A 57,671-nucleotide genomic window follows, 5' to 3' on the forward strand; every position below is an offset into this window, starting at 1 on the left:
CAGCGCAGTCTGAAGATCCACTCTGACGACGCTCTGGATAGTCAGAGTTAGCTGAAGGCAAGCCCTTGGGAAAGCATCTACCTAAAGTGAAAATCAAAMACCTAAYCGTTCGTTTTTYATTATAAGAAATGAATGATGAGTTTGATTCTATCAAGAAAAAATTCCCTAGGTTGCTCTTTTTTACATATAATTTACACGAGCTTTATGTTTAATTAAAAAAGTTAGTCTACAATATAAAAGAACGGTTTCTTAGATGCTTAAAAGAAGCAATTCTTATAAGTATTGTAAAGAAATTCCCCTAATTTTGACGAAAGCCCCCCTTTGCTTTCGTCTTTTTTTGATCAGCGAAATTGTCGAAAAAACACAAAAAAGAATGTGTTATTATAAAAGAAGGTAAAATCTATTGTAAAAAAGTGAAACTCATTGCATAGATATTACGTAGAAGTAATGAGATTGATTAAGGAGAGGGGAATATCATGACAATTAAGCAACTATTAGCAGGTTTTGCTTCTCTAATAGTAATTGCGGTGTTAGCACTGTTTTTAGTAACAGGATGGTACATAGTAGATGAATCCGAACAAGCCGCTTTAATTACTTTTGGAAAAGTAGAAGAGACCGTAACGGAGCCTGGTCTAAAATTTAAATTACCTTGGCCTATCCAAAAGGTAGAAATATTATCTCGAGGAACCTATAACCTTCAAGTTGGATATCAAGAAGAAGGTGGAGAGGTTGTCGAATTTACGAACGAAGCAAAAATGATCACGGGTGATGAATTCATTGTGTTTGCAGATTTAGCTGTTCAATGGAGAATTAGCGATCCTGAGCAATTTTTATTTAGTACAGAGAAGCCAGAAGAAGTATTATATAATGCAGCATCTGCTTCATTAAGAGAAGTAATAGGAAGCTCTAATATAGATGATGCACTAACCGATCAACGAGCTGAAATAGAAGCGAAGGTTTTTGAGAACCTCGTGAGCCTTGTCGAAATTTACCAAATTGGAATAAGTATTCAAGATGTAAAATTACAGGATGTTGAATTACCAACGCAAGAAGTTAGAAGAGCATTTACAGAAGTGACCGATGCAAGAGAAGAACGTTTAACGAAAATTAATGAAGCACAAAAGTATGAGAATCAATTAATTAATGAAGCTGAAGGTGAAAAGGACGCAATTATTTCTCGTGCAGAAGGGCAAAAAATTGAGCGAGTGGAAAGAGCTCGTGGAGATATTGCCAAATTTGATGCACTATTTGAGGAATATCAAGTCAATCCAGATGTGACTAGACAACGATTAATGCTTGAAACTCTAGAGCAAATTTTACCAGATACAGAGATTTATATTATGGATAATAATAGTGATACGATTAATTATTTACCAATAAGACCGATCGAACGTAACAATGAAGGTTCTTCCTCGAATCCTCCACCGTTAAATAATCAATCTGATGATGAAGGAGGCGAAGAAAACAATGAGTGATGATCGCAATAATGTAATTGATATAGAAGATAAAAAGGTCCCCGAAAATTGGAGAAAGTATGTTCAATTAGGAGCGACCGCTGTTGTATTGATTGTGTTAATCTCAGTTATTATTAGCAATTTATTCATTGTCGAACAAGGTGAATATAAAGTGGTTCGTCAATTCGGAGAGGTAGTCCGTATAGAAGGAGAGCCAGGATTAAGTTATAAAATTCCATTTGTTCAAACCGTTACGACTTTACCAAAATATCAGCTCGTTTATGATATTCCAACGGCAGAAATCCATACGCGAGATAAGAAAAGAATGCTAGCTGATTATTATGCCGTATGGAGAATTGAAAGCCCTCAGCAAATGATTTCAAATGCACGAACGATTGAAAATGCGGAAGCGATTATGGGCGAAATTATTTTCTCTGCTATTCGTGCTGAGCTAGGACAGCTTGATTTTGATTCTATTATTAATGATGAATCAGAAAGCTCTCGTGGTAATGTTAGTGAATTAGTAAGAGAACGAGTAAATGCAAGCTTAGAAAGTGGAAATTACGGTATTACATTATCCGATATTCGTATGAAAAGAGCCGATCTACCAGAGGAAAATGAAGAAGCTGTTTACCGCCGAATGATATCGGAAAGACAAACGACAGCTCAAGACTACTTGTCTGAAGGGGATGCGGAAGCAACGAGAATTAGAGCAAGCACAGATATGAGAGTTCAAGAAATTGTTGCTACGGCTACAGCCGATGCGAATGAAATTATCGCGGAAGGTGAATCAGAGGCTGCTAGAATTTATAACGAAGCATTTGGTCAAGATATAGAATTTTATAGCTTATACAGAACATTAGAATCTTATAAAAAGACCATAGGAAATGATACAGTAATCGTGTTACCAGCAGATGCTCCGTATACAAGGTTGCTAATGGGCTTGTACGAGTAATAGTTTAATAAAAAATGGTTAAGATACACGATTTTTAAAGAGTTGGATGGCTAAATTATAGCCTTCCAACTTTTTTTGATATATGAAGAGCTATTCTAAATATTTTTATAAACAGCTTTTCAAGCTTCTCTATGTAAAAAATAATGCCGTTGTAAGAGGAATAGGCTTATTTTCGTTTTTAAGGTCCATTATGCTACAATATTGGTACGAGATTAGAAAAAGAATAGGAGCGATTGAATTTGAACAAGCTCATTTTAATTGACGGAAATAGTATTGCTTACCGTGCTTTTTTTGCATTACCATTGTTAAATAATGATAAAGGGGTTTATACGAATGCCGTCTATGGTTTTACGACGATGCTTTTGAAAATGATTGAAGATGACCAACCAACTCATATGCTAGTTGCTTTTGATAAAGGAAAAACGACCTTTCGCCATAAAACATTTTCTGAATATAAAGGTGGGAGACAGAAAACCCCCCCTGAATTGTCTGAGCAATTCTCGCTGCTTCGAGAAGTGTTAGATGCCTTTCAAATCAAAAGGTTTGAAGTGGACGAATATGAAGCTGATGATATAATCGGCACGCTGGCCAAAAAAGCAGGAAAAAAGGATTGGCAAGTGAAGGTTTATACAGGAGATCGTGATTTACTTCAACTCGTATCTGATAACATAACGGTTGCCTTAACGAAAAAAGGTATCTCACAAGTAGAAGAGTATACTCCTGAGACTATTACAGAAAAATATGGATTTGAACCCATTCGTATTATTGATATGAAGGGTTTAATGGGCGATAGCTCTGACAATATTCCTGGTGTTCCAGGAGTAGGAGAAAAAACCGCTTTAAAATTATTAAAAGAATATGAAACGATAGAAAATGTATTAGACTCTATTGATAGCATTTCGGGTAAGAAGCTTAAAGAGCGATTAACAGAAAACAAAGAACAAGCTTTGATGAGTAAAGAGCTAGCGACTATCTTTTTAGATGTACCGGTAAGTACACCATTAGAGGAATTATCATTTGGGAATTACAAAAATGAACAGGTCGTTTCTATTTTTAAAGAATTAGAGTTTCAATCTCTATTGGAAAGATTTTCACCTGATGAGGAATTTTCGTCGAACGAGGAATTGGAGGAGTTATCTTATCAAGAGCTAACAGAGGTAACCGCTGAGCAGTTAGTTTCTCCTTCGTCATTGATTGTAGAGGTTTTAGATGAGCACTATCATGATAGAGAAATAATCGGATTCTCCTTAGTCAATCAAACAGGTCGCTATTTTATTAGTCCGGAAAATGCGATTCGATCAGATGAGTTTAAGAAATGGCTAAATGATGAATCCCAAAAGAAATGGGTATTCGATGCCAAAAGAGCGGTTGTATTGTTAGGGAAACAAGGTGTTGACCTAAAGGGAATCGAATTTGATTTATTGATGGCCTCCTATTTGTTAGATCCTTCTCATTCCTCTCATGATATGGATGATATTACGAAACGTAAAAACGTCGGTAAAGTACAGGCAGATGATGTTGTTTACGGTAAAGGAGCCAAGCTTAAACAACCTGAGAAAGATATTTTAGCTCAGCATTTAGTAAAAAAAGCGCAGGCCACTTTTGATTTAAAAGAAATGCTTGAAAAAGAATTAAAGGAAAATGAGCAAGAGCAACTCTTTTTTGACTTAGAAATGCCACTTTCTATTGTATTAGCTAAAATGGAGATAACAGGAGTGAAGGTTGATAAAGAGCAATTAGAGAAAATGGGTGAAGATTTAGAGGAGAGGCTACTCGCGCTTGAAGAAAAAATTCATTCTTTAGCAGGAGAGTCGTTTAATATTAATTCTCCTAAGCAATTAGGACAAATTTTATTTGAAAAGTTAGAATTGCCTCCTGTTAAAAAAACAAAAACAGGTTATTCAACCTCGGCTGATGTATTAGAAAAGCTCGCAGGCAAACATGACATTATTGAACATATTCTCCTATATCGTCAATTAGGGAAGCTAAACTCTACCTACATTGAAGGTTTGTTAAAGGTCATTAGAGAGGGTTCAAGTAAAATTCATACAAGGTTTAATCAAGCACTCACTCAAACAGGAAGACTAAGCTCGATCGATCCAAACCTACAAAATATACCTATTCGATTAGAAGAGGGAAGAAAGATTAGAAAAGCTTTTGTGGCATCTCAGGACCATTGGAAAATAATCGCGGCAGATTATTCACAAATAGAGCTACGTGTCTTAGCTCATATTTCAGGAGATGAGGGATTGATAGAAGCTTTTGAGAAGGATATGGATGTTCATACAAAAACAGCAATGGATGTATTCCATGTTTCTCAAGAAGAAGTGACAAGTCAAATGAGAAGAAGTGCGAAAGCGGTAAATTTTGGGATCGTTTATGGCATAAGTGATTATGGATTATCACAAAATTTGGGAATTACTCGGAAGGAAGCAGCAGAATTTATCGAACGATACTTCAAAAGCTATCCAAAGGTAAAGGCCTACATGGATGATGTGGTTGAAGAGGCGCGTGAAAAAGGGTATGTAGAAACTTTATTAAAGAGAAGAAGATACTTACCAGAACTTACTAGTCGCAATTTTAATTTAAGAAGCTTTGCTGAACGAACAGCGATGAATACACCTATTCAAGGTACGGCTGCTGATATTATTAAAAAGGCAATGGTCGATATGGGTAAGGAAATGGAAAAAGGTTCGTTTAAAAGCAAAATGTTATTACAAGTTCACGATGAATTAATCTTTGAAGCACCAGAAGATGAAAAAGAGTCATTAATGAAGCTGATAAAACAAGTGATGGAAAGTGCTCTCGACTTAAAGGTGCCGCTTAAGGTCGAGGCTGAAATTGGAGATAGTTGGTATGATGCTAAATAAGGAGAGTAAAAATGCCTGAATTACCTGAGGTAGAAACCGTAAGAAGAACTTTAACCGAATTAATCGTTGGAAAAACAATAGAGGAAATCGACATTTTTTGGCCACGGATTATTAAAAAACCAGATGATACTCATCAGTTTAAAACCATACTGATAGGTCAAAGCATTCGAAGCATAGAGCGTCGTGGTAAATTTATCTTATTTCAACTGGACGATTTTGTATTAGTCTCTCATCTAAGGATGGAAGGTCGTTACGGGCTTTATAAAAATGGCGAGGAACGAACGAAGCATACCCATGTTGTATTTCACTTTACCGATAATAGTCAATTATGGTATCAAGATGTACGGAAATTTGGGACGATGCATGTGTTTAAAAAGGGAGAAGAATTTCTAAATGAACCTTTGACTGGATTAGGTGTTGAGCCGTTTTCGGAGGAATTTCAATTACCGATCTTATTACATTCTTTTTCTAATACCACCCGTAATGTTAAAGCTGTTTTATTAGATCAAAGAACAGTCGTTGGTTTGGGTAATATTTATGTAGATGAAGCATTATTTAGGTCTGGAATACTTCCAGAAAGAAAGGCGTCCAGTCTAACGGATTTAGAGGTTACACTTCTTCACGAGAAAATTAAAGGAACCTTACAAGAAGCCGTTGATATGGGGGGTAGCTCCGTTAAGTCTTATGTAAACGGACAAGGTGAAATGGGAATGTTTCAGCAACGTTTAGATGTGTACGGACGAAAAGGTCAGCCTTGTAACCATTGTGGGAATGAAATTGAAAAGAAGGTTGTAAGCGGAAGAGGTACTCATTATTGTCCTAGCTGTCAGAAATAACGTACTTTGGAAAGGCTCTTTCCATATACTATCGTAAGAAACGATTGGAATTGGAAGGAGCGTAACTGAAGTGGTTATTTTTTCTTTATTAGCCTTAACTTTGGCAGTAAGCTTAGACAGCTTTGGTGTAGGATTAACATATGGATTAAGGAAAATGAAGCTACCATTTAAATCATTATTATTTATTGCTAGCTGCTCCGCTATTGTTATACTCATTTCTATGGGAATGGGATCCCTCATTCAAGAGTGGGTATCACCAGAAGTAGCTAGCTCACTAGGCGGAATTATTTTAATTTTAATTGGCGCTTGGGCACTTTATCAGGTGATTAAAAACCCAAAGGCTTCTAATGAGAAAAAGGAAGTCATTTTAAATTTTGAAATTAAAACATTAGGTGTTGTTATACGTGTGCTAAGACACCCTATGTCAGCCGATTTAGATGACTCAGGGACGATAAGTGGAAGAGAAGCGATCCTGTTAGGATTAGCTTTATCTCTCGACGCATTTGGTGCAGGGATAGGAGCTGCCTTAATAGGATTCCCTCCTCTTTTATTAGCTATTTGTGTCGCTTGTATGAGTGCACTTTTCCTCACTGTAGGAATGAAATTCGGACATTATTTTTCTTCTTCAAACTGGATGCAGAAATTCTCATTTATCCCGGGGCTACTTTTAATTATATTAGGTGTCTCGAGCTTGTGATGGAATAGGAGTAACAATTATGTCACTTATCATCGGTTTAACAGGTGGAATTGCAAGCGGTAAATCAACCGTTTCAAACTACTTAAAAAATAAAAAGATTCCAATAGTTGATGCGGATCAGATTGCTAGGCAAGTCGTTGAGCCAGGTCAGCCTGCTTATATAGAAATCATCAATCATTTTGGAGCTGACATTTTATTGTCTTCGAAACAGATAAATCGTCCAAAATTAGGCAAGCTTATTTTTGATGATGAGCAAAAACGCTTGAAGCTTAATGACATCGTTCATCCTGCTGTTCGCTCTCAAATGCTCTTAGAAAAGGAACACTATCAAAAGCAAAATTATCAACAAATCGTCATGGATATTCCATTGCTTTATGAAAGTCAATTATTTTATTTGGTCGATAAAGTATTGTTAGTTTATGTGGACGAAAACGTACAATTAGAGCGATTAATGCAACGAAATCAATACGACCGTGAAACAGCATTAGCTCGCATCCACTCACAATGGAAATTAATCGATAAGAAGGAACGAGCCGACGCCATTATTGATAACAATGGTTCGTTAGAAGCTACCTATCAACAAATCGAAACGATTTTGAAAATGTGGAGCTGACCATCTCACTATTTTATAAATAAAAAATCTTGAAGAAAGAGAAAGTAAGCTGGGACATCTTTAAAAGCTGGATTTGGAAATGGCGAATGATTGGAAGGTGATGGAGTGTAAGAATACACGAGAAATGGGGGCAATACTTCAGTCTCCTCTCTGGATAAATCCCACTCTTGAATTTTTCAGATACGCGCCAATTCCTCAGGTGTTCTTCAATTTTCTATTCGCTCATTTTCTCTAAAAAAACGAAGAACGTTCCTCATTTAGGAAAAAGTTCTTCGTTTTTTATCGTTCTATTTATAAATAGAAGATTTTGGTATGAGTGTGATTTGCATTTCTTAATGACTAGTGGCTTTGTTAGGCGCTCACCTGATCACCGAGATGACCTTTTAGTATCTAGTGCTGAGACAGATTTTTGTCCAAAAAATGAGCAGAATGTGATATGATTATAGTATTACATAAGAGAAAATGGGTGAAATGTATGGGCTTTCGTGATTTTATCGTATTTATTTCAAGTAACCGAACGGAAACAAGAGAAGCGCATCAAACAGAGGAACTAAAAACTAGATATTATAAGGCTTCAAAGGAAAACGTGATGAAAGCAGTAGAAAAGGTCATTAAAGATCAAGGTTTTGGTATTAAACGTTATGAATTAGATCGTGGTGAAATTGTAGGGAATGAGAAAAAAGGAAAAAAACAATTAATCGTAGCAACCGTTATTACGGTCAAGCCTTTTAAAACAGCAGTAGATTTTTCGGTTTCTACGGACTCTATATTACCTTCAGATTTTGGTAAAAGTAGAAAGGTTCTTCTATCATTTTATCAGCAGCTTGATAAAGAGCTAAGCTTTATTGGAACAGGGTTAGGAGATCAACTACTTTAGTAGCTTGTCACATCTCTTAATTTTTTATATGATAGAAATAGTGAAGGGTCATAAATATTTTCGGACAGCTCATAGAAATACTTCTAAATGAAACGTCCTATAGTAGGAATAGTAATGACTTGCTTTCCAGATTAAAAGAGAAAAATAACCTAAATTAGGTTTTGGTTAAAAACTGGAGATGGTAATATGCGATGTCCGACTTGTCATCATATCGGTACTAGGGTATTAGATTCAAGACCAAGTCATGAAGGTCGTTCGATCAGAAGAAGAAGAGAATGCGAAGAGTGTAATCAGAGATTTACAACCTTCGAAATGGTAGAAGAAATTCCATTGATTGTTGTGAAAAAAGATGGAACAAGACAGGAATTTAATCGTGATAAGATTTTGCGTGGTTTAATTCGTGCCTGTGAAAAACGTTCTGTTTCATTAGATACTCTTGAAAGTATCGTTGCAAATGTAGAAAGAGAATTAAGAGGAAAAGGTAAAAATGAGGTGCAAAGTCATGATGTTGGCGAATTCGTGATGGAACAATTAGCTGATATCGATGATGTAGCTTATGTTCGCTTTGCCTCTGTATACAGACAATTTAAAGATATAAATGTATTTATAAAAGAACTGACTGAATTAATGGATAAACCCCGCTAATTGCTGAAAGAGCTTAAAGCGCCTAGACGCTGAGGGCTCTTTTTTACACATGATTGGCTGTTCAAGAAAACATATATTAGAAATGAAGGGAGGGGCTTTTTTTGAGTTGGCATTGGAAACAATTATTGCCTGTCGATTCTTTCTCGATCCGCACTTTGACTCAATTAACAGAAAACGATATCCAGGCGCTTACGTTATTATATCAGCCATTAGTTGGGGCAACGGCCCATAGTCTATATATTACGATGTATCAAATGCTTGAGAGCGACCAATATTGGAGTGATGAACACGCACATCGACAGTTGATGACACAAATGTCTTTACCTCTACAAACGATTTATGAGGAAAGGAAAAAGCTAGAAGCAATTGGACTGTTAAAAACGTTCAAAAAAAAGGACGATAAGCAATCAAGCTACCTTTATCAATTGCAGCCTCCTATGTCACCACAGAGATTCTTAACAGACGATGTGTTAAGTGTATACCTGCTTAATCGAATTGGTAAAAAGCAATTTAGGCTTTTACGAGAGCGTTTTTCAGTTGCTTCATTTTTGAAAGAAGAATATGAAGAGCTAACCTATTCGTTTGATGAAGTATTTACTTCCTTGCATCATTCAGAAATTGTTGCTAATCTTCAATCTGAAACGGCTGAAACCCTTCAAGTGGGAAATGAAAGGCAACTTCTAAATCAAGAGAGAGAATCGGATTTAGCATTTACAGAGAATGATTTCGATTTTGATTTAATGAAAAATGATTTATCCTCTTTAATTGTTCCAGAGGAGGCATTAACAGATGAAGTTCGTTCTTTAATTATTCGTTTAGCATTCATCTATCAAATTTCACCTTTAGAAATGAGTCAAATCATATCTAAAGCAATGGTTCAGGATGATGTGATTCAGCTTGATGAGTTAAGGAAAAAATGTCAGGACTGGTATAAAGTAGAGCATGGAAATGAGCCACCTTCACTAGGAATGAAAACACAACCGCTCAATCAACGAGTAACAAAAGAAAAAGAGTTGAAAACCGAAGAAGAGCAAACCATCCATTTCTATGAGACAACCGCTCCTTTTATTCTATTAGAAATCCGATCGGATGGAGCTAAACCAGCTTTAGCCGATTTGAAAATTATAGAATCTCTGTTTATCGATCACCACCTTAATCCAGGGGTCATAAATGTATTAGTAGATTATGTTTTGTGGCAAAATGATATGAAGCTATCGAAAGCCTTTATTGAGAAAATTGGTGCCCATTGGGCAAGAAAAAAGGTTAAGACGGTCCCAGAAGCGATGACTCTTGCTCGCATGGAGCAGGAAAAGAAGAAGAATACACAAAATCATTCAAAACGCTACTCTAGTCATCAGCCGCAGATTAGGCAAGAACAGCTACCAAAATGGTTAATAGAAGAGAAGCAGCAAAAAAATAAAGTAGAGGAAAGTCAAGAAAATACGGAATCACAGAAGCAAGCAGCCTCAAATGCAAAAGAGAGATTTGAGAAAATGCTTAAACAATATAATCGTGACTAATTTTTTTAGTAAGGAGGTGTAGATATGAAATCAATTCAATCTGCCTTGAATTCATGGAAGCCTAACCCGCAAATCAATGAATCTATTCATCATTTAAGAGTAGAATTATTACGTGATCCTTTGATTGTATCAGCACTGCAAAATAAGCCTAATATAACGGAGAAAGTACTAGATAATAGTTTAATTAAGCTTTTTGAATATAAGAAGGAGCATCAAAATTGTCAAGAGTGTCCAGGATTACAAGCATGTCCTAATATGATGAAAGGATATCAGCCTGATATCACGGTCAATCGAGAAGCATTAGAGCTGACCTATCATCCTTGTTCCTTAAAGCTAGATGAAGAGCAGCAAAAAAAACAAAATCAATTAATTCAATCACTATATGTACCAAAGGAAATTTTACAATCCTCTTTTGAATCTCTTGATATTGATGAATCAAGAGAAGAAGCATGTGTGAAGGCTTTAGACTTTGCAGAGAATGTACGGCCGGGTGAGGATGGAAATGGACTATATCTTTATGGTCGTTTTGGTGTCGGTAAAACCTATATAATGGGAGCCATTGCTAATCGTTTGAAAAAACGGCACATTGAAACATTCATTGTTTATACACCTGACTTTTTTCGCGAAATGAAACAGGCTATCGGTGATGGATCCTTACAAGAGAAGCTAGAGGCTTTAAAAACATCGTCGGTTTTAATTCTAGATGATATTGGAGCCGAAACGATGTCTGCTTGGATTCGTGATGATATTTTAGGGGCTATTCTTCAGCATCGGATGCTAGAGAAGCTACCGACCTTATTTACATCTAATTTTGATTATGATGAATTAGAGAATCACTTATCTTTTTCAAATAAAGGTGGAATTGAAGAATTAAAAGCAAAAAGAATTATGGAGAGAATTCGACATTTTTCAAGAGCTGTAGAAGTTAAAGGGAAAAACCGCCGTTGATATGGGTGGTTTTTTTCTTTAGTATAGTATCAAAATGATTGATGACGACTCATTAGTACAGAGATGACTATGGTGTTGTTTTTCTAAAAAAAGTACATTCTAAGGTCCTTTAAAGCATCATGATTATAAGACTGTTCTCTTTCCGAATATCATTATTTGTGATACGATGAACATATCCTAGATTGATAGATGGGGGTTAAAAATCATGAGCATCGATACAATACTTAATCGTGCATTGAATGGTGAACGTATTTCAATGGATGATGCCGTGAAACTCTATGAAAGTGATGAAGTGGAAAGAATCGGTGAGGTTGCTAACGAGATAATGAAAAAGTGGCATCCAGAGCCAGTTACAACCTTTGTCATTGGTCGTAATGTTAACTATACAAACTTTTGTGATACGTATTGCAGTTTTTGTGCCTTTTACCGTCCTCCCAATTCTAAAGAGGGCTATGTATTAGACAATGAGGTTATTTATCGCAAAGTACAGGAAACTCTAGATGTGGGTGGTACAGAAATACTCATGCAGGGCGGAACGAATCCAGACTTAAAGCTTGATTATTATACAGATTTATTAAAAGGCATTAAAAAGAGATTTCCGTCTATTTGGATGCATTCATTTTCACCAGCAGAAATTTGGAAAATTGCAGAGGTATCTAATCTATCCATTGAGGAAGTATTATCGGAATTACATAAAGCTGGACTAGATAGTATGCCGGGTGGTGGAGCTGAAATTTTAACAGAGGAAACGAGACTGCGTGTTAGTCGTTTAAAGGTAACCTCTGACCAGTGGCTCGATGCGATGAAGGCAACCAAAAAAGTGGGGATGTTTGGTACGGCTACAATGGTTATTGGCTTTGGTGAATCCTATGAAGAGCGTGCTCTACACATGCAAAGAGTTCGTGATGCACAGGATGAAACCGGCTGTTTTACAGCTTATATTTCCTGGCTATTACAGCCTGAAAATACAGCGCTTCGTAAATACAAGAAATTGACTCCACGTGACTATTTAAAAAATGTGGCTATATCGCGTATATTCTTAGATAACATTAAGAATTTCCAATCATCATGGGTGACGATGGGACCAGAGGTAGGAAAGCTTTCTCTTCAATATGGCTGCAATGACTTTGGAAGCACAATGATGGAGGAAAATGTTGTATCAGCAGCTAATACTACTCATAAAGTAAACACCAATCAAACTCTACAGCTCATTCGTGAAGCTGGTAAAATCCCAGCTCAACGGAATACTTCTTATGAAATCATTCGTCGATTCGAAGAAAATGAAACAGCTGAAAAAGATTTTATTATGCAAAACTAGTCTTCATTTTAAGAAAACGATTGGGGCTGGAAGAGGCTGGAACCATATTCATGAATATGGAATTCCACAGATTTAGGTGCTCAGGCCGTTCTCTTCCTCAAGGCACTCCGCGTCCGGTGATGTGCTGCCAAACTAACCTTTTTATAAAAAGTCGATTCGCTAGATTAAGAATTTCATAGAGAGTCTATAAATATCCTCCTTCTTTATAATAAGAAGGAGGATATTTGCGTTTGCATCCATCTCACGTTTCGTTACATAAATCTTTTGAAAAAAGCTTTTGTACCAGCTTTAGGCGATACCATACAAACATAATGCTAAAACGAATAATTGAGAAAGTTATGTTAGTAATTTGAAAAGCTACACAATTTTTTTAGGAACTTGTCATGTTTTCAAACTGTCAACATAGGATGGAAGTAGGCTTGATTAGTAAAGAGTTCGGATAAATTTTGTATGGAAGTGAGTGGGGTCGCTTTTAGTTTTGGAACGGCGTTACTTGCAAGAGAAGGAGGAATAGATGTTGATAGCTATTCACTTTGAAGAGGAGCAGCATTGCAAACAACTATACTATCAATTGCAATCATACTTTACTAAATTTTCAAAGGTTGGGTTGGAAGCAAAGGTTGCTTTAAATGGAGGAGAGTCGATCCAACTTCAATATCTTAATGAACATGTAAATTTTTATGATTCTTTTCATCCACTTATTACATCTGTTCTAACCGATTATGTTATTGGGTCAAAAGAAGAAGAGTGGATACTAGATATTATCGAAAATATCTTTTATTTCCGCAGCCAAGAAGAGAAAGAGCAAATTTTAACAATCGCTTTAACTATTTTAGAAGGAGATAGAGAAGATTTACCAGCAATGTTTCCTTATTTTGATCGTTTTAGTTATATTTATCAAACCTTTGCTCAATCGCTTGAAGAAGGAACGACCTTCTATTATGAGCCATTCTTAACTTTTCGTTTAAAGGAATATGGAGAATTATTAATTGATTGTGTGGAGATGGCGATAGATGAATATATGCTAGAGCAGGAATATCAAAATATGATCGAAAATTTTCGATATTACCTTAAGAATACGCCAGCGAAATACGAAAGAATTTATGTGCTGCATGATCGGAATTTCACTTTTTATGACTCTAACTTTCGAAAGATCACACAAGAGGAAATTTTATTTTATTTAGAAGTCGATCTTATATTTGAGCATGGGCTGAATATTGAAGAAATGGTGATTAGTCCCTTAGTGAGCCTAGTACCTAAGGAAGTTAAATTATTTACCGAGGACCCAGATGATGGAGTGAATGTATCTTTACAGGCAATTTTTCAAGAGGGTTTAAAGGTTCTGCCGTTACAAGATTTTTTCTTTGAAAAAACAAATGATTAATGTTCTACTTGCTTTTGTTAGAAACACTGCCTATAATACTACATATTAAGGATATTGCACATGACAGAAGTAAGGACGAGGACAAGAAGTTTGAATAAACCGGTTTATAAGAGAGGGAAGCAAAGCTGAGAGCTTCCTAACATGGAATCAAGCTTTACCACCTCTGAACTGCGGCAGTGAAACATTTATGAATTAGCTGTTGCCGGCTCGCATTCCGTTATCATGTATGAGGAGTCGGTGTTACTAAGTAAGTGAACACTGAAAAAAAGGGTGGAAACACGACGATTACTCGTCCCTTATTTTGGGACGGGTTATTTTTATGTCTTTTTTTCCGTAAATGAGCAAATCCATCTTTTAATAAAATGTATTAAGGGAGTGTATAACATGAGTGAAAAGATTGAAATTCAATTTCCTGATGGATCAAAAAAGGAGTTTGAAAAAGGAATTTCTACAGAGGCTATCGCACAATCGATAAGTCCTGGCTTAAAGAAAAAAGCGTATGCTGGTAAATTTAATGGTGAGCTTGTTGATTTAACAACTCCTTTATTAAACAGTGGTGATATTGAGATTTTGACAGCTGGAAGTCAGGATGCTTTAGAGGTCATGAGACATAGTACAGCCCATTTGATGGCTCAAGCTATTAAGCGCTTATATCCAAACACGAAATTCGGTGTCGGACCGGTTATTGAAGGTGGATTTTATTATGATATAGATGCTGAAGAAAATCTTACTCCAGAAGATTTAATCAAAATCGAGAAGGAAATGAAAAAAATTATTGGTGAAAATCTGCCTGTTACTAGAGTAGAGGTCAGCCGTGATGAAGCCATTCGTCGCTTTAAGGAAATCAATGATCCTTATAAGCTAGAGCTGATTGAAGCGATTCCAGAAAATGAGCAGGTAACGATTTATGAGCAAGGTGATTTTTTTGATTTATGTCGTGGTATTCACGTTCCGTCTACGAATAAAATAAAAGAATTCAAGCTGCTAAGTCTTGCTGGAGCATATTGGCGTGGTGATAGTAAAAATAAAATGCTACAACGAGTTTATGGAACGGTCTTTTTCACGAAAGAGGACTTAAAAGAGCATTTACGACTATTAGAAGAAGCAAAAGAAAGAGATCATCGTAAGCTAGGAAAAGAGCTAGGTATCTTTGCTCTATCACAAAAGGTTGGTCAAGGACTACCGCTATGGCTTCCTAAAGGAGCGACGGTCAGAAGAATTATTGAAAGATATATTGTAGATAAAGAAGAACGATTAGGCTATCAGCATGTTTATACGCCAATCTTAGGAAGCTCTGAGCTCTATAAGACTTCTGGTCATTGGGATCATTATCAGGAAGATATGTTTCCAGTAATGGAACGTGATAATGAAGAGTTTGTTCTTCGTCCAATGAATTGCCCACACCATATGATGGTTTATAAGCAAGATATGCGTAGCTATCGTCAACTACCATTACGAATTGCTGAGCTTGGGATGATGCATCGTTATGAAATGTCAGGTGCTGTATCAGGTCTTCAGCGTGTTCGTGGAATGACTTTAAATGATGCTCATATTTTTTGCCGACCTGATCAAATTAAGGAAGAGTTTATAAGAGTTGTGCATTTAATTACAGAGGTGTACAAAGATTTTGATATTAATGAATATCAATTCCGCCTTTCTTATCGTGATCCGGAGGATAAAGAAAAGTACTTTGACGATGATGATATGTGGAATAAGGCGCAAGCTATGTTAAAAGAAGCTATGGATGATCTAGATGTAGATTATTATGAAGCAGAGGGAGAAGCGGCTTTTTATGGTCCAAAACTTGATGTGCAAGTTCGAACAGCGCTAGGAAAGGATGAAACCCTTTCAACCGTTCAGTTGGATTTCTTACTTCCAGAACGCTTTGACTTAACGTATGTAGGTGAGGACGGTCAGCAGCATCGCCCAGTTGTAGTTCACCGTGGAGTTGTTTCTACGATGGAGCGCTTCGTAGCCTTTTTATTAGAAGAATATAAAGGTGCCTTTCCAACATGGTTAGCCCCTGTACAGGCTCAAATAATACCTGTATCACCAGATGTTCATTTAGATTATGCGAAAAAGGTACAAGAGCAATTACAAGCAATTGGAGCTAGAGTGGTAATCGATGAACGTGACGAAAAGCTGGGCTACAAAATTCGTGAGGCTCAAATGCAGAAAACACCATATATGCTTGTTTTAGGGGATAAAGAAGTGGAAGCAAATGCTGTCAATATTCGAAAATATGGAGAGCAAAAATCAGATTCCTTATCTTTAGAAGAGTTTATCAATCAACTTAGCATAGAAATAAAAAAATAATCATTACTCAAATTTGGGACACATGAATGAATATATGACACTCATGTTAGGTGGTCGGCTGCTCGTTTCCCACAGCACTCTTTGTCTAGTACTATCTTTTTTAAAAGAGATTTCAGCATGGCCACCCCCTATCACTGAAGTCTCGGTGCCATGTGTCCGCTATCATACGTCTATCATAGAGAATCTACCCGTTTAAAAACATCCTCCTTCTTTTTCCTAAGAAGGAGGGTTTTCTCTTCCCAGTCTCTTTCCTACGATTTATTACCTGCTTCCTTACAGTAGAGTATGTCTGATGATTGTCTTTATTTTTTAAAAAATAGTTTTAAAATCGAGCCTTTGTGGAAGATTAAAAAATAAAAAGGTGAGATAAAGATGAAAAAATGGATGTATGTAATTGGAACGAGTTTCGTACTTTTTGGATGTAATAATGGTGCACCTGATGTCAATGAAAGCCCAGTTGATGAAGGTGGCGGAGCTAGTGAAGAAGAGCAAACAATGGATGCTAAACCTGATCTTCGAACTGAAGAAATAAAGGTGGACTGGAAACAAGCCGTGGAGATTTTTAAAGAACACTTCCAAGCTGATGATATTACGGAGATAGAGTTAGATAATGATTTTTCTGTGCTTTATTATAACATTCAAGGAACAGATCAAGTGAAGGAATATGAGCTAGAAATAGACGCTAATACAGAGGAGATTTTAAAAGAAGAGCAAGAAACCCTCGACCAAGAGGATTTGAATGAATTAGCATCTGAAATTCTAGATTTAGAAAACATATTAAATCCTGAGGAGCTGCTGCAAATTGTAGCTGACGATACGGATGGTCAAATAGAAGGTTGGCAATTGTATAAAGAAAACAATGTGGAGATTTTTGAAGTTGAAGTAAAAGAGACAAGCGGTGAGGATATCGATTACATTTTAGATGCGACGAATGGTGAAATGTTAAGAAAAGAAGATTAGAATGTAAGAGTAAAAAGTGTCGTTCAAAGCGAGCAGAAATACTAAGAAAAATGTAATAAAAAGATGAATTTTGGAAAAAATATTAAATTATCATTGCATTTATTTAGGATATTGGTTAAAATAACTAAGTCGGTCATTTTTGAGTTGACATTTTTAAATTGACTATGTTATAGTTAACTTCGAATTGAATGAAGGAAACAAAGCAAGCAGAAGCGCCCGCTTCTCACCTGATTGACGCTATGTGTAGTTGCCAGGTATGATTGGGATTCATGAATGTGAATGATCAAAGTGTGGGCGTGTTGCGTCTACACTTTTTTTCTGCTGATTAAGTTAATAACATCATCCATTTGGATGACTGCTTTGATCCGCTAAAATCTTTTGGAGGTGGCTGATTATTAGTAAAGACATGTTGGTCAATGAAGGAATTCGTGCTCGTGAAGTACGACTAATTGGAGCAAATGGTGATCAAATTGGTGTGAAATCAAAATTTGAAGCGTTAGAAATGGCACAAAATGTAAATCTTGATTTAGTTTGTGTAGCTCCAAATGCAAAACCACCGGTATGTCGAATTATGGACTACGGAAAGTTTCGTTATGAGCAACAAAAGAAAGAAAAAGAAGCACGTAAAAAGCAAAAAATCATTAATGTTAAGGAAGTTCGTTTGAGCCCAACCATTGAAGATAATGACTTTAATACTAAGCTTCGTAATGCCCGCAAATTCCTCGAAAAAGGGGATAAAGTAAAAGCGGCCATTCGTTTCCGTGGACGTGCTATTACACATTCACAGATTGGTAAAGACGTTTTAGAGCGTTTAGCTAAGGAATGTGAAGATGTGGCAGTTGTGGAATCGAAACCTAAGATGGAAGGACGTAGTATGTTCTTAATCTTAGCACCTAAAGTTGAAAAGTAAGATTGAACTTGACAAAGGAGGACTTCTGTTATGCCTAAAATGAAAACACACAGAGGCGCTGCTAAGCGTTTTAAAAAGACTGGAACTGGAAAGCTTAAGCGTGCTCACGCATTCACAAGCCATATGTTCGGTCATAAATCTCAGAAGCAGAAACGTAAATTAAGAAAATCTGCTATTGTACACTCAGGCGATTTCAAACGTATTCGTCAAATGTTAACTTACAAAAAATAATTAATTCGCTTCGGATAAAAAAAGGAGGTAACTTCAATGCCAAGAGTTAAAGGCGGTTATGTTGCGCGTCGTCGTCGCAAAAAGGTGTTAAAGTTAGCAAAAGGTTATTTCGGTTCAAAACATACATTATTTAAATCTGCACAAGGACAAGTAATGAAGTCCTTACAATATGCATACCGTGATCGTCGTCAAAAGAAACGTGACTTCCGTAAAATCTGGATTACACGTATCAATGCGGCTGCTCGTATTAACGGTCTTTCTTACAGCCGTTTAATGCACGGATTAAAATTAGCAGAAATTAACGTGAATCGTAAAATCCTTGCTGATTTAGCTATTAATGATGAAAAAGCTTTTACAGAGCTTGCTGAGAAAGCAAAAGCAAGTTTAAATGCATAACATAAAGGAGCGTAGACATTGTCTACGCTTTTTTTAACAAAAAAAAACAGCAATTGAGGTGTAAAAAAATGATGACAGCATTGGCCGCTTACTTAGTGATCATTAATTTTATCGGTTACTCTGTTATGGGACAAGATAAGCGCAGAGCCCAAAAAAAGCAAAGGAGAATTCCCGAAAAAGCCCTTTTTATCATTGCATTGTTAGGGGGCAGCTTTGGGGTTTTTAATGCGATGAAAGTGTATCGCCATAAAACGTTACATAAACGATTTTCCGTTGGAATTCCAGTCTTACTTTTGTTACAGTTTGTTCTAATCCTTTTCATGATCCTTTAAAGCCAAGCATATGATATTAGTAAAGGCATAGGAGGGATTATGAATGCATGAGAAAATAGAGGTAGCAACACAGATGATTGAAAAAAGTGGATGGATTGCACCTTTATTTTTTATTTTATTGCATTTAATAAGACCCTTTCTTTTCATACCGGTTTTAATTACTTGTATGATCGGCGGCTATCTATTTGGATTAGGATACGGCTCTATTTTTTCTATCATAGGGTTAGGAATAACGAGTGCATTATTTTATTGGCTTCTTAAGATTTTCCCAAGTATGGAGCAAAAACTTTTGACCATTAAAGTAAAGTTACTTGGAAAAAATAGAGAGCTTAGTAATAGTCAGCTAATGATTATGAGAATGATACCATTTATTCACTTTCATATCGTTTCTCTATATGTCTATGAATCTACTCAGAACTACCAGCAATATATATTTCGTTCTTTTTTGTTTATTTTGCCACCAGCTATCATTTTTACAGCCTTTGGAGATATAATCCATCAAATGCCTTTATATAGTGCAATAGCTCTTACCTTACTTTTACTTATTAGCTTTCTCTTTTCGAGGAAAAAACAAGTGGTTATTAAATGGAATGATTTTTTTACGTCCTAGCGTTTGAGTAAAGGTTGGAAGGAAGTATCCGTTAAGTAGATGGCTTTGCGCACACTGGCTTAACTGCAGCCTATTTTACAGCATTCAATAGGTATTTATTAAAAGAGAAAAAGCTAAAAAAGCCCGAGAATTGACCCGGACTTTTTTTATTTGATTATGTTAGCGGTAGCATTGCTAGTTCAAGTTTTAAGTAGCGGTAAGGATGATATTCTTACTATTTCTTTTTTTGTTCGGTAAGAAGTTCCTTGATAGGACTTTTCCAATTAATTTTCGCATTAGGATAGCGAAGGGCAATATCCTCTTCAATAAAGGAAAAATCCTCACGAGATAAACCTTTTAAATTCTCTGTTTTTCTTGCCCACATATAAATAGACACAATTTGAAAAGAATCATTAGTCGTTCCTAAATATTTTTCTCCCTCAAACATAACTCCTTTATAGGTAACCAAAAAATTCTTTCGAACATTTTTGTCATCATCTAAAAAGAAAAATTGTCTTTTATCATGTGCAACCTCTAGCTTTCTTCTAGGATGAAAAAGGTATCTTAATGCACTATACGCAATTACAAGAATGGCGATAAGAAGCAATAATCGAAATAATATAACGCCCATGTGTATGGCCCCTTTCTGTTCTGGGTCAAATATAAAATAGCCTTTATTATAGTCTATACGAACGAGAGTAAGATTGGTTGCGCTTTTTTTTAAAAAATTTTTTAGGTCTATTATTATATTAATAGAATGAGGTAAAAATATGAATAGTTATATTCTAATGTAAACTGTACAATTTGGTCAAAATAATCATGATCAACATTCGTTTGATTAAACCCATTAGCTTTAGTTTGAGTTGTTTAAAGCTTTTGACTATACTTAGGAAGAAGGAAAGGGAGGTTTTCTAATGACAAAATTAGATGAAACATTACAGATGCTAAAGGATTTAACGGATGCTAATGCTATTTCTGGTAATGAAAAAGAGGCTAGAGAGGTTATGACTCAATACATAACTCCTTATGCTGATGAAGTCGAAACGGATAGATTAGGCTCATTAGTAGCAAAAAAAATAGGAGATGAAAATGGTCCAAAGATTATGGTAGCGGGGCATTTAGATGAAATCGGCTTTATGGTCACTAGTATTGATGATAAAGGCTTTCTCAGCTTTCAAACGGTTGGAGGCTGGTGGGAGCAGGTTATGCTCGCTCAACGAGTAACGATTATGACGAAGGAAGGAAATATTCCTGGAGTAATCGGCTCAAAACCTCCACATATTTTACCAGCTGAGGCTAGAAAAAAATCAGTTGATAAAAAAGAAATGTTTATTGATATTGGTGCTACAAGCAAAGAAGAAGCGATCGAATTTGGTGTTAGACCTGGCGATTCAGTAGTGCCTGTATGTGAGTTTACAGTCATGAAAAATGAAAAGTTATTAATGGCTAAAGCCTGGGATAATCGTATCGGTTGTGCAATTGCAATAGATGTTCTAAAGTCTCTAAAGGACGAACAGCATCCTAATATTGTATATGGAGTAGGAACGATACAAGAGGAGGTAGGATTAAGAGGAGCAAGAACTTCCGCTCATTTAATTCAGCCTGATATTGGCTTCGGAGTAGATGTTGGAATTGCTGGAGATACACCTGGTGTAACGGCAAAGGAAGCCTTAGCTAAAATGGGCGATGGACCTCAAATCGTTTTATATGATGCCTCAATGATTGGACATAAAGACTTAAGAGATTTTGTGACGAATACGGCAGACGAGTGTAATATCCCGTATCAATTTGATTTGATGCCAGGAGGAGGAACGGATTCAGGTGCGATTCATTTAACAGCAAATGGAGTACCCGCATTATCGATAACTGTTCCAACACGTTATATTCATACTCATGCCGCTATGCTACATCGTGATGATTACGAAAATACGGTCAAGCTTATAACAGAGGTTATTAAAAAACTGGATAAAGAAACAGTAGAAAAAATCACTTATAATTAAATAGTCGAACTCAGCACAGAGCTTTTTGCTGGTAGAGGCTATTATATTGAATAAGAGAATCGAGACACCTTTCAAGTAATGTTCGAATGAACAAATGCTTAAAGGTGTTTTTTTGTTGTTTTACATCAGAGCTAACTCATTCTAAGTAATCTTAATAAGAAGGGTTTTCTTTTTGATTTTTATGATTTTGTAAGGAGAAGAGTTTCTTTATTAAGTGAGTCTAATTCATCATTGCTTTTTTAGTGAACGAAATCGAACTATTATTATAAAAATGTCCTAACTATTTATGATCAGCTTGTAGATTGTAACGGTAAGTAGTGACTCCCAAAGGATCAGCGCCGTGTGAAGATCCACTCTGACGAAGCTCTGCGTAGTCAGAGTTAGCTGAAGACAAGCCCTTGGGAAAGCATCTACCTGAAGTGGAAATCAAAACCTAATCATTCCGCTTTCATTAAATGGGTTTAAGTATGAAAAAATACGTAAGAAAAATGAAACATTTCTAAAAAGTCCTCGTAAAGTTTACAGTGTATAATTTCTTTAAGGTTATGCAATACATTTGTACAGATGGAAAAGAAAAGAGGAGAATATTCTTGCTCTATTTAGAAACACTTGTTATATTTACATTCACCTTACTTTCAATATGTAGCTATTATTTCTCATATAAGGCTTTAAATAAACTGGAAGATTATAGTCAAAGAAATGTTATTATTTCTAATTCATATAAAAATTCGTATATTACAATCGTTTTAAGTTTGATTTTTGTTATTGTGTATCAATTAATAGTTGAAAAAAATAATGAACTCAATTATTGGTTTTTTATGTGGATGACCTTTTTACTCGTGCTGCTCGTAAGAAATTGGACCGTTATTGTGATGGTGAAAAAATGGAATGTGCTTTGTGAAAAAAGAGAAGCATAAAAAAAGACCAAGTTTCCACAGTTCGTGAGTACTCAGTCTGATTATGATTTTATTTTATTGAGTTACTGTGATGTTATTGGAGACCATCACTAATTTGCTGACACATTTCGGATTTTTGTTCTTCATTGGCTTGATTCCAATACACTTCAAAAAGAACCCCAAGACCAGGCAACATTTTTTCTTCGCCCTTTTGAAGAGCATCAACGATCGTTGCCTCCACATCCTGTTCAGTGCTTCCCTTGATATTGGCCATAATGGCATTACGTAAATTGAAGTTCATATTTGTATACTCCTTTCTAATTTTGAGGATAACAATAATAGTTTGCCCATATGACACTAGATTATGAACAAAAAAATGGTATGATGGAAACATTAGATAGAAGGAGTGCAAGTATGAAACGAATTGAATCGGTCAAAAATGAACAAATTAAAAATTGGAAAAAGCTTCAATCAAAAAAAGGTAGAGATAAAGCGGGGAAATTTATCGTGGAAGGCTTTCATCTAGTAGAGGAAGCGATGAAGGCGAATCTAGTGATGGAGGCCATTTTAATTACAGACGATATGGAAATACCGCAAAAGTGGACAGACTCTCGTCAGCCCTTAATTATGGTTACAAAGCAAGTGTTGAAAGAGTTAACCGAAACCCCAACCCCACAAGGAGTAATAGCCATTCTAAAAAAACCAAGCTTACCGGATAAAATGGCAACTACAGGACAATGGTTACTCATTGATCGTGTTCAGGATCCTGGGAATGTCGGTACGATGATTCGGACAGCAGAAGCGTGTGGAATGACAGGGGTTGTTTTAGGTGATGGTTGTGCAGATTTATATAATAGTAAGGTGATTCGAGGAACACAAGGAGCACTTTTTCATCTCCCAATTATTCAAGGAACTTTACTAAAAATGATTCAAGAAGTCAAAGCGGCCAATATGCCTGTTTTTGGAACCGCTATTCACGGAGCGCTCGAATATACGTCGATCCAGGTCCCTAAATCCTTTGCCTTAATCGTTGGAAATGAAGGAGAAGGGGTAGCGAAGGAGCTTTTAAATGAATGCCAAGAAAATGTGTATATTCCTATTTTAGGTCAATCGCAATCATTGAATGTTGCTGTGGCGTCAGGGATTTTAATGTATTACTTTAAAAGTTCTTAATAAAATGACAAACATGGTTGCAACAAACGCTAAGTTTCCCTATAATATAAATCAATTGAAAAAGAGAAAGGCCTTGAAGGAGAGTAGTAAATATAACCCTGCCATTTAGGGAAGGAATGTCTTAGACTGAAAACATTCCTATGGTAAGAGATATTGAATTCACTCTGGAGCTGACGCTGTAAATATAAGAATGTACATACAAATGTAACGATTTCTTATGGTAAAGTGTTACGGTAAATACCGTTATGATAAAGAAGTGTATAAGGTGAGTGATCGTCTTATAAATAAGGGTGGTACCGCGAGCCATCGTCCCTTTTTTAAAGGAACGATGGTTTTTTTGATCAGTTAAATGGAACTTTCTAAAAGTAATAAGGAGGATATCAGGATGCGTGAACAATTAGAAAAACTCAAGCTAGAAGCATTATCTCAAATCAAAAATGCTTCCACTAAAAAAGAGTTACAAGAGGTCAGAATTTCGTATTTGGGTAAAAAGGGACCCATTACAGAAGTATTAAGAGGTATGGGAAAGCTTTCAGCAGAAGAAAGACCATTAATTGGACAAGTAGTGAACGTCGTTCGCGATACAATTAAAGAAGAAATTGAACAAAAGGAACAAAAATTAGAAGAGCTAGAGGTTGAAGCAAAACTAGCCTCAGAAAGCATCGATGTTACTTTACCAGGTCGACCTATTCAGATAGGGGCAAAGCACCCTTTAACAGCTGTAATAGAAGAAGTAGAGGATGCATTTATTGGCTTAGGCTTTTCTGTTGCTCAAGGCCCAGAAGTAGAGATTGATTATTATAATTTTGAAGCTTTAAATTTACCTAAAAATCACCCAGCAAGAGATATGCAAGATTCATTTTATTTTACAGAGGAACTTTTATTAAGAACTCAAACATCACCCGTTCAGGCTCGGACAATGGAGCAGCACCAAGGGAAAGGCCCTGTTAAAATTATCTGTCCAGGTAAAGTGTTTCGTCGTGACGATGATGATGCGACTCATTCACATCAATTTATGCAAATTGAAGGGTTATTTGTAGATGAAAATGTTAGAATGAGCGATTTAAAAGGAGTTTTAGATGCTTTTGTTAAACAATTTTTCGGCGCTGATCGAGAAATTCGCTTACGTCCTAGCTTTTTCCCGTTTACAGAGCCTTCTGTTGAAGTAGATGTTTCTTGCGGAATATGCAAAGGACAAGGCTGTCGAATCTGTAAACATACAGGCTGGATAGAAGTGTTGGGTGCTGGAATGGTTCATCCACGAGTTTTAGAAATGAGTGGGTTTGATTCTAGTAAGTACAGTGGCTTTGCATTTGGAATGGGTGTAGAGCGATTGGCTATGCTCAAGCACGATATTGATGATATTCGTCATTTCTATACAAATGATATGCGCTTTTTAGCACAATTTAAACGGGTGTAAGGAGGACAAACATGTTAGTTTCTTATAATTGGTTACAAGATTATGTAGACGTTTCAAATGTAAATGCAAAAGAAATTGCAGAAAAAATGACTCGTGGTGGAATCGAAATTGATTTTATTCATGATTTAAATAAAGGAACAAAGGGGATTGTCATTGGTTATATTGAGGAATGCAACCAGCATCCTAATGCAGATAAATTAAACGTTTGCCAGGTTAATATTGGCGAAGAAGAGCCTGTGCAAATTGTTTGTGGAGCTCCAAATGTAGCGGCAGGACAGTATGTAGTGGTTGCAAAGGTCGGAGCAGTACTACCTGGGAATTTCAAAATTAAAAAGGCAAAGCTGCGAGGAGAAGTTTCTCAAGGAATGATTTGTTCTTTACAAGAACTTGGAATAGAAGCAAAATACGTTCAAAAGGAATTTGCAGAAGGTATTTATGTTCTACAAGAGAAGCATCCAGTTGGTTCTAATGCGGAATCCATTTTAAATTTAGATGACCAAGTATTAGAGCTTGATTTAACAGCAAACCGTGCGGATTGTTTAAGTATGATTGGAGCAGCTTTTGAGATATCTGCACTATACAATAAAGAATTAAAGCTTCCAAATGTAGAGCTTGAGTTTAAGGAAAAAGGGTCAAAAACAAATGCAGTAAGTGTGAAAATTGAAGATACAGATGCAAACCCCTACTATGGAGCAATCGTTATTTCTGGGATTAAAGTAGCGGCTTCACCTTTATGGCTTCAAACTCGTTTAATGGCTGCTGGAATTCGACCAATTAGCAATGTCGTTGATGTAACGAATTACGTTCTTTTAGAATATGGTCAACCTTTACACGCTTTTGATTATGAGCGATTTGGATCTTCTGAGGTTGTGGTGCGAAGAGCTACAGAAGGTGAAAAATTGGTTACCTTAGATGGCGTGGAACGAGCTTTAACGACCGATGATCTAGTGATAACGAATGGCAGCGAACCAATGGCGTTAGCAGGCGTAATGGGTGGGGCCGTATCAGAGGTACAAGAAGATACGTCAACGATTTTATTAGAGTCTGCTTATTTTGAGCATACAACGGTTCGAAAAACATCTAGAGATCATGGATTAAGAAGTGATTCTAGTGCTCGTTATGAGAAAAAAGGAGTCGATCCGAAAAGAATACGTGAAGCAGCTAAAAGAGCTGCATTACTCATTGTCGAATTAGCAGGCGGTCAAATATCAGAATCTATTGCTGAAGAGGATTACTTAAATAGTAAAGAGCCTGTTATCACACTGAACCCTGCTCGCTTGAATAATCGACTAGGGACAAGTATTAGCTCAGAAGAAATTCAGCAAATTTTAAAGCAGCTTCGTTTTGATTATGAAGTGGCAGGAGAAAACCTATTAGTTACCGCACCGACCCGCCGCGCGGATATACAGATAGAAGAAGATCTCTATGAGGAAGTAGCTCGAATTTATGGCTATGACCATATTCCGATTACTTTACCTGATTCATCGACTACACAAGGTGGTTTGACTGATTACCAAGCTAAAAGTCGACTTCTTCGTCGCTATTTAGAGGGGGTTGGTTTGAATCAAGTTATTACCTACTCTTTAACTAGCCCGGAAAAAGCAAAGGGTTTTGCTGATAGGAATGAAAATAATCGTCTCATCACGTTATCGAAACCGATGAGTGAGGAGCGAAGTACGATGCGTACTAGCTTAATTCCACATTTGTTTGATGTGATTTCATATAATAATAATCGCAAAAATCAAGATGTTTTTATTTATGAAATTGGCTCGATCTTTTTAAGTGATGAAGCACCTTTAACGAAGCAACCACTAGAAAAAGAGATGCTTGCCATTGCATTATCGGGATTATGGCAAAACCATAGTTGGCAGGGAGAAAAGAAAAAAGTCGATTTCTTTGTATTAAAAGGGGTAGTGGAAGGTATATTAGCTACTTTTGGTTTAAGTGATGTCATTGATTTTGTTCCATCCCAAAAACCTGAAATGCATCCTGGAAGAACAGCGAGTCTTTTGTACAAGGGAGAAGAGATTGGATATTTAGGTCAAGTTCATCCTAAACAAGAAAAAGAATTGAATCTAAAGGATGTATATGTAAGTCAGATTGATATGAAGAAGCTATTAACACTTGATATAGAAGGAGTTATTTATCAGAGTTTACCAAGATTTCCTGCAATGGTTCGAGATATCGCTTTAGTAGTTGATAAGAATATGACTTCAAGTCAATTAAAGGATATTATTGAGGAAGCAGGCGGTGACTTACTCAAAGATAGTCATGTATTTGACTTATATGAGGGAGAGCATCTAGAGGTAGGTAAAAAATCATTAGCGTACACACTAACTTACTTTGACCCTGAAAAAACCTTAACAGATGAAGAAGTAACAGAAAGACATCAACTTGTACTAAAAGCTTTAGAAGAAAAAGCAAATGCAACATTAAGAGCATAATGTTGCATTGGTTATCGATATAATTAAATCTTATTAGAAACCTATTAAGGTTGGGGTAGCACCAAACTAACTTCTTAAAAGTGGATTTCGTCATTCATAAAGTATTTACCCGTTCAATAGAACCCTCCTTCTTGTTAAAAAGAAGGAGGGTTCATTGTTTGTTGTTTGGGTAAGCATTCACCACCATTTTAAGGAGCTAAATGAGATGAACTAAATTGGCCAATTACAGATTAGAAATGATGCTAGTGATATGGGAGCCTATTAGAGAAAATGGAAAGGTTTTGTCCTTTAACGGTATACAAATAACCTTCCATATTTAAATCATTTTTACCATAGTGGTGGATCCGCAAAAAATCATAAAAAAGAGGAAACAATAAGTGATTTTTCGTAAAAATAAAGTCTATATTTCCAATTAGTTGCCTTCATGATATGATAGAAGTTAGGAATTTTATCACTACATTTCGATTAGAATTTTGCTCAAGCAGAGGTTGCTACAGACAGGAGGCATTTAGGTGGCAGAAGACAAGAAAAAACAACGGACAACTGTTTCGATATATGGTCAGACGTATACCGTTGTCGGCAACGAGCCACCGTCGCATGTTAAAGATGTGGCTCATTATGTAGACCAAAAAATGCGAGAAATAAAAAAAAGAAACCCTTATTTAGATACAACACGTTTAGCGGTTTTGACAGCCGTTAACCTCGTTGATGAATATAAAAAAGTAATGGAAGAACGTGACCGATTATTGCAGGAAAGAGAAAATGGTAATCGTTTAACAGGAGAGGACAAAGATGCTTAGTTTTATAATTCTTTTTATTTTTTTATGTAGTTTTTTTATTGGTCAGCGGAGGGGATTTATCCTTCAGCTCATTCATTTAGTTGGATTTATTGTATCTATTTATGTTGCTTATAGATACTACGGAGTGGTAGCTGAATATATTCGCCTATGGATTCCTTATCCACAATTTTCAAGTGACAGTGCATTCGGAATGATTATTCAAGCATTTGATGCTGAAAGTGTATATTATTCAGGTATTTCATTTGCTTTATTATTCTTTGGGACAAAAATTGCTTTACATATACTTGGCTCGATGCTCGATTTCTTTGCACATTTGCCTGTTCTAAGAACGCTGAACCGTTGGTTGGGAAGTATCCTTTGCGTTGTCGAAAGCTATTTGCTCATCTTTGTATTATTAAATGTAGCAGCATTACTGCCAATTGAATTTATTCAAGAACAGCTTCAGGTTTCAATTATTGCTCAATTTATGATTCATCATACGCCATTTTTATCAGATTGGCTGCGTGAATTGTGGATTAACCATCCATTACCATAAATTGTAAAGGTATTTATACAAAGAGGTTCATGAAGTAAATAAAGGCGTGCATTCATATAAAAGCTTTCCAAGCAATTTACTTATGCCTTGGAAAGCTTTTTCGTTTAATATAGAGATGATAAAAAGGGAAAAGATTGATTTTTGGCGACATAAATCGGTATCATGATAGAGAAGGAAGTGAATGTAGATGATGAATAAAAAGGAAGTTATAACCGTATTAGAACGAATTGCCACTTATTTAGAAATCAAAGGTGAAAATCCTTTTAAAATATCAGCATATAGAAAAGCTGCTCAAGCGCTCGAAACGGACGAAAGGTCGTTAGATGAAATCGAAAAGCCGGCAGACATTAAAGGAATTGGTAAAGGAACGGCAGAGGTCATCTTAGAATTAAAAAATACAGGACAATCCTCTTTATTAGATGAATTAAAAAGTTTATTGCCGGATGGTCTTATTCCATTATTGAAAATTCAAGGTCTTGGTGGCAAAAAAATCGGAAAACTCTATCAAGAGCTTCAAGTCGTTGATGTCCATACTTTAAAGGTCGTCTGTGAAGAAAAAAAAGTTAGAGAAATGGCAGGTTTTGGAGAAAAAACAGAGAAGAAAATATTAGAGGCGATTGAAGAGTTGAACAATCGACCTGAGCGCCTTCCTGTCCCATGGGTTTTACCTATAGCCGAAAGAATCTTAGATCAATTAAAAGAGATGAAAGAGATTATTCGCTTTTCACAAGCGGGTAGCTTAAGAAGGCTTCAAGAGACGGTAAAGGATTTAGATTTTATCATCTCTACAGATAACCCGAATGAAGTGAGAGAGCAATTATTAAAGCTTGAAGGCGTAAATAAAGTGATTGCTAATGGAGAGACGAAGGTTTCATTAGAAGTGGCAGGAGACTTCCCGATATCTGTAGATTTCAGATTAGTCACTGATCAAGAATTCATCACTACTTTACATCATTTTACAGGGTCTAAGGAACATAATGTCGCCATGAGGCAATTAGCAAAAGCTAGAAATGAAAAAATTAGTGAATACGGTGTAGAAAATTTAGATACGGAGGAAATAAAAACCTTCCAAAGTGAAGAAGAGTTTTTTGACCATTTTCAATTACAATACATTCCACCAGAAGCGAGGGAAAATCATGGAGAAATAGAGCTTTTTCAAAAAAATGCTGAGCTCATCCATTTATCGGATATAAAAGGTGATCTTCATATGCATACAACAGCAAGTGATGGCGCTCACTCCTTAGTGGAAATGATTGAAGCAAATAGAAGAAAAGGATACCAGTATATGGTCGTGACGGATCATTCACAGTTTCTGAGAGTTGCTAATGGCTTAACCGTTGATCGACTAAAAAAGCAGCATGAAGAAATAAGAAAATCGAATGAACGTTATGATGATATCGAAATTTTTACTGGAATAGAGATGGATATTTTGCCAAATGGTTCTTTGGACTTTGAAGATGAGGTATTAGCAGAAATTGATTTTGTGATCGCCTCCATTCATTCTTCTTTTCAGCAATCTCAAGAAACTATTATGAAAAGACTTGAAAATGCTATAATGAACCCACATGTTGATTTAATTGCTCACCCGACAGGTCGTGTTTTAGGAAGAAGAGAAGGCTATCAAGTTGATGTCGAAAAGCTTATATCATTAGCTAAAGAATATGATACAGCATTGGAGCTTAATGCTAATCCGAAAAGATTAGATTTATCAGCTGCGTGGGTAAAAAGAGCGAATGAAGAAGGAGTGACCATTAGCATTAATACAGATGCTCATCATATAGATATGCTAGAGCATATGAAGTATGGAGTAGGTATCGCGATAAAGGGTTTAGTAAACAAAAATTCAGTATTAAATGCTTGGTCGCTAGAAAAATTTCAACATTATTTGAAACGTTACGAGCTTGATTAAGCGAATTTATTAGAGAGAAATAATCCCTATTTTTATAAATAGGAACAGCAAACATATAAATACTAAATACGAGTGCTTCTCAATAATGGTAGTTAGTCCGTATTATTTATTCGTTTGTGAGAAAAGGAGTAAAGTGATGGAACGTGTATTACGAGTTTTAGAATACGAGAAAATGAAGCAACAGCTTATAGAGCACGTTTCTTCTTCTCTCGGTCGAAGGAAGATTGAACAATTATCTCCTTCTATTGATTTAGAAGAAATTTTGGTCAGCCAAAAAGAGACGAGTGAGGGAGCGAACGTTTTAAGGTTTAAAGGAAGAATTCCCTTTGGTGGAATCTTTGATATTACCTCGCATGTGAAGCGTGCACAAATAGGAGGTATTTTATCAGCAAGTGAATTAATGGAAATTGCTAGCACGATTTATGGTGGGAGACAGCTTAAAAATTTTATTACTGATTTAGTAGAAGAGGAAGAAAGAGAGCTCCCCCTTCTATACGGTCATGTTCAGCAAATTGAACCCTTGTTAGACTTAGAAAAATATATAAAACAGTGCATTGACGATAATGGTCACGTCTTAGATTCAGCGAGTCAGGCTTTAAGGACCATTCGTCAACAGGTTCGAAGCTTTGAATCTTCTGTACGCTCAAAACTAGAATCATTGACGCGCTCATCAAATACACAAAAAATGTTATCAGATAGCATTGTGACGATCCGTAATGACCGTTTTGTCATTCCTGTAAAGCAGGAATATCGAACCGCTTTTGGCGGAATAGTCCACGACCAATCAGCGTCTGGACAAACACTCTTTATTGAACCGCAAGCAGTTGTCACGATTAATAATCAATTGAGAGAAGCAAAAATAAAAGAACATCGTGAAATCGAAAGAATTTTGATCGAATTATCTAATCATGTTGCTGAGGTCACAAGCGAATTATTAGCCAATGTGAACGTTCTAGCAGACTTAGACTTAATTGTTGCCAAAGCAAACTATGCAAAAGCCATTAAAGCTACTGCACCACTCATTAATGAAGAAGGGTATACTTTATTAAAAAAGGCACGACATCCTTTAATAGATGCAGAAGAGGTCGTTCCGATTGATGTAGAGTTAGGAAGTCAGTTTCGCTCATTAATTATAACGGGACCAAATACTGGAGGAAAAACGGTTACTTTAAAAACGGTAGGTCTACTTACATTAATGATGCAATCAGGCTTGCATGTCCCAGTTGAAGAGGAATCGAGTATGGCTGTCTATCAACAAATTTTTGCTGATATTGGAGATGAACAATCGATTGAACAAAGTCTCAGTACATTTTCTTCCCACATGACAAATATTGTTCAAATTCTCGATAAGGTTGATTTTAAAAGTCTTGTACTTTTCGATGAATTGGGAGCAGGAACGGATCCTACAGAGGGTGCAGCTCTAGCGATATCGATTCTTGATGATGTATATAATCGTGGTGCGCATGTAATTGCTACTACTCATTATAGTGAATTAAAAAGCTATGCCTATAATCGGGAAGGTGTAATGAATGCAAGTGTAGAGTTTGATGTTCAATCGTTAAAACCAACATATCGATTATTAATAGGAGTTCCGGGTAGAAGTAACGCGTTTGCTATTTCAAGGCGTCTTGGCTTAAATGAACAGATTATTGAGAAAGCAAAGGCTCAGATTGATAATGATTCGAACACCGTTGAACAAATGATCATCTCGTTAGAAGAAAGTCAAAAAATCGCGGAAAACGAACAAAAACAAGCAAAAGTAATTCGTATTGAAGCAGAGAAATTACACAGAGAGCTCGAAGATCAGATGGCTCAATTATCAACTGAAAAAGAAAAAATGCTTCAGGAAGCAGAGAAAAAAGCAGCTGAAGCGGTAGAAAAAGCAAAGGCTGAAGCAGAAATGATTATTTCTGTGTTAAGAGACCTTCAAGAGCAAGGAGTCGCAGTTAAGGAGCATGAAATCATAGATGCGAAAAAGCATTTAGAGGAGGCTGCCCCTAAATTAACTGCTCAACAAAAGAAGGTTAAGAAAAAAGCGGAGAAAGCAAAAAAGGTTGAAATCGGAGATGAAGTAAAGGTTTTGAGCTTTGGTCAAAAAGGTTCAATTTTAGAACAAGTGTCTAATGAAGAATATTTAGTACAAATAGGGATTATGAAAATGAAAGTCAACCGCTCAGATTTGCAACTAATTGAACGAACGAAGCCTGTTGAAACAAAGCCATTAACAACGGTTAGGGGTAATGATAGCTATGTGAAGCCTGAGCTTGATTTAAGAGGAGAACGATACGAAAGTGCGATGCTAAGAGTAGAAAAATATATTGATGATGCCCTTTTAGCTGGCTATCATCAAGTGTCGATTATTCATGGAAAAGGGACAGGAGCTCTCAGGAAAGGTGTAAAAGAATTATTGAAACGACATCCTCATGTCAAAGCAGCCAGAGATGCGGCTATGAATGAAGGTGGACTAGGCAATACGGTTGTGGAATTAAAGTAGGTGAGGGATGACTTTGGAATTATTATTAGAAAATGAACTGATGAAGGTTGTTGCCTATTATAGTGTGGCTATGTTAGCCATCGTAGTCTTTATTGCGATCTTTGAAACCGTGACGAGCTATAATAATTGGAAAGAAGTCAAAAATGGGAACCTAGCTGTAGCGATGGCAACCTCTGGTAAAATTTTTGGGGTGGCTAATATTTTTAGACATTCTATTGAACAATCAGATGGTATCTTGACGATGTTAGGGTGGGGAGCATTAGGTTATGTTCTTCTCATCATTAGTTATTTTATTTTTGAATTTTTAAGCCCAGGCTTTAAAGTCGACCAAGAATTAGAAGCGAATAATAAAGCAGTAGGCTTTATTTCATTTGTTTTATCTGTAGGGATGTCCTATGTCATTGGAGCAACGATTATAGGTTCATAATAAGGAGTTAGGAAATTGGAAAATCTCATAAAAATTTTAATAGGCTGTTGTGTGCTCTTTTTTATAGCAGGCTTTATTTATCTTATATTTTTAGCATAATTGTACAAGTTTAAGTCATTTAAAAGGTGAATTCCTTTTAGATGACTTTTTTTTGTGGATGAGTGAATTTCATAATTGCTCTATAAGCGAATCAAACCGAACGTTTCTTATAAGGTAGTGACTCCCAAACGCCGTTTGAAGATCCACTCTGACAACTCTCTAAATAGTCAGAGTTAGCTGAGAACAAGCCCTCGGGAAAGCATCTACCTAAAGTGAAAATCAAAAAACAAATCGTTCCGTTTTCATTAAAAGATAGGAATGGTGAAATGGGTTTAAGTGATTCAAACAGATCATTCATTATAAATATGTCTTGAATGCTTGTGAAATTTACTTTTTGATTGTAACGGTAGGTAGTGACTCCCGAAGGATGAGCGCCGTTTGAAGATCCACTCTGACGAAGCTCTGCGTAGTCAGAGTTAGCTGAGAACAAGCCCTTGGGAAAGCATCTACCTATAGTGAAAATCAAAAAACAAATCGTATGCATTATGAAATTGATTCGGATTAGAAGACGTAAAGAAAACATTACGCTAAAGGTAATTTTTGATAGGTTCTTCTTACAAAAGTTCATTTGTTTCCTTTCAATGCTTCATTAAAGAAACGCATTATTTAAAATAAAAAAGAAATAGAACATGTCTACTAGGCATGATTGAAATCGCTTGCAAATAAACATAAAAATAAGAATCAATACATTGTCGAAAGGAGGAAGACATGTATCTTACAAATAAACACTGGCTGCAACATTATGGAGATGAATTAAAGGAAACACTGGATTATGAGGATATTCCTCTTCATCAATTTTTAGTCAGGACGACTCAAAAGCACGGAAATGTGATCGCGATGGATTTTTTAGGAAAGAAGCTAACCTATGATGAGTTTTATTTATCCGCCAAGAAATGTGCATCACAGCTGCAAAAGTTAGGAGTTGAAAAAGGAGACCGAGTGGCTATTATGCTCGCCAATTGTCCCCAAGCGATGATTAGTTATTATGGGGCTCTTATGGCAGGTGCCATTGTCGTTCAAACAAATCCATTATATGTGGAGAGAGAGCTAGCCCATCAATTAACTGATTCTCATGCAAAAGTCATTATTTGCTTAGACATGGTTTATCCGACTGTCGCAAAGGTGAGAGCTAACACATCGCTAGAGCATGTTATTGTCACAGGGATTAAGGATTACTTACCTTTCCCAAAAAATTTATTATTTCCTCTTATTCAAAGAAAAAATAAACAACCAATTGTGCGCTTGCAATTCGACTCAACCACTCATTCCTTTTCCAAATGGCTTGAAGAAGGGGATGAAGAGCCAAGTGCGGTAGATATTAATCCAAAAGAAGATTTAGCTTTATTGCAATATACTGGTGGAACGACTGGCTTACCTAAAGGGGTGATGCTCACTCATCGAAATTTGACGGTTAATACACAACAATGTAAGCATTGGATTTATAAAACAGAGGATGGAAATGAAAGAATGTTAGCTGTTCTTCCCTTTTTTCATGTATATGGAATGACCGTTGTTATGAATCTTGCTGTTCTAAGTGGATTTACCTGTATTCTTTTACCGAAATTTGATGTTAAAAGCGTTTTAAAAAGTATCGATAAGCATAAAATTAGCCTATTTCCCGGCGCACCTCCTATGTATCGGGCACTCATACATGATCCAACAAGAGAAAAATACAATCTTTCTTCGATTAAAGCTTGTATTAGTGGAGCAGCGGCCCTTCCATTAGATACTCAGGAAACCTTTGAACATGTAACGGGTGGGAAGCTGGTTGAAGGTTACGGGTTGACGGAAACCTCTCCTGTTGCACTTGCTAATTTAATATGGGGCGAGAGAAAAAACGGCAGTATCGGCTTACCTTGGCCAGATACGGAGGTTGTCATTCTTTCAGAAGAAGGCGAACAGCTCGATATAGGGGAAATCGGAGAGGTTGCCATTAAAGGCCCTCAAGTTATGAAGGGTTATTGGAAAAAAGAAGAAGAAACAGCTAGGGTGTTTGTAGGAGAGTGGTTTTTAACGGGAGATATGGGATACATGGATGAAGATGGATTCTTTTATATTGTCGATCGTAAAAAGGATATGATTATTGCAAGTGGCTTAAACATTTACCCTAGAGAAATAGAAGAAGTCTTATTTGAACATGACAGCATTAGTGATGTGGCTGTCATTGGGATAGCAGATGAATATCGAGGAGAAACCGTAAAAGCATTTATCGTTTTAAAAGAGGGGGAACAATTATCTGAAGACGAGCTGGACCGGTATTGTCGCAAATACTTATCGTCCTACAAGGTTCCGAAGGTGTATGAATTTAGAAAAGAGCTACCCAAAACATTAATAGGAAAAGTACTAAGAAGAGTGCTGATAGAAGAAGAAAAAAGAAAAGCAGGATTATAGCCTATTTAAGACACAATTAATAGAGAGGAAATCGATTTGGTGATTTCTTCTTTTTTCTATGAGAAAGGAAAATAAAATGCATGATTTCAGTTAGGGAATGCAGAAAGGATCATATTCTTATAGGAAGGGAAGAGACGAATAATTTTGCAATAAAAGCGATTTGATGGAGAGGTAAGAGCTAGAGAAGAGCAGTTGTTATCGGAAGGGAAAGAAGCAGAATAGGTGAGAAGAGTCAAAAAGGAGCGTTCTATTGGAGAGGAATAAGGGTCGATGCTCAGGAAGGGTGAAAAGGGAGCGTTCTATTCGACCGAACTAAGTGCCAAGGCTTAGAAAGGGTCAAAGAAAAAGCTCTATTCGACCGAAATAGGTGCCCAAGCTTAGAAAGGGTCAAAAGAAACTGCCATCCTCTTGTCGCCGATAGGTCGGAAAAGCTTTTCTCCCTTAAGGAATACTTTATTCATATTTGCCTAGGTTTGGAATAATCATTAAGTATAAAAAGAATGGTTGCTAGGAGGATGAGTATGAGAATTTATGTGTTGTTAAAGCAAACGCTTGATACGGAAGAGTCGTTAGAGATAGAGGATAACAAAATTGTCGTAGATGAAGGTGAGAAGATGATAAATCCTTATGATGAATACGCGATAGAAGAGGCTTTACTTCAACGTGATAAGCACGGTGGTGAGGTAACGGCTGTGTCAGTTGGAATGGAGGAAATAGAGGTTGAGTCCTCCTTAAGAACGGCTTATGCAATGGGGGTTGACCATGCTGTTTGGATTCAAATTGAAGAGCTCGCGGAAAGTGATCCACATTCAACTGCGACTATTTTAGCTGCTTATTTAGCTGATAAAAAGGCCGATTTAATCATAGGAGGAAATGTAAGCGTTGATAGTGGCACAGGTCAAGTCGGACCTAGACTTGCTGAACAGCTAGGAATTAATCAAGCGACAACTATTTTAAAGCTAACGATAGAAGACCAAGCTGCGACGGTTACGCGAGATGTAGAAGGTGATGAGGTCGTAATGAAGCTACCATTACCCCTTCTAGTGACAGCTCAGCAAGGATTAAATGAACCTAGGTATCCTTCCTTACCTGGAATTATGAAAGCTAAAAGAAAAACGATAGAAGAATTGACATTAGATGATTTGTCATTGGATTTACAGGATGTAAAAGCAAAGACAGATACAGTTAAACAATATCTTCCTGAACAGAAGGAAAAGGGTAAGCAGCTAGAAGGTACCATTCATGAACAAGTTCAGGAACTAGTCGAGTTATTAAAGACGAGTGTAAGTCAAAGCTAATATTGGAGGGACTGCAATGACAACTAATCAGTTAGTTTTAATAGAAGCGAGAGAGAATGATATTCGAGAAGTGAGCTTTGAAGCATTAGCACTTGCTCAACATTTAAAGCAAAAGGAAGACAGCATTGTTGCTTTAGTTTGCTCTAAATTAAGTCAAAAACAAATTGAAACTTTAGGTCAACACGGGGCGACAAAAGTTATACAAGCTTCTCATCCCCAGCTAGAAGAATATTCAACAGAAGCTTATCGACAAGTCCTTCTTCAAATCATTGATAAAGAAAAGCCAAGTAGAATAATAATGGGACATACGGCAATTGGGAAGGATTTAGCGCCAAGATTGGCCATGAAGCTAGGGGCCGGGCTATTGTCTGATATTACGGAGGTTAGGGGCGAAGATAGTGAGAAGCCTTTTTTTATTAGACCTATTTATTCAGGGAAAGCTTTTGAAGAGAAGCAGGAGCGAAGTAGCCCCTCTTTTTTAACGATCCGTCCTAATAATTTTCAAAGTAATTGCCTTGAAAATATCCAACATCCAGAAGTAGAGGATTTCGAAGTTCAATTAAAAGAATTGAGAACAGAAATTCTCGAGACCGTAAAAAAAATGAGCAGTAAAGTGGATTTAACGGCAGCTAAAATAGTTGTAGCGGGCGGTAGAGGAGTTAAAAGTGAAGATGGATTCAAGCCATTACAGGAGCTAGCTGATGTATTAGGAGGTGCAGTGGGAGCATCTCGAGCAGCTTGTGATGCTGGCTATTGTGATTATGGGCTGCAAATCGGTCAAACAGGGAAAGTCATTACCCCAACTGTTTATTTCGCTATAGGGATTTCAGGTGCGATCCAGCATTTAGCTGGTATGTCGCAATCAAAAACCATTGTGGCTATCAATAAAGATCCAGAAGCACCGATTTTTGAAATTGCAGACTATGGAATTGTAGGTGATTTATTTGAAGTGGTTCCTTTATTAACAGAGGCATTTAAAAAAAGCGCTGATAAATAAATTTTTTTATGGTGAGTGAATTTCATCATTAATAAAACCGAACGTTTCTTATAAAATATGTTTTAAACGTTTGCGAATGAAATTCTTGATTGAAACGGTAGGTAGTGACTCCCAAAGGATCAGCGCAGTCTGAAGATCCACTCTGGCGAAGCTTTGCGTAGTCAGAGTTAGCTGAAGACAAGCCCTTGGGAAAGCATCTACCTAAAGTGGAAATCAAAAACCAACTCGTTCGGTTTTCATTATAAGATAGGAATGATGAAATTGCTCGGTTAAAAAGGTAAAGGAATAATGGTTCGTAAAAAAGAGTCTCTAGATGATTTTCGTACATGTTCTCATAGGACTAGGGTAAATTAAATTTTATAAGCAACTAATTAGCCAGATGCTTGCAAATAATGTTATAATCGACTACGTAATAAGAAATATGCTTGACGAAGGAGGCTGTTTTTAATGGCTATTGTTCATGTAACTGACCAAACTTTCACAAGTGAAACAAGTGAAGGTGTTGTACTAGTAGATTTTTGGGCACCATGGTGTGGACCTTGTAAAATGATTGCACCCGTACTTGAGGAATTGGATTCTGAATTAGGGGAAAAAGCAAAAATTGCAAAATTAGATGTCGATGAAAATCAAGAAACAGCTAGTAAGTATGGCGTAATGAGTATTCCAACACTACTAGTTTTAAAAGATGGCGAAGTGGTTGATCAAACGGTTGGTTTCCAACCAAAAGAAGCCTTAGCAGAGCTACTTAACAAACATCTATAAGCGGTAAATGCCTTGACCCGTCTTCCTTGGAAGGCGGGTTTTTCAAAGAAATAGTAAATGGAGTATGCTTTTTTGTATGGATGCTGTTATTTTGTAAATATCATTTCATAAAAAGATGAAGTGTCTGAACAAAAAAACATAATGGATCTGGAGGTGGCAAGATTGAGCATGCTAAAAGAGAAATTATCTGTATTACCTGATCAGCCTGGTTGTTATTTAATGAAGGACAAGCAGGGAACGATTATATATGTAGGAAAGGCAAAAGTATTAAAAAATAGAGTGCGATCTTATTTTACTGGATCACACGATGGTAAAACTCAGCGCCTTGTAAGTGAGATTGTTGATTTTGAATATATAGTAACGTCTTCTAATATTGAAGCTTTAATATTAGAGCTTAATTTGATAAAAAAGCACGATCCTAAATATAATGTGATGCTCCGTGATGATAAGTCTTACCCTTACCTCAAAATTACGAATGAAGAGCATCCAAGGCTTATTACAACGAGAAAAGTAAAAAAGGATGGAGGCAAATATTTTGGTCCATATCCAAATGCTTTTGCAGCAACCGAGACAAAAAAGCTTCTCGACCGTCTTTATCCTTTAAGAAAATGTCGTACCTTACCTGATAAAGTCTGTCTGTATTATCATATCGGGCAATGTTTAGCACCCTGTGTAAATGAGGTTTCTAAAGAAACAAACAAAGAGCTCGTTCAAGGAATTACGAAATTTCTACGCTCTGGTCACGATGAAATTAAACAGCAGATCACTGAGAAAATGTTAAAAGCATCAGAGGAGCTTAATTTCGAAAGAGCTAAAGAATTAAGAGATACATTAGCTTATATGGATACGGTCATGGAAAAGCAAAAAATGACGATTTCAGATGGTGTTGACCGTGATGTTTTTGGTTTCTCTTATGACAAAGGCTGGATGTGTGTTCAAGTATTTTTTGTACGACAAGGTAAGCTAATTGAAAGAGATGTGTCCATATTTCCTTTTTATAAAGAAGCGCAGGAGGATATCTTAACATTTATTGCTCAGTTTTATACAAAAAAAGAACATATTAAACCAAAGGAAATACTCGTATCTGAGTTGATGGATATAGAGCTTTTACAAAGCTTTTTAGAGGTGAAGGTAAGTGCACCGAAAAGAGGCAAAAAAAAGGAACTGTTAGAATTAGCCGATCAGAATGCGGAAACAGCTCTAAAAGAAAAATTCGCTTTAATTGAAAGAGATGAAGAAAGAACGGTAAAAGCGGTAGAGCGTCTAGGTGAATCACTTTCCATAACTCCACCTTACCGAATAGAAGCATTTGATAATTCAAACATTCAAGGAGTCGATCCAGTTTCAGCAATGGTTACCTTCATTGATGGAAAGCCAAGTCGTAAAGAGTATCGTAAATATAAGATTAAAACCGTAACAGGGCCAGATGATTATGGTTCGATGAGAGAGGTTGTTAGAAGAAGATATTTACGTTTACTAAAGGAGAAGCTTCCTTTGCCTGATTTAATCGTCATTGATGGAGGAAGAGGGCATATAGCTGCAGCTCAAGATGTTCTTGAAAACGAGCTTAATTTATCGATTCCCATTTGTGGTTTAGCGAAGGACGAAAAGCACCGTACCTCTCAGCTTTTAAAAGGAGATCCTCCCGTTATTATTCCTTTAAAAAGAGATAGCCATGAATTTTACTTGCTGCAAAGAATACAAGATGAGGTTCATCGATTTGCTATTACTTTTCATCGCCAAACGCGATCTAAATCCTTTTTACAGTCTATATTAGATGATGTACCTGGTGTAGGAGAAAAACGTAAAAATAAATTATTAAGGCATTTTGGTTCTTTGAAAAAAATGAAAGAAGCAAGCGTAGAGGAAATTGTTCAAGGTGGAGTACCTACCGCAGTAGCTGAAGCGATTTTTGAAGCATTGCAAGCCAAGGACAAAGAGTCATAATTCGCTAAAAAATAACTCTTGCTAAAAAAATCAGTTTTTGCTAAACTCATAACTATCTTGATTGAATAAGCAGGATTGAAAATTGAATAAGCCATACTTCTTATCTTGTGGAAGTGATGGTAGAGGCGCGAAAATTATAAGTAGAGAAAACGTAGAGCAATGAGGCTTTGTGATGTTTTTTTGAAAGGGAAATTCGCCGAAGTGTATAAGAAGCTCATATTCTTTTATGCTGGACTTATGTTGAAGAAGCATAAGGCTGTCACTTAACTAACCCAAGGTTAGGTGGAGAACTATCTCACGTGGATATAGGGAGCAGTATGGTATAGAAATTATTATATACCAAGCAACGTGAAGGTTTTCCTTTATGTTGCTTTTTTAGTTTCATAAATACATATCAGTACTTATTATTAAACAAATAAACTGATTCATGGAACCTTTAGGAAATCAAAGACAGGTATAAAGACAAGCGAAAGGAAGATGAACGGATGGCGAGAGTAGTTCAAAAATATGGTGGAACATCAGTAGGCTCAGTAGAACGAATTCAGTCGGTGGCAGAACGAATTAAAAAAGGTGTTAACGCAGGAAATGAAATGGTTGTGGTCGTTTCAGCTATGGGGAAATCGACTGACCAGCTAGTAAAAATGGCGAAAGAAATTTCAGATACACCACATAAAAGAGAGATGGATATGCTACTTTCCACGGGAGAACAGGTTACGATTTCATTATTAACGATGGCTCTCCAGGAAAAAGGTATGAAGGCGATATCTTATACAGGCTGGCAAGCTGGTATTGAGACGGACCTTCAGCATGGAAATGCACAAATCACCCATATAAATCAAGAAAACATAGAGAGACATTTATTGGTTGGAACAGTGGTTATTGTAGCAGGCTTTCAAGGCATATCTTCAGAAAAAGAAATAACAACCTTAGGAAGAGGGGGATCTGATACGACTGCTGTAGCTCTTGCAGCTTCCTTACATGCTGATTCTTGTGAAATTTATACAGATGTAGAAGGGGTATTCACAACCGATCCACGTTTTGTTAAGAAAGCTAGAAAGCTTCACTCGATTTCATATGATGAGATGCTAGAAATGGCACAGCTTGGAGCTGGAGTACTACATCCTAGAGCGGTAGAATTTGCTAAAAATTACAATGTACCATTAATGGTCGCTTCAAGCATGACAGAAACTGAGGGAACGCTTATTGAGGAGGAAGTAACGATGGAAAAAGGATTAGTTGTAAGAGGAATTGCCTTTGAAAATGATGTAACTAAGGTCACAGTATCTGGGTTACCGAATGAATTAAATACGTTAGCTAAATTATTTAGTACATTATCTAAGCACGGTATTAATGTGGATATTATCATCCAAAATCAAACTGATTCAGAGCACGTTACGATTTCATTTACTGTAACGCAGGCAACCTTAAAGGAAACACTAAGTACATTAGAAAAAGCCCAAGAGGAATTACAATATGAACATATTCAATATGAAAATGGCTTAGCTAAAGTTTCGATTGTCGGCTCAGGGATGGTTAGTAATCCAGGGGTAGCAGCAAAAATGTTTAATATTTTAGCAGATGAAAAAATTGAAATCAAAATGGTTAGTACATCTGAAATCAAGGTTTCAACGGTTCTTGATGAAGATGATATGGTCATGGCTGTTGAAGCTTTACATGAAGCCTTTCAATTATCTGAAGAGGCCTTGGAAACAGTTATTTAATTGATTGAAAAAAACAAGCATCGTTTTCAAAAGGAAACGGTGCTTGTTTTTAAAAATAAGCTTCTCATTATTCATATGTAGGCCTTGAAGAAGAAGAATCATTGATTTACGGGGTCATGCTTATCTATGTGGATGTGGAAGATTACTGATTTTTTTTTCGTTTCGTATGTTGCCTCAGAAATAAGACTGTGTATATGTTCTATTTGTTGAGCTAAAAACCCAGCTTCCAAATGATAGCATCTTTTATCTTCTTTCCCCATCCATGGGCCTTGCAATTCAAGTATTTTAATTTGAGGTTTATCTTTTTGTATTTGTAAAGATCCCCAGCCTGCTTGAAGAAAAAAATCAATCATATCTTCAAGTGTGTGTAATTCATATTTTCGAGCGATTGTTTTTCCGCCCCAGTAGAGAATTTGTTCATGCTCGCTTCCTAATAATTCTCTAAGCAAGTCGTTTCGAATTAAGTCATATTGAAAAAGACTCATATCTTGTTCCATACTTACCACCCTCTCCAATATGTATTATACATATAAAATAGAGAATAATCTCTAATTCTGTTATAGTCATTTTATGTAAAATCATTGAAAACACCGTACTTTAAAGGAGAGAGCTATGAAATCCGTATTTAGTACCATGCTTACACCATTTAGAATGATACTTATTTCTTATTTACTTGCTATGCTCATTTTTAGTATTTTGCTTTCTCTACCAATTGCTCATTATGAGGGTGTTGAGGTGAGCTATAAAGAGGCCTTATTTGTCTCTGTAAGTGCTGTAAGTGTAACAGGACTAACGGTTATTGATATCTCTGAAAGCTTTAACGTAGTTGGAACGATTTTTTTATCACTAGCGATTCAATTAGGCGGAATAGGAATTATGACGCTCGGAACCTTTTTCTGGATGCTGCTACGTAAAAGAATCCAATTATCACAAAGAATGCTAATCATGGTTGACCAAAATCAAAGTACACTTTCTGGACTTGTTAAACTTATGAAAGGAATACTTTTTACAGCTTTATGCATTGAAATAGTCGGTGGTTTCATTTTAGGAACCTACTATCTAACCTATTTTGATACGGCTCTAGAGGCATATGTTCAAGGCTTTTTTGCTTCGTTGAGTGCTTTTACCAATGCTGGTTTCGATATTACTGGGCAATCATTGATTCCTTTTGCGGACGATTATTTTGTACAAACATTTGTAATGATTTGGTTAATAGCAGGTGCCATCGGTTTTCCTGTCATATTAGAGATAAAAGAGTTTGTACGGAATAGAAAAAGCTTTCGTTTTAGCTTGTTTACAAAAATTACAACCTTTACTTTTGCGGTTGTATTTGTCATTGGGGCAATCGGTATTTGGTTATTTGAATTTAATCACTTGTATATAGGAATGGATTGGCACCAGCAATTTTTCACTTCTATTTTCAATTCAGCTACGACTAGAAGTGCAGGATTAACGGTTGTAGAAAATCAGGATTTACAGCCGACTACTTTATTATTGATGTCGTCGCTCATGATGATTGGAGCAAGCCCATCCAGTGTAGGTGGTGGGATTCGCACGACAACATTAGCGGTTATTTTTTTAACGATTAAGAGCTTTGCATTAGGGCAGCAAGAGGTAAAAGCATTTGGACGTCAAATTCATTTACAAGATATTCAAAAAGCTTTTATTGTACTTTCTGTGTTCCTTTTTTTATTATTTACTTCTATATTATTAATTGTGGCGTTTGAAAATGGAAAAGACATCACGCTTTTAGAAATCATCTTTGAAGCATCCTCAGCTTTTGGAACGTGTGGTCTTTCTCTAGGGATCACTTCAGAGTTAACATTTGCTAGTCAAGTGGTTTTAATGGTCTTAATGTATATTGGGAGAGTTGGGTTAGTTGCTTTCCTATTTTCAATTAGAAAAAAAGAATCAAAAAGTCATTATCACTATCCAACAGAGAGAATTATTATTGGATAATAATAAGAAAGGGATAAATTGGTTTTATTTTTTAAAATTATAATAATCTGAATACTTAAACAGTAAAAGAACAGAGTAAAAGATAATCTATAAAAAGCCTTTTATTTTATTAAAAAAAGTAGATTAATATGGAAATATAATAAAAAGCTTGTATACGTTTTCTTGACGACAAATTCTGTAGAGAGTAAAATAAATTTGTCGGTTTTTATTCACAGAATCTTATAAAAAGGTTCTAAAAAATGAATATTGAAAGATGGTTTTGTGTTTTCGGTGTGGGGAGGTACAGAATTATACGAGAAAAAGAAGCGGTAAACGAATGTATTAGGTAGGAAATCAAATTTTGTGGGGGGAAAAGGTATGGCAGGAAATTCTGAATATTTTAATCGTCGGCTGCACTCCTTATTAGGTGTTATTCCAATCGGGATCTTTTTAGTGCAGCATTTAGTTGTCAATCATTTTGCGACGCAGGGGGCAAGTTCATTTAATACAGCGTCTCACTTTATGGAAAGTTTACCATTTAGGTATGCACTTGAATTATTTATTATTTTTATTCCCATTTTATATCATGGAATTTATGGGATTTATATAGCTTTTACAGCTAAAAACAATGTTCAACGCTATAATACTTTTAGAAACTGGATGTTTGTGTTACAACGTTTTACAGGAGTCTTTTTATTAATATTTATTGCTTGGCACGTCTATGAAACTAGATTCCAAGCGGCATTAGGTGTAGAGGTTAACTACGATATGATGGCAGATATTTTAAGCTCGCCATTTATGTTGATTTTTTACATTTTGGGTGTATTATCAGCTACTTTCCACTTTGCTAACGGATTATGGTCATTTGCCGTTTCTTGGGGAATTACGGTTTCACCTCGTGCACAGCGTATAGCAACTTATGTAACCATGGCTATTTTCGTTGCACTATCATTTGTAGGAATTCGCGCAATATTAGCATTTATTAATCCAGAATTAGCAAACATTTAAGGAGAGGGTATAAATGAGTAAGGGCAGAATTATTGTTGTCGGTGGTGGACTAGCTGGTTTAATGGCAACAATTAAAGCGGCAGAAAAAGGCGTACCTGTTGATTTATTTTCACTTGTACCCGTTAAAAGATCTCACTCTGTCTGTGCACAGGGAGGTATAAATGGAGCGGTAAATACAAAGGGTGAAGGAGATTCCCCATTAGAGCATTTTGATGATACGGTTTATGGTGGAGACTTTTTAGCTAATCAACCTCCAGTGAAAGCGATGACAGAAGCAGCTCCGGGAATCATTCACTTAATGGATAGAATGGGTGTTATGTTCAACCGTACACCTGAGGGATTATTAGATTTCCGTCGATTTGGTGGAACTCAGCATCATCGAACAGCTTTTGCAGGTGCGACAACGGGTCAGCAGCTTCTTTATGCACTCGATGAGCAAGTTCGCCGTCATGAAACGAGCGGTCTCGTTACTAAATATGAGGGATGGGAATTTACATCAGCTATTATTGATGATGAAGGAATCTGTAGAGGGATTACCGCTCAAGACCTTCAAACTTCTGAAATTCGTCATTTTGCTGGAGATGCTGTCATTATGGCAACGGGTGGACCTGGAATTATATTCGGAAAATCAACAAACTCCGTCATTAATACTGGCTATGCAGCTGCAAAGCTATATGAGCAAGGTGTCCACTATGCGAATGGAGAATTCATTCAAATTCATCCGACGGCTATACCTGGAGATGATAAGCTTCGTTTAATGAGTGAATCAGCTCGTGGAGAAGGTGGTCGTGTCTGGACATATAAAGATGGTAAGCCTTGGTACTTCCTAGAGGAAAAATACCCAGCTTATGGAAACCTAGTGCCTCGTGACATTGCGACTCGTGAAATTTTCTCTGTATGTGTTGATATGAAGCTTGGAATTAATGGAGAAAACATGGTTTACCTAGATTTATCTCATAAGGATCCAAAAGAGCTAGATATTAAACTTGGTGGTATCATCGAAATTTATGAGAAATTTATGGGAGATGACCCACGTAAAGTTCCAATGAAGATTTTCCCTGCCGTGCATTATTCTATGGGTGGAATGTGGATCGATTATGACCAAATGACAAATATCCCAGGCTTATTCGCTGCAGGTGAGTGTGATTATTCACAGCACGGCGCGAATCGTTTAGGAGCTAACTCTCTTTTATCTGCCATTTATGGTGGGATGGTTGCTGGTCCTAAGGCAGTAGAATATATCGGCGGACTTGAAAAATCTGCAGACTCGATTTCCTCTAGTATCTTTGAGCAAGAGATGAAAAAAGAGCAAGAGAAATTCGAAAGCATTTTAAAAATGGATGGAAAAGAAAATGCTTATAGCCTTCATAAAGAATTAGGAGAATGGATGACCGATAATGTTACGGTTGTTCGTTACAACGATAAATTAGCTCAAACAGATGAAAAAATCCAAGAGCTAATGGAACGTTATCAAAATATTAATATTAATGATACGGCAAGATGGAGTAACCAAGGGGCTTCCTTCACTCGTCAACTTGAAGGAATGTTAAATCTAGCGCGTGTTGTGACATTAGGTGCTTATAATCGTAATGAAAGTCGTGGAGCTCATTATAAACCAGACTTCCCAGAGCGAAATGATGAAGAGTTTCTCAAAACTACAGTTGCGAGTTATAACGCTGAAACGAGAGCGCCAGACTTCAGATACGACGAAGTGGACGTTTCGTTGATTAAGCCTCGTAAGCGTGATTATTCGCAAAAGAAACAAGGAGCTGCTAAATCATGAGTGAAAAACAAGTGACATTTAGAATATTACGACAAACGGATCAAAATAGTGAGCCGTATGAAGAGGAATTTGTTTTACCATACCGTCCTAATATGAATGTAATTTCAGCGTTGATGGAAATTCGTCGTAACCCGGTTAATTCAAAAGGTGAAACAACAACTCCGGTAGTATGGGACATGAACTGTTTAGAAGAGGTATGTGGTGCCTGTTCAATGGTCATTAACGGAAAACCACGTCAATCTTGTACGGCCCTAGTCGATAAATTAGAACAGCCTATTCGTTTAGAGCCAATGAAGACTTTCCCTATTGTACGTGATTTGATGGTTGATCGTTCACGTATGTTCGATTCATTGAAAAAAGTTAAAGCTTGGATTCCGATCGATGGTACCTATGATTTAGGTCCTGGGCCAAGAATGGCAGAATCAAAACGCCAATGGGCTTATGAGCTTTCAAAGTGTATGACTTGTGGTGTTTGTTTAGAGGCTTGTCCAAATGTTAATAGTAAATCGGATTTTATTGGACCAGCACCATTATCACAAGTTCGCTTGTTTAATGCTCATCCAACTGGTGAAATGAACGCAAAAGAACGTTTAGATGCTTTAATGGAAGAAGGCGGATTGTCTGCTTGTGGTAATTCACAGAACTGTGTGCAAGCATGTCCAAAAGGTATCCCATTAACGACATCGATTGCGGCTTTAAATCGTTCAACGGCTCTACAGTCATTTAAAAACTTCTTCGGATAAAAAGCACCCAAGAATTTTTTTGGAAGATTACTAGAGCTTTGTACAAAATGAATAATAGCTTGTACTTTGATTGAAGGGGCGGACTTGTTATGATAACAAGTCCGCCTCTTTCCTCTCTAGGTTCTCACAACGTAGATACTCACTAATAAATAATAAATGAGTGATAATTTAAATCTGAAGTTCACCTAGTCTAATTAATTCTATAACTGCTTGAGAGCGCCCCTTAACCCCCAGCTTTTGCATCGTATTAGAAATGTGATTACGTACTGTTTTTTCACTTATAAAAAGTTGCTGTGCGATTTCCTTAGTAGTTTTGTCCTGAACGAGCAATTCAAATACCTCTCGTTCCCTTTTAGTAAGTAAAGGTTTAGGTCCAAATTCTGCTCCTTTCAATGAGTTCACTCCTTCTTGCTCGGGCTAAGAGCGGATGTGGGTTACTCAACTCCCATAGTTGAAGGGTTTTAGTCATCATAGTATATGTGTGTTTGAAAAGACGTGTGCAATCTATTTGAAAAACTTTTATAAAAAGGGACAATACCTATGGCATGTTAGTTGACTCATTGAAAACAATTAGCTAATATATGGAGAGTAGAATGAAAAACCCATTAAATATCAAGTTTTAATTGTATGTTTGTCATTATTCATGATATACTTATCGTGAAGTGTGAGATAATTTTGCATTGGATTTAACTAATGAAAGCAAGTATTTGCGCATACAATATAGAGGTACACAAAACGTGTTACTGATTCGATCAGGCATGAGTTAGAGGTGTATATGAGAAGAAAGTAGGGTACGTAATAGATATAGGTACATTCTGCGGTCATCATGTGCGTTTCAATTACTCATGTTTTTTTCTTATTTGAATAAGCTGTTATGTGTAACTTAAAAAGAGGTTTTGGATATTTAGGATGGGGTAAACTCATTCATAATCAAAAATAAATTTAATACGAGAGGTAGATGTTAAAATGGCAGAAAAAACATTTAAAATCACAGCAGAAACAGGAATTCACGCACGTCCAGCAACTCAATTAGTAAATAAAGCAGGTCAATACTCTTCTGATATTACTTTAGAGTATAAAGGCAAGTCTGTTAATTTAAAATCTATTATGGGTGTTATGTCTTTAGGTGTAGGCCAAGGTGCTGAAGTTTCCATTAAAGCAGAAGGATCTGACGCTGATGAAGCTCTTAAAGGAATCGAAGAAGTGATCAAGGAAGGGTTAGGAGAGTAATTATATGTCAACTGTTCTAAACGGAATTGCTGCATCTTCTGGTGTTGCAATTGCAAAAGCTTTCGTACATGAAGAGCCTGATTACAGCATTGAGTTAACTAAAGTAGAAAGCAGTGAAGATGAGATTGCTCGTTTAGAAAAAGCTCTTGCTGTTTCAAAGCAAGAGCTTTCGGTTATTAAGGATAAAACGGAAAAAGAGTTGGGTCCTGATAAAGCCGAAATTTTTGCTGCTCATTTACTCGTTTTATCTGATCCAGAATTAGTAGATGCGGTCAAAGATAAAATTAAAAATGAATCATGTAATGCTGAATTTGCATTAGATGAGATTGCGAATATGTTCATTTCAATGTTTGAAAATATGGATAATGAATATATGAGAGAGCGAGCGGCTGACATCCGTGATGTTACAAAACGAGTGTTAGGCCACTTATTAGGTTTAGAAATAAAACCCCTTTCTACAATTGCTGAACCAACCATTATTATTGCTGAAGATTTAACACCGTCTGATACAGCTCAACTTAATGTCAATTATGTAAAAGGATTTGCAACCAACATTGGTGGTCGTACTTCCCATTCAGCGATTATGTCTCGTTCTTTAGAAATACCTGCAGTTGTCGGTACAAAAGAAGTGACATCGAAAGTGAAAAATGGCATGACGATTATTGTTGATGGAATAGATGGAGATGTTATTATTGAGCCATCTGAACAGGAATTAAGCGTATATGAAGAAAAGAGAAATCAATTTCTTCAACAAAAGCAAGAGTGGGCTAAGCTTGTTTCTGAGGCTACCGTTACGAGTGATGGAGCATCGGTTGAGCTAGCAGCTAATATTGGAACTCCTAAAGATTTAGAAGGAGTTATTAGCAATGGAGCAGAAGGTGTAGGGCTATATCGAACTGAGTTTTTATATATGGGACGAAATGAGCTACCTTCTGAAGAAGAACAATACGAAGCTTACAAGGCTGTTTTAAGTGGAATGGAAGGAAAGCCTGTTGTGATCCGAACGTTAGATATCGGAGGAGACAAAGAGCTACCATACTTAGATTTACCAAAAGAGATGAATCCATTCTTAGGTTTTCGTGCAATCCGTTTATGTTTAGAAATGACGGATATGTTCCGTGTTCAGTTACGTGCCCTGTTAAGAGCAAGTGCCTATGGAAATTTAAAAGTAATGTTTCCGATGATTGCCTCATTAGAGGAATTGCGTGAAGCGAAAAAACTTATGAAAGAAGAAGAGGACAAGCTTATTTCAGAAGGTGTGGAAGTATCTGATTCCATTGAAATTGGAATTATGGTTGAAATCCCATCAACTGCTGTTGCAGCCGAGCTCTTCGCTAAAGAAGTAGATTTCTTTAGTATTGGTACAAATGATTTAATTCAATATACAATGGCTGCTGACCGTATGAATGAAAGAGTATCTTATTTATACCAGCCTTATCACCCAGCGATTCTTCGTTTAGTGAAAAATGTCATTGATGCAGCTCACAAAGAAGGTAAGTGGGTTGGTATGTGCGGAGAAATGGCTGGAGATGAAGTTGCGATACCGATTCTTTTAGGACTTGGTTTAGATGAGTTTAGTATGAGTGCAACATCTGTGCTACCTGCTCGTAGTCAAATTTCTCACCTATCAAAGGATGAATTAAGCTCATTTATTGAGAAAGTGTTACAATTAGGTACAGCTCAAGAGGTTGAAGAATTAGTCACACAAACCTATTTAAAATAAGACGACTCTATATGAGAAAGGTAGCTAATTTTTTAGCTGCCTTTCTTTTTATTTCCAATAATCCCCTACTTCATGACCCTACTAGTAATTTTCCTTGATTTTTTTATAGAAAACAGAGAGAATGAAAGTTAGTAAACGGCTCCATGATTGGTATGGCCGAAATGAAGAATAGGTGGTGATAGACATTGCAGGAAGAACAAGTTGTCGAAATTGAACGTTCATTAAGGATGGTTGCACAAATGATTAAACAAAAGGGAAGAGAAATATTAACGGAATTTCCGATTACTCCTCCTCAATTTATTGCGTTACAATGGCTTAGTGAAAATGGTGATTTAACCATCGGTGAACTTTCAAGCAAAATGCATTTGGCTTGTAGTACGACAACAGATCTTATTGATCGTATGGAAAAAAATAAGCTTGTGGAGCGAGTGAAGGATCAAAATGATCGTAGAGTGGTTCGCATACACATGTTAAATATAGGTCAAGAAATTATTGAAGAAGTAGTGCATCAGCGACAAGAATACTTAAGAGAAGTTTTAAACAATTTTTCCAAAGAAGATGTAGATTTTTTAGAAAAGAGTATGAAAGTCTTGTTTGCTGAAATGAGAAATTCAAGAATCAAGCAAACAACTTAGAAATGCAGAGAAAAAGAGGGAAAAGTTTTGGATAAACCAATAGGGGTTATTGATTCAGGTTTAGGTGGGTTAACAGTAGCAAAAGAGCTATTTAGGCAATTGCCAAAAGAAGAGATTATTTATATTGGTGATTCAGCTCGATGTCCTTATGGTCCTAGAACGAATAAGGAGGTACATGACTTTACCTGGGAAATGATTAACCGCCTTCTAGATGAAGGAATAAAGATGCTTGTAATTGCTTGTAATACGGCTGCTGCTGTCGTTTTAGAGGAAGTCAGTCAAACGTTAAGCATTCCAGTTATTGGAGTCGTTCATCCTGGGTCGGTTAGTGCCTTGAAAGTAACCAAAAATCAGCAAATTGCCGTGATTGGTACGGAAGGAACGATTAAAAGCAGGGCATATGAAAAAGAGTTAAAGGCGATCAATAGTTTAATAGAGGTTGAAAGTCTAGCATGTCCGCCATTTGTACCTTTAGTAGAAAGTGGTATATTTAGTGGTGATGGTGCAGAACGAATCGTTCTTGAGACATTGCAACCATTATTCGGAAAGCCTTTTGATACATTAATTTTGGGCTGTACACACTATCCGTTATTAAGGCAGCCAATTGCCAAGGTACTTGGACCTAAAGTGAAGCTTATTTCCTCGGGTGAAGAAACGGCAAGAGAGGTAAGTAGCTTACTTTATTATAAAAACCTTTTGTACACAGGAGAAAGAGCACCTTCTCATCGTTTTCTTACGACTGGTGAGGCTTCTCAATTTAAGCACTTAGCCGACCAATGGCTTGAGATAGATGTAAATGGTGTTCAATCCATTACGCTCACATAAAAAAAGAGAGTTAGAACATAAATCTAACTCTCTTTTTTTGTTGATTTTATTTTGAGCGATAATCATTATGAGTCGGTTTAAAAAGGTCTTCTGTGGACGTACGAACAATCGAAAAATGATCGACATTATAATGACCATGAAGAGTTTGATTATGGTGTTGAATAATTTGGTCGCCACTTAATTGTTCATTATCAGCTGTTGAGTGTCCATCCGCAACTAAGGTAACATCAAAACCATTAACTGTAGCAGTACGGACTGCCGTGTCTATACAATGCTGTGTGGAGCACCCCATGATAACGAGATGGTTAACGTGTTCCTTTTTTAAATGCTCTAACAAGCCTGTTTGATAAAAGGCATTGGTCGCCAGCTTATCGAAAGATTTAAATCGAGCAGGGCGTGTGATTTTTTCATGAATATCAAAGCCTTTCCCCTTTCCTTCTGCAATATCTAAATCCCTAACAAAAATAGTGGGGATGTTTTGGTTTTGGGCCTTTTCTATAACCGAATTAATCGTCACCACTAATTGTTCCTTTCCATAAACAGGTCTTTCCAATTCACTTCCTTCAATTAAATCTTGCTGAGCATCAATGATAAGTAATGCTTGATTCATTTCCTTTCCCCCATTCCTAGACTAAAGCCTTTTCATTCCATAAATTTTGAGAATAGATATGGAAGCTTATTTTTAAAACAAGAGCTTAGGAGCCTACTGACATTTTCTTAAATCCCTTCCATCATAAATGAAATGAAATAGATTGTACAAATTTTTAGATAAGGTTGGTCTATTCTCTACAATAGGCTCGTATATATAAAAGTACAAACTACCTGAGGAGGGAAGACGCATGCGTAAAATGTATCGTCGAGGATTGCCAGTCTTAATAATAGCAACGTTAGCTCTTGGTGCTTGCTCTAATAACTCGAATGAAGCAATGAATGAAATGGATACTCCACCAATTAATTATGTGGAGGATGGTGATTCACTTGATTTAGAAGAGGATTTGAATGGTGCTGATGGTGAAGGGGAAGGGAAGGAAGAAGAACCAGCTGAGGGAACAGAGCCAGATAATGGCTTAGATGATGCAACGGCTGAAGTAGTAGAGCGAGAGGTCTATTTAATTGATGCAAATGGTCTAGTCGTTCCACAGACTATTGAGGTACCGAATGTAGACGGAGTATTAAGGCAATCTCTTGAATACTTAGTTGAAGGGGGACCAGTCTCAGAACTGCTTCCAAACGGATTTAAAGCCGTATTACCGGCAGGGACAGAGGTAAATGTAAATTTAAAAGATGGAGTCGCAACTGCCGATTTTTCTGAGGAGTTCAAGGAATATGACCCAAAGATGGAAAAAAAGGTACTAGAAGCAGTCACCTGGACACTTACGCAATTTGAGTCGGTCGAAAGTGTGAAAATCTGGATTAATGGCTATGAGCAAAAAACAATGCCACAAGCAGGTACGCCAATTGGAGATGGAGTTAGTCGATTAGACGGAATAAACATTGAGACGGGAAGCTTAGCTAATTTAGTAAATACAGAAGATATCACCCTTTACTTCTTAGCTCAAAATGGCGATTATACGTATTATGTCCCTGTGACTAGGAGAGTAAATGTCGATGAAGAGAACCCTTACCTAACGGCAATGAATGAGCTATTGTCAGGTCCACTTCCTCAATCGAGGTTGTTAACTGATTTTAGAACAGGAGTTGAATTATTAGACGAGCCGATGATAGAAGATGGAAAGGTTACGTTAAATTTTAACGATGCCATTTTAAGTGAGCTACAAACAACGGCGGTTTCAGAAACTGTTATTAATATGCTGGCGTTAACATTAACAGACTTAGAGCAGGTCGAAGAAGTTTCATTACAAGTGAACGGTAGTGACCAAGTATTAATGGAAACTGGTAATTTAATCGAAACCGTTTCAAGACCTGCTGATATTAATTATTATAAATATTAAGTAAATAATGAATGTATATAGAAAATTGCCGAGCAAGGGCAAATTCATTATAATAAGTGAGAGACAAAAAGGAAGAGCAGCTTAAGCGTGCTCTTTTTCCTTTTTCCATTTCATTAAAAGCAACTTTAGAATAGAGAGCAGTTCTTGCTACATAAGGAGGAAGTCATGAGAAGTGACGGAAGAGATAACATTCAATTGAGACCAATAACAATAGAAAAAGATTTTACGATTCATCCAGAGGGCTCCGTCCTAATATCTATGGGAAATACAAAAGTAATCTGTTCAGCGAGTATTGAGGACCGGGTGCCACCTTTTTTACGCGGACAAGGAAAAGGCTGGATAACGGCAGAGTATTCAATGCTGCCTCGAGCTACAGAGCAACGAAATATGAGAGAATCGACAAAAGGTAAGGTAACAGGCCGTACGATGGAAATACAGCGCCTAATAGGGCGTGCACTCCGTTCCATTATCCAATTAGAGGATTTAGGAGAAAAAACCGTTTGGATTGATTGTGATGTCATTCAGGCAGATGGAGGAACGAGAACGGCTTCCATTACTGGAGCATTTATCGCTTTAGCTTTAGCTTTGCAAAAAAGTAAAATTGAAAATAAAATCAAAAAATGGCCGATTCAGGATTTTCTAGCCGCTATATCTGTAGGAGTTGACCATAATCATCAGGTTTTACTTGATTTATGCTATGAAGAAGATTCTCAGGCTGAAGTAGATATGAATGTTGTCATGACAGGCTCTCAACAATTTGTAGAGCTGCAAGGGACAGGCGAAGAAGCGACATTTACGAGAAAGCAGTTAAATGAGCTATTAGATGCAGCTGAAGCAGGTATTAATCAATTGATTGAACAGCAAAAGGAAATCTTAGGTGAAGAAATCACACAGCAAATTTTATTGTATAAAAAGGATGATGACAATTGTCTCAGCAAATAATTATAGCTACGAAAAATTTGGGTAAGGCTAAAGAGCTACAAGCCATCTTTGCAGAGGATGGGTGGGAGGTCAAAACATTATTAGACTATCCAGAAGTACCTGATATCGTGGAAGATGGTTCAACATTTGAAGAGAATGCATACAAAAAGGCTAAGACGATTGCAGACGCCTTTGGTCTTCCCGTTTTAGCGGATGATTCTGGCTTAATTGTCGATGCATTAAACGGAGAACCGGGAGTCTATTCGGCTCGTTATGCGGGGGAAGCAAAGGATGACCAAGCCAATATAGAAAAAGTGTTAGAAAATCTTCAAGGAGTGCCAATGGAAAAAAGGACAGCTCGTTTTCATTGTACTCTTGCGTATGTGCAACCATCCGGTGAGCATTACTACTTTAATGGGACATGCCCTGGACTTATTGCAGAATCACCACAAGGAAGTGGAGGGTTTGGATATGACCCTATTTTTTATTTAAAGGAAAAAAATAAGACAATGGCGGAGATCACCTCTGAAGAAAAGAATAAAATAAGTCATCGAGCAATGGCTATAAAAGAATTGAAAAAGGATAGGCATCTGATAAAATAAAAAAAACGATGCTAGATAGAAAAGGTAGGGTTCAATAGGAGAGGAGTATAAATAATGAAATGGTTAATAATGAGTGATAGCCATGGCTGGAAAGAAGAGCTATCACCTGTCGTTCAAAGGCACGAACAAGAAGTTGATTATATCATTCATTGTGGTGATTCTGAGCTTTATGAGGACCATCCTGCACTGGAAAAAATGATGGTAGTGAAAGGGAACTGTGATTTTGGGGAAGACTTTAACGAAGAGATTGTAAAGGAATTAAAAGGGGTTTCATTATTTGTCACACATGGACATCTAAATCAAGTTAAAATGACGATGACCAATCTAACCTATCGAGCAGAAGAAGTAGGAGCACAAATTACATGCTTTGGTCATACTCATATTGCAACTAGCTTTCAAGAAAATGGAGTCATTTATATTAACCCTGGTAGCATCCGTTTACCAGTGCGACCAAAACGAACACAAACCTACGTCATTTGTGAAATCGAAGATAATCGAGTGAAGGTTGAATTTTATACTAGACAAGGAGAAATCCTTCCCGAACTAACGAATGAGTATACATTAGCTTAAAGAGGGGACGGTTCATGAAGAGTATGAGTTATCACTTTAAATAGTGATAACCCATTAACTCTCTATATGAGGAGCTCATAATAAAAGATGATCAATTAGTTGTCACGGAGAACATATGTGAATATAATTTAATTAGAGCAGGATTAAAAGAATTTCCTAAAAGCCCATTTAATTATTTTAACTATTAATTTTAAAATAGTATTGACTTTAATTCTGTTTTTAGTTATATTTATATACGTCGCTAGTGATTGATGAGCACCAACTCATTCACGCAGACAATGAAAACATGCGGGTGTAGTTTAGTGGTAAAACCTCAGCCACGAGCAAAGCATCTAAGAAAAAACAACGAGTTGTCTCGACGCAATATCTGCAAAGTAAGGCTAGCAGAGGAAGAGACATGAAAAACAAGTGAGTCATCATCAATCTAATTATGCGGGTGTAGTTTAGTGGTAAAACCTCAGCCACGAGCGAAGCATCTAAGAAAAAGCAACGAGTTGTCTCGACGCAATATCTGCGAAGCAAGGCTAGCAGAGAAAGAGACATGAAAAACAAGTGAGTCATTAACAATCTAACATGC

52 protein-coding genes, 1 tRNA gene, 1 riboswitch and 3 other annotated features (1 of these 57 running past the window's edge) are annotated in these 57,671 nt (G+C 36.7%); of the genes, 48 read left to right on the forward strand and 5 right to left on the reverse strand.

Annotated features, from left to right (window positions below; genetic code table 11):
- Positions 1–476: 476 nt before the first annotated feature.
- The 19 genes from hflK to AZF04_RS09635 all read left to right on the forward strand — a co-directional run bounded on the left by hflK (position 477) and on the right by AZF04_RS09635 (position 19,872).
- On the forward strand, positions 477–1,475 hold the full coding sequence (hflK, locus tag AZF04_RS09540; protein ID WP_064504090.1) for an FtsH protease activity modulator HflK: 999 nt from the start codon (positions 477–479) through the stop codon (positions 1,473–1,475).
- Positions 1,468–2,409 (forward strand): protease modulator HflC, encoded by a 942-nt coding sequence (hflC, locus tag AZF04_RS09545; protein ID WP_045489370.1) that lies wholly within the window; start codon positions 1,468–1,470, stop codon positions 2,407–2,409. The genes hflK and hflC overlap by 8 nt, the downstream gene beginning before the upstream one ends.
- A 239-nt stretch (positions 2,410–2,648) precedes the next feature.
- Positions 2,649–5,279, forward strand: a complete 2,631-nt coding sequence (polA, locus tag AZF04_RS09555; RefSeq protein WP_061948515.1) for a DNA polymerase I — start codon at positions 2,649–2,651, stop codon at positions 5,277–5,279.
- Between the two features lie 11 nt (positions 5,280–5,290).
- Positions 5,291–6,115 carry a DNA-formamidopyrimidine glycosylase gene (gene mutM, locus AZF04_RS09560; RefSeq protein WP_061948516.1) on the forward strand — a complete coding sequence of 275 codons (825 nt, stop codon included), beginning with the start codon at positions 5,291–5,293 and terminating at the stop codon, positions 6,113–6,115.
- 70 nt (positions 6,116–6,185) lie between these two features.
- Positions 6,186–6,812, forward strand: coding sequence for a sporulation membrane protein YtaF (gene ytaF, locus AZF04_RS09565; protein WP_045489362.1), 627 nt, complete (start codon positions 6,186–6,188; stop codon positions 6,810–6,812).
- A 19-nt stretch (positions 6,813–6,831) separates the two neighbouring features.
- A complete protein-coding gene (coaE, locus tag AZF04_RS09570) occupies positions 6,832–7,425 on the forward strand; it encodes a dephospho-CoA kinase (protein ID WP_061948517.1) in 594 nt (197 codons plus the stop codon).
- Between the two features lie 436 nt (positions 7,426–7,861).
- Positions 7,862–8,302, forward strand: a complete 441-nt coding sequence (locus AZF04_RS09575; RefSeq protein ID WP_235599953.1) for a DUF1499 domain-containing protein — start codon at positions 7,862–7,864, stop codon at positions 8,300–8,302.
- Between the two features lie 186 nt (positions 8,303–8,488).
- Positions 8,489–8,947, forward strand: coding sequence for a transcriptional regulator NrdR (nrdR, locus tag AZF04_RS09580; RefSeq protein WP_045489355.1), 459 nt, complete (start codon positions 8,489–8,491; stop codon positions 8,945–8,947).
- A 101-nt stretch (positions 8,948–9,048) separates the two neighbouring features.
- Positions 9,049–10,467 (forward strand): replication initiation and membrane attachment family protein, encoded by a 1,419-nt coding sequence (locus AZF04_RS09585; RefSeq protein WP_061948518.1) that lies wholly within the window; start codon positions 9,049–9,051, stop codon positions 10,465–10,467.
- A gap of 24 nt (positions 10,468–10,491) precedes the next feature.
- Positions 10,492–11,415 carry a primosomal protein DnaI gene (gene dnaI / locus AZF04_RS09590; protein ID WP_061948519.1) on the forward strand — a complete coding sequence of 308 codons (924 nt, stop codon included), beginning with the start codon at positions 10,492–10,494 and terminating at the stop codon, positions 11,413–11,415.
- Positions 11,416–11,620: 205 nt separating this feature from the next.
- Positions 11,621–12,733 carry a cyclic dehypoxanthinyl futalosine synthase gene (gene mqnC, locus AZF04_RS09595; RefSeq protein WP_061948520.1) on the forward strand — a complete coding sequence of 371 codons (1,113 nt, stop codon included), beginning with the start codon at positions 11,621–11,623 and terminating at the stop codon, positions 12,731–12,733.
- A 514-nt stretch (positions 12,734–13,247) separates the two neighbouring features.
- A complete protein-coding gene (gene ytxC / locus AZF04_RS09600; protein ID WP_235599954.1) occupies positions 13,248–14,117 on the forward strand; it encodes a putative sporulation protein YtxC in 870 nt (289 codons plus the stop codon).
- 63 nt (positions 14,118–14,180) lie between these two features.
- Positions 14,181–14,417: a binding site (T-box leader), on the forward strand.
- A gap of 84 nt (positions 14,418–14,501) precedes the next feature.
- Positions 14,502–16,433: a threonine--tRNA ligase gene (gene thrS, locus AZF04_RS09605; RefSeq protein ID WP_061948521.1), complete on the forward strand. Its 1,932-nt coding sequence runs from the start codon at positions 14,502–14,504 to the stop codon at positions 16,431–16,433.
- Between the two features lie 372 nt (positions 16,434–16,805).
- The gene (locus AZF04_RS09610) at positions 16,806–17,393 is read left to right on the forward strand and encodes a PepSY domain-containing protein (RefSeq protein WP_061948522.1); all 588 of its coding nucleotides are present in this window, start codon (positions 16,806–16,808) and stop codon (positions 17,391–17,393) included.
- Between the two features lie 198 nt (positions 17,394–17,591).
- Positions 17,592–17,716, forward strand: a sequence feature (ribosomal protein L20 leader region).
- An 83-nt stretch (positions 17,717–17,799) separates the two neighbouring features.
- Positions 17,800–18,303, forward strand: a complete 504-nt coding sequence (gene infC / locus AZF04_RS09615) for a translation initiation factor IF-3 (protein WP_061948523.1) — start codon at positions 17,800–17,802, stop codon at positions 18,301–18,303.
- Between the two features lie 30 nt (positions 18,304–18,333).
- On the forward strand, positions 18,334–18,534 hold the full coding sequence (rpmI, locus tag AZF04_RS09620; protein ID WP_045489332.1) for a 50S ribosomal protein L35: 201 nt from the start codon (positions 18,334–18,336) through the stop codon (positions 18,532–18,534).
- 36 nt (positions 18,535–18,570) lie between these two features.
- Complete coding sequence (gene rplT / locus AZF04_RS09625; protein WP_045489329.1) at positions 18,571–18,930, forward strand: 50S ribosomal protein L20; 360 nt, start codon at positions 18,571–18,573, stop codon at positions 18,928–18,930.
- A gap of 68 nt (positions 18,931–18,998) precedes the next feature.
- Positions 18,999–19,262: a DUF1294 domain-containing protein gene (locus tag AZF04_RS09630; protein WP_052340238.1), complete on the forward strand. Its 264-nt coding sequence runs from the start codon at positions 18,999–19,001 to the stop codon at positions 19,260–19,262.
- A 43-nt stretch (positions 19,263–19,305) separates the two neighbouring features.
- Positions 19,306–19,872: a VTT domain-containing protein gene (locus AZF04_RS09635; RefSeq protein WP_061948524.1), complete on the forward strand. Its 567-nt coding sequence runs from the start codon at positions 19,306–19,308 to the stop codon at positions 19,870–19,872.
- Positions 19,873–20,086: 214 nt separating this feature from the next.
- Here the strand turns inward: AZF04_RS09635 and AZF04_RS09640 are convergent, their stop codons facing one another.
- Positions 20,087–20,482: a hypothetical protein gene (locus AZF04_RS09640; RefSeq protein ID WP_061948525.1), complete on the reverse strand. Its 396-nt coding sequence runs from the start codon at positions 20,480–20,482 to the stop codon at positions 20,087–20,089.
- A 283-nt stretch (positions 20,483–20,765) separates the two neighbouring features.
- Here AZF04_RS09640 and AZF04_RS09645 point away from each other — a divergent pair, with 283 nt between their 5' ends.
- Both AZF04_RS09645 and AZF04_RS09650 read left to right on the forward strand, forming a co-directional pair.
- Entirely contained in the window at positions 20,766–21,851 is a 1,086-nt protein-coding gene (locus AZF04_RS09645; protein WP_061948526.1) for a M42 family metallopeptidase, read from the forward strand.
- 590 nt (positions 21,852–22,441) lie between these two features.
- Entirely contained in the window at positions 22,442–22,768 is a 327-nt protein-coding gene (locus AZF04_RS09650) for a hypothetical protein (protein WP_061948527.1), read from the forward strand.
- 73 nt (positions 22,769–22,841) lie between these two features.
- Here AZF04_RS09650 and sspI read toward each other — a convergent pair whose 3' ends face one another.
- Positions 22,842–23,048 carry a small acid-soluble spore protein SspI gene (gene sspI, locus AZF04_RS09655; protein WP_045480770.1) on the reverse strand — a complete coding sequence of 69 codons (207 nt, stop codon included), beginning with the start codon at positions 23,046–23,048 and terminating at the stop codon, positions 22,842–22,844.
- A gap of 113 nt (positions 23,049–23,161) precedes the next feature.
- On the opposite strand from sspI, the gene AZF04_RS09660 reads away from it, so the two are divergent.
- The 14 genes from AZF04_RS09660 (at position 23,162) to AZF04_RS09725 (ending at position 43,164) form a co-directional block, all read left to right on the forward strand.
- A complete protein-coding gene (locus AZF04_RS09660) occupies positions 23,162–23,920 on the forward strand; it encodes a TrmH family RNA methyltransferase (RefSeq protein WP_061948528.1) in 759 nt (252 codons plus the stop codon).
- Between the two features lie 64 nt (positions 23,921–23,984).
- Positions 23,985–24,237, forward strand: a binding site (T-box leader).
- Between the two features lie 68 nt (positions 24,238–24,305).
- On the forward strand, positions 24,306–25,340 hold the full coding sequence (gene pheS, locus AZF04_RS09665) for a phenylalanine--tRNA ligase subunit alpha (RefSeq protein ID WP_061948529.1): 1,035 nt from the start codon (positions 24,306–24,308) through the stop codon (positions 25,338–25,340).
- A gap of 11 nt (positions 25,341–25,351) precedes the next feature.
- Positions 25,352–27,784 carry a phenylalanine--tRNA ligase subunit beta gene (gene pheT, locus AZF04_RS09670; RefSeq protein ID WP_061948530.1) on the forward strand — a complete coding sequence of 811 codons (2,433 nt, stop codon included), beginning with the start codon at positions 25,352–25,354 and terminating at the stop codon, positions 27,782–27,784.
- A gap of 512 nt (positions 27,785–28,296) precedes the next feature.
- On the forward strand, positions 28,297–28,584 hold the full coding sequence (zapA, locus tag AZF04_RS09675; protein WP_045480764.1) for a cell division protein ZapA: 288 nt from the start codon (positions 28,297–28,299) through the stop codon (positions 28,582–28,584).
- Entirely contained in the window at positions 28,577–29,119 is a 543-nt protein-coding gene (locus tag AZF04_RS09680; protein WP_045480762.1) for a CvpA family protein, read from the forward strand. The genes zapA and AZF04_RS09680 overlap by 8 nt, the downstream gene beginning before the upstream one ends.
- 190 nt (positions 29,120–29,309) lie before the next feature.
- Entirely contained in the window at positions 29,310–31,028 is a 1,719-nt protein-coding gene (gene polX, locus AZF04_RS09685) for a DNA polymerase/3'-5' exonuclease PolX (protein ID WP_153017246.1), read from the forward strand.
- A 136-nt stretch (positions 31,029–31,164) separates the two neighbouring features.
- On the forward strand, positions 31,165–33,522 hold the full coding sequence (locus AZF04_RS09690) for an endonuclease MutS2 (protein WP_061948532.1): 2,358 nt from the start codon (positions 31,165–31,167) through the stop codon (positions 33,520–33,522).
- 7 nt (positions 33,523–33,529) lie between these two features.
- Entirely contained in the window at positions 33,530–33,949 is a 420-nt protein-coding gene (locus AZF04_RS09695; protein WP_061948533.1) for a DUF350 domain-containing protein, read from the forward strand.
- An 807-nt stretch (positions 33,950–34,756) separates the two neighbouring features.
- Complete coding sequence (locus AZF04_RS09700; RefSeq protein WP_061948534.1) at positions 34,757–36,439, forward strand: long-chain-fatty-acid--CoA ligase; 1,683 nt, start codon at positions 34,757–34,759, stop codon at positions 36,437–36,439.
- Positions 36,440–36,960: 521 nt separating this feature from the next.
- Positions 36,961–37,737 (forward strand): electron transfer flavoprotein subunit beta/FixA family protein, encoded by a 777-nt coding sequence (locus AZF04_RS09705; protein WP_061948535.1) that lies wholly within the window; start codon positions 36,961–36,963, stop codon positions 37,735–37,737.
- A gap of 16 nt (positions 37,738–37,753) precedes the next feature.
- Positions 37,754–38,734, forward strand: coding sequence for an electron transfer flavoprotein subunit alpha/FixB family protein (locus AZF04_RS09710; protein ID WP_061948536.1), 981 nt, complete (start codon positions 37,754–37,756; stop codon positions 38,732–38,734).
- Between the two features lie 447 nt (positions 38,735–39,181).
- The gene (gene trxA / locus AZF04_RS09715) at positions 39,182–39,496 is read left to right on the forward strand and encodes a thioredoxin (protein ID WP_045480748.1); all 315 of its coding nucleotides are present in this window, start codon (positions 39,182–39,184) and stop codon (positions 39,494–39,496) included.
- 168 nt (positions 39,497–39,664) lie between these two features.
- Complete coding sequence (gene uvrC, locus AZF04_RS09720; RefSeq protein ID WP_061948537.1) at positions 39,665–41,443, forward strand: excinuclease ABC subunit UvrC; 1,779 nt, start codon at positions 39,665–39,667, stop codon at positions 41,441–41,443.
- Between the two features lie 112 nt (positions 41,444–41,555).
- A riboswitch (Lysine riboswitch) is annotated at positions 41,556–41,744 on the forward strand.
- 184 nt (positions 41,745–41,928) lie between these two features.
- Positions 41,929–43,164 (forward strand): aspartate kinase, encoded by a 1,236-nt coding sequence (locus AZF04_RS09725; protein WP_061948538.1) that lies wholly within the window; start codon positions 41,929–41,931, stop codon positions 43,162–43,164.
- A 98-nt stretch (positions 43,165–43,262) separates the two neighbouring features.
- On the opposite strand, the gene AZF04_RS09730 is transcribed toward AZF04_RS09725, so the two are convergent.
- The gene (locus tag AZF04_RS09730; RefSeq protein WP_061948539.1) at positions 43,263–43,661 is read right to left on the reverse strand and encodes a DUF2507 domain-containing protein; all 399 of its coding nucleotides are present in this window, start codon (positions 43,659–43,661) and stop codon (positions 43,263–43,265) included.
- Positions 43,662–43,776: 115 nt separating this feature from the next.
- Between AZF04_RS09730 and AZF04_RS09735 the strand changes: the two genes are divergently transcribed.
- The 4 genes from AZF04_RS09735 (at position 43,777) to sdhB (ending at position 48,636) form a co-directional block, all read left to right on the forward strand.
- A complete protein-coding gene (locus AZF04_RS09735) occupies positions 43,777–45,123 on the forward strand; it encodes a TrkH family potassium uptake protein (RefSeq protein ID WP_061948540.1) in 1,347 nt (448 codons plus the stop codon).
- Between the two features lie 357 nt (positions 45,124–45,480).
- On the forward strand, positions 45,481–46,110 hold the full coding sequence (locus AZF04_RS09740; RefSeq protein WP_045480738.1) for a succinate dehydrogenase cytochrome b558 subunit: 630 nt from the start codon (positions 45,481–45,483) through the stop codon (positions 46,108–46,110).
- 13 nt (positions 46,111–46,123) lie between these two features.
- A complete protein-coding gene (gene sdhA, locus AZF04_RS09745; RefSeq protein WP_045480736.1) occupies positions 46,124–47,893 on the forward strand; it encodes a succinate dehydrogenase flavoprotein subunit in 1,770 nt (589 codons plus the stop codon).
- Complete coding sequence (sdhB, locus tag AZF04_RS09750; RefSeq protein ID WP_045480734.1) at positions 47,890–48,636, forward strand: succinate dehydrogenase iron-sulfur subunit; 747 nt, start codon at positions 47,890–47,892, stop codon at positions 48,634–48,636. Before sdhA ends, sdhB begins: the two co-directional genes overlap by 4 nt.
- 168 nt (positions 48,637–48,804) lie before the next feature.
- Here the strand turns inward: sdhB and AZF04_RS09755 are convergent, their stop codons facing one another.
- Positions 48,805–49,029 (reverse strand): helix-turn-helix domain-containing protein, encoded by a 225-nt coding sequence (locus tag AZF04_RS09755; protein ID WP_003320958.1) that lies wholly within the window; start codon positions 49,027–49,029, stop codon positions 48,805–48,807.
- A gap of 573 nt (positions 49,030–49,602) precedes the next feature.
- Here AZF04_RS09755 and AZF04_RS09760 point away from each other — a divergent pair.
- From AZF04_RS09760 to racE, 4 genes are all read left to right on the forward strand, one after another.
- A complete protein-coding gene (locus AZF04_RS09760; RefSeq protein WP_045480732.1) occupies positions 49,603–49,866 on the forward strand; it encodes a phosphocarrier protein HPr in 264 nt (87 codons plus the stop codon).
- Positions 49,867–49,870: 4 nt separating this feature from the next.
- Positions 49,871–51,589, forward strand: a complete 1,719-nt coding sequence (gene ptsP / locus AZF04_RS09765; protein ID WP_045480730.1) for a phosphoenolpyruvate--protein phosphotransferase — start codon at positions 49,871–49,873, stop codon at positions 51,587–51,589.
- Between the two features lie 185 nt (positions 51,590–51,774).
- A complete protein-coding gene (locus AZF04_RS09770) occupies positions 51,775–52,224 on the forward strand; it encodes a MarR family winged helix-turn-helix transcriptional regulator (protein WP_174522650.1) in 450 nt (149 codons plus the stop codon).
- Positions 52,225–52,251: 27 nt separating this feature from the next.
- A complete protein-coding gene (racE, locus tag AZF04_RS09775; protein ID WP_061948541.1) occupies positions 52,252–53,049 on the forward strand; it encodes a glutamate racemase in 798 nt (265 codons plus the stop codon).
- Positions 53,050–53,095: 46 nt separating this feature from the next.
- Here racE and AZF04_RS09780 read toward each other — a convergent pair whose 3' ends face one another.
- On the reverse strand, positions 53,096–53,659 hold the full coding sequence (locus tag AZF04_RS09780) for a cysteine hydrolase family protein (protein WP_061948542.1): 564 nt from the start codon (positions 53,657–53,659) through the stop codon (positions 53,096–53,098).
- A 229-nt stretch (positions 53,660–53,888) separates the two neighbouring features.
- On the opposite strand from AZF04_RS09780, the gene AZF04_RS09785 reads away from it, so the two are divergent.
- The 5 genes from AZF04_RS09785 to AZF04_RS09805 form a co-directional block, all read left to right on the forward strand.
- Positions 53,889–55,001, forward strand: coding sequence for a GerMN domain-containing protein (locus AZF04_RS09785; protein ID WP_061948543.1), 1,113 nt, complete (start codon positions 53,889–53,891; stop codon positions 54,999–55,001).
- 165 nt (positions 55,002–55,166) lie between these two features.
- A complete protein-coding gene (rph, locus tag AZF04_RS09790; protein WP_061948544.1) occupies positions 55,167–55,943 on the forward strand; it encodes a ribonuclease PH in 777 nt (258 codons plus the stop codon).
- Positions 55,928–56,524 (forward strand): XTP/dITP diphosphatase, encoded by a 597-nt coding sequence (locus AZF04_RS09795; RefSeq protein ID WP_061948545.1) that lies wholly within the window; start codon positions 55,928–55,930, stop codon positions 56,522–56,524. The genes rph and AZF04_RS09795 overlap by 16 nt, the downstream gene beginning before the upstream one ends.
- 54 nt (positions 56,525–56,578) lie before the next feature.
- Positions 56,579–57,094: a metallophosphoesterase family protein gene (locus AZF04_RS09800; RefSeq protein ID WP_061948546.1), complete on the forward strand. Its 516-nt coding sequence runs from the start codon at positions 56,579–56,581 to the stop codon at positions 57,092–57,094.
- A 575-nt stretch (positions 57,095–57,669) separates the two neighbouring features.
- Positions 57,670–57,671 (forward strand) — tRNA-Gly (locus AZF04_RS09805) (it continues 69 nt past the right edge of the window).

It is taken from the genome of Alkalihalobacillus trypoxylicola, assembly GCF_001590785.1.
GTDB lineage: Bacteria > Bacillota > Bacilli > Bacillales > Bacillaceae_D > Alkalihalobacillus > Alkalihalobacillus trypoxylicola.

What these genes read in the sequence shown, in the direction of transcription:
- hflK (WP_064504090.1), top strand. Translation starts at nt 477, where the DNA reads ATGACAATTAAGCAACTATTAGCAGGTTTTGCTTCTCTAATAGTAATT.
- hflC (WP_045489370.1), top strand. Translation starts at nt 1,468, where the DNA reads ATGAGTGATGATCGCAATAATGTAATTGATATAGAAGATAAAAAGGTC.
- mutM (WP_061948516.1), top strand. Translation starts at nt 5,291, where the DNA reads ATGCCTGAATTACCTGAGGTAGAAACCGTAAGAAGAACTTTAACCGAA.
- coaE (WP_061948517.1), top strand. Translation starts at nt 6,832, where the DNA reads ATGTCACTTATCATCGGTTTAACAGGTGGAATTGCAAGCGGTAAATCA.
- AZF04_RS09575 (WP_235599953.1), top strand. Translation starts at nt 7,862, where the DNA reads ATGATTATAGTATTACATAAGAGAAAATGGGTGAAATGTATGGGCTTT.
- nrdR (WP_045489355.1), top strand. Translation starts at nt 8,489, where the DNA reads ATGCGATGTCCGACTTGTCATCATATCGGTACTAGGGTATTAGATTCA.
- dnaI (WP_061948519.1), top strand. Translation starts at nt 10,492, where the DNA reads ATGAAATCAATTCAATCTGCCTTGAATTCATGGAAGCCTAACCCGCAA.
- mqnC (WP_061948520.1), top strand. Translation starts at nt 11,621, where the DNA reads ATGAGCATCGATACAATACTTAATCGTGCATTGAATGGTGAACGTATT.
- ytxC (WP_235599954.1), top strand. Translation starts at nt 13,248, where the DNA reads ATGTTGATAGCTATTCACTTTGAAGAGGAGCAGCATTGCAAACAACTA.
- thrS (WP_061948521.1), top strand. Translation starts at nt 14,502, where the DNA reads ATGAGTGAAAAGATTGAAATTCAATTTCCTGATGGATCAAAAAAGGAG.
- AZF04_RS09610 (WP_061948522.1), top strand. Translation starts at nt 16,806, where the DNA reads ATGAAAAAATGGATGTATGTAATTGGAACGAGTTTCGTACTTTTTGGA.
- infC (WP_061948523.1), top strand. Translation starts at nt 17,800, where the DNA reads ATGTTGGTCAATGAAGGAATTCGTGCTCGTGAAGTACGACTAATTGGA.
- rpmI (WP_045489332.1), top strand. Translation starts at nt 18,334, where the DNA reads ATGCCTAAAATGAAAACACACAGAGGCGCTGCTAAGCGTTTTAAAAAG.
- rplT (WP_045489329.1), top strand. Translation starts at nt 18,571, where the DNA reads ATGCCAAGAGTTAAAGGCGGTTATGTTGCGCGTCGTCGTCGCAAAAAG.
- AZF04_RS09630 (WP_052340238.1), top strand. Translation starts at nt 18,999, where the DNA reads ATGATGACAGCATTGGCCGCTTACTTAGTGATCATTAATTTTATCGGT.
- AZF04_RS09635 (WP_061948524.1), top strand. Translation starts at nt 19,306, where the DNA reads ATGCATGAGAAAATAGAGGTAGCAACACAGATGATTGAAAAAAGTGGA.
- AZF04_RS09640 (WP_061948525.1), bottom strand. Translation starts at nt 20,482, where the DNA reads ATGGGCGTTATATTATTTCGATTATTGCTTCTTATCGCCATTCTTGTA.
- AZF04_RS09645 (WP_061948526.1), top strand. Translation starts at nt 20,766, where the DNA reads ATGACAAAATTAGATGAAACATTACAGATGCTAAAGGATTTAACGGAT.
- sspI (WP_045480770.1), bottom strand. Translation starts at nt 23,048, where the DNA reads ATGAACTTCAATTTACGTAATGCCATTATGGCCAATATCAAGGGAAGC.
- AZF04_RS09660 (WP_061948528.1), top strand. Translation starts at nt 23,162, where the DNA reads ATGAAACGAATTGAATCGGTCAAAAATGAACAAATTAAAAATTGGAAA.
- pheS (WP_061948529.1), top strand. Translation starts at nt 24,306, where the DNA reads ATGCGTGAACAATTAGAAAAACTCAAGCTAGAAGCATTATCTCAAATC.
- pheT (WP_061948530.1), top strand. Translation starts at nt 25,352, where the DNA reads ATGTTAGTTTCTTATAATTGGTTACAAGATTATGTAGACGTTTCAAAT.
- AZF04_RS09680 (WP_045480762.1), top strand. Translation starts at nt 28,577, where the DNA reads ATGCTTAGTTTTATAATTCTTTTTATTTTTTTATGTAGTTTTTTTATT.
- polX (WP_153017246.1), top strand. Translation starts at nt 29,310, where the DNA reads ATGAATAAAAAGGAAGTTATAACCGTATTAGAACGAATTGCCACTTAT.
- AZF04_RS09690 (WP_061948532.1), top strand. Translation starts at nt 31,165, where the DNA reads ATGGAACGTGTATTACGAGTTTTAGAATACGAGAAAATGAAGCAACAG.
- AZF04_RS09695 (WP_061948533.1), top strand. Translation starts at nt 33,530, where the DNA reads ATGACTTTGGAATTATTATTAGAAAATGAACTGATGAAGGTTGTTGCC.
- AZF04_RS09700 (WP_061948534.1), top strand. Translation starts at nt 34,757, where the DNA reads ATGTATCTTACAAATAAACACTGGCTGCAACATTATGGAGATGAATTA.
- AZF04_RS09705 (WP_061948535.1), top strand. Translation starts at nt 36,961, where the DNA reads ATGAGAATTTATGTGTTGTTAAAGCAAACGCTTGATACGGAAGAGTCG.
- AZF04_RS09710 (WP_061948536.1), top strand. Translation starts at nt 37,754, where the DNA reads ATGACAACTAATCAGTTAGTTTTAATAGAAGCGAGAGAGAATGATATT.
- trxA (WP_045480748.1), top strand. Translation starts at nt 39,182, where the DNA reads ATGGCTATTGTTCATGTAACTGACCAAACTTTCACAAGTGAAACAAGT.
- uvrC (WP_061948537.1), top strand. Translation starts at nt 39,665, where the DNA reads ATGCTAAAAGAGAAATTATCTGTATTACCTGATCAGCCTGGTTGTTAT.
- AZF04_RS09725 (WP_061948538.1), top strand. Translation starts at nt 41,929, where the DNA reads ATGGCGAGAGTAGTTCAAAAATATGGTGGAACATCAGTAGGCTCAGTA.
- AZF04_RS09730 (WP_061948539.1), bottom strand. Translation starts at nt 43,661, where the DNA reads ATGGAACAAGATATGAGTCTTTTTCAATATGACTTAATTCGAAACGAC.
- AZF04_RS09735 (WP_061948540.1), top strand. Translation starts at nt 43,777, where the DNA reads ATGAAATCCGTATTTAGTACCATGCTTACACCATTTAGAATGATACTT.
- AZF04_RS09740 (WP_045480738.1), top strand. Translation starts at nt 45,481, where the DNA reads ATGGCAGGAAATTCTGAATATTTTAATCGTCGGCTGCACTCCTTATTA.
- sdhA (WP_045480736.1), top strand. Translation starts at nt 46,124, where the DNA reads ATGAGTAAGGGCAGAATTATTGTTGTCGGTGGTGGACTAGCTGGTTTA.
- sdhB (WP_045480734.1), top strand. Translation starts at nt 47,890, where the DNA reads ATGAGTGAAAAACAAGTGACATTTAGAATATTACGACAAACGGATCAA.
- AZF04_RS09760 (WP_045480732.1), top strand. Translation starts at nt 49,603, where the DNA reads ATGGCAGAAAAAACATTTAAAATCACAGCAGAAACAGGAATTCACGCA.
- ptsP (WP_045480730.1), top strand. Translation starts at nt 49,871, where the DNA reads ATGTCAACTGTTCTAAACGGAATTGCTGCATCTTCTGGTGTTGCAATT.
- AZF04_RS09780 (WP_061948542.1), bottom strand. Translation starts at nt 53,659, where the DNA reads ATGAATCAAGCATTACTTATCATTGATGCTCAGCAAGATTTAATTGAA.
- AZF04_RS09785 (WP_061948543.1), top strand. Translation starts at nt 53,889, where the DNA reads ATGCGTAAAATGTATCGTCGAGGATTGCCAGTCTTAATAATAGCAACG.
- rph (WP_061948544.1), top strand. Translation starts at nt 55,167, where the DNA reads ATGAGAAGTGACGGAAGAGATAACATTCAATTGAGACCAATAACAATA.
- AZF04_RS09800 (WP_061948546.1), top strand. Translation starts at nt 56,579, where the DNA reads ATGAAATGGTTAATAATGAGTGATAGCCATGGCTGGAAAGAAGAGCTA.